The 56122-nt window shown below is 64.5% G+C and carries 53 protein-coding genes and 1 tRNA gene (1 of these 54 cut by a window edge); 42 read left to right on the forward strand and 12 right to left on the reverse strand.

The window, feature by feature from the left end:
* The 5 genes from J4D52_RS20740 to J4D52_RS20760 form a co-directional block, all read left to right on the forward strand.
* Nucleotides 1-6320: Ig-like domain-containing protein (locus J4D52_RS20740; protein WP_258537811.1), on the forward strand; the 6320-nt coding region annotated here is incomplete at its 5' end.
* Nucleotides 6321-6363: 43 nt separating this feature from the next.
* A complete protein-coding gene (locus J4D52_RS20745) occupies nt 6364-7878 on the forward strand; it encodes a TolC family protein (protein WP_025808552.1) in 1515 nt (504 codons plus the stop codon).
* Nucleotides 7862-8464 carry an adenylyl-sulfate kinase gene (gene cysC / locus J4D52_RS20750; protein ID WP_063427721.1) on the forward strand — a complete coding sequence of 201 codons (603 nt, stop codon included), beginning with the start codon at nt 7862-7864 and terminating at the stop codon, nt 8462-8464. Before J4D52_RS20745 ends, cysC begins: the two co-directional genes overlap by 17 nt.
* Nucleotides 8461-9252, forward strand: a complete 792-nt coding sequence (locus J4D52_RS20755; RefSeq protein ID WP_063427722.1) for an aspartyl/asparaginyl beta-hydroxylase domain-containing protein — start codon at nt 8461-8463, stop codon at nt 9250-9252. Before cysC ends, J4D52_RS20755 begins: the two co-directional genes overlap by 4 nt.
* Nucleotides 9240-10232, forward strand: coding sequence for a sulfotransferase family protein (locus J4D52_RS20760; protein WP_063427723.1), 993 nt, complete (start codon nt 9240-9242; stop codon nt 10230-10232). Before J4D52_RS20755 ends, J4D52_RS20760 begins: the two co-directional genes overlap by 13 nt.
* Here J4D52_RS20760 and J4D52_RS20765 read toward each other — a convergent pair.
* Nucleotides 10198-10956, reverse strand: coding sequence for a slipin family protein (locus tag J4D52_RS20765; RefSeq protein WP_025808548.1), 759 nt, complete (start codon nt 10954-10956; stop codon nt 10198-10200). The genes J4D52_RS20760 and J4D52_RS20765 overlap by 35 nt on opposite strands.
* A gap of 1 nt (nt 10957) precedes the next feature.
* On the reverse strand, nt 10958-12340 hold the full coding sequence (locus tag J4D52_RS20770; RefSeq protein WP_025808547.1) for a nodulation protein NfeD: 1383 nt from the start codon (nt 12338-12340) through the stop codon (nt 10958-10960).
* Between the two features lie 223 nt (nt 12341-12563).
* Here J4D52_RS20770 and J4D52_RS20775 point away from each other — a divergent pair, with 223 nt between their 5' ends.
* Together J4D52_RS20775 and J4D52_RS20780 are read left to right on the forward strand one after the other, a co-directional pair.
* Nucleotides 12564-13025, forward strand: a complete 462-nt coding sequence (locus tag J4D52_RS20775) for an aminoacyl-tRNA deacylase (RefSeq protein ID WP_025808546.1) — start codon at nt 12564-12566, stop codon at nt 13023-13025.
* 129 nt (nt 13026-13154) lie between these two features.
* Entirely contained in the window at nt 13155-13400 is a 246-nt protein-coding gene (locus tag J4D52_RS20780) for a DUF2789 domain-containing protein (protein WP_025808545.1), read from the forward strand.
* A 4-nt stretch (nt 13401-13404) separates the two neighbouring features.
* Here J4D52_RS20780 and J4D52_RS20785 read toward each other — a convergent pair whose 3' ends face one another.
* Together J4D52_RS20785 and J4D52_RS20790 are read right to left on the reverse strand one after the other, a co-directional pair.
* Nucleotides 13405-13689 (reverse strand): type II toxin-antitoxin system RelE/ParE family toxin, encoded by a 285-nt coding sequence (locus J4D52_RS20785; protein ID WP_063427724.1) that lies wholly within the window; start codon nt 13687-13689, stop codon nt 13405-13407.
* Nucleotides 13686-13964: an antitoxin of toxin-antitoxin stability system gene (locus tag J4D52_RS20790; RefSeq protein ID WP_102676463.1), complete on the reverse strand. Its 279-nt coding sequence runs from the start codon at nt 13962-13964 to the stop codon at nt 13686-13688. The genes J4D52_RS20785 and J4D52_RS20790 overlap by 4 nt, the downstream gene beginning before the upstream one ends.
* 190 nt (nt 13965-14154) lie before the next feature.
* On the opposite strand from J4D52_RS20790, the gene J4D52_RS20795 reads away from it, so the two are divergent.
* The 16 genes from J4D52_RS20795 to J4D52_RS20870 all read left to right on the forward strand — a co-directional run bounded on the left by J4D52_RS20795 (nt 14155) and on the right by J4D52_RS20870 (nt 32587).
* Nucleotides 14155-14583: a MarR family winged helix-turn-helix transcriptional regulator gene (locus tag J4D52_RS20795; protein WP_063427725.1), complete on the forward strand. Its 429-nt coding sequence runs from the start codon at nt 14155-14157 to the stop codon at nt 14581-14583.
* The gene (locus tag J4D52_RS20800; RefSeq protein WP_063427726.1) at nt 14580-16664 is read left to right on the forward strand and encodes an FUSC family protein; all 2085 of its coding nucleotides are present in this window, start codon (nt 14580-14582) and stop codon (nt 16662-16664) included. Before J4D52_RS20795 ends, J4D52_RS20800 begins: the two co-directional genes overlap by 4 nt.
* The gene (locus J4D52_RS20805; RefSeq protein ID WP_025808541.1) at nt 16661-16870 is read left to right on the forward strand and encodes a DUF1656 domain-containing protein; all 210 of its coding nucleotides are present in this window, start codon (nt 16661-16663) and stop codon (nt 16868-16870) included. The genes J4D52_RS20800 and J4D52_RS20805 overlap by 4 nt, the downstream gene beginning before the upstream one ends.
* Entirely contained in the window at nt 16867-17763 is an 897-nt protein-coding gene (locus tag J4D52_RS20810; protein WP_063427727.1) for an HlyD family secretion protein, read from the forward strand. The genes J4D52_RS20805 and J4D52_RS20810 overlap by 4 nt, the downstream gene beginning before the upstream one ends.
* A complete protein-coding gene (locus J4D52_RS20815; protein WP_063427728.1) occupies nt 17760-19208 on the forward strand; it encodes an efflux transporter outer membrane subunit in 1449 nt (482 codons plus the stop codon). The genes J4D52_RS20810 and J4D52_RS20815 overlap by 4 nt, the downstream gene beginning before the upstream one ends.
* A 92-nt stretch (nt 19209-19300) precedes the next feature.
* A complete protein-coding gene (locus tag J4D52_RS20820) occupies nt 19301-19942 on the forward strand; it encodes a hypothetical protein (protein WP_016705008.1) in 642 nt (213 codons plus the stop codon).
* A 251-nt stretch (nt 19943-20193) separates the two neighbouring features.
* A complete protein-coding gene (locus J4D52_RS20825; protein ID WP_063427729.1) occupies nt 20194-21702 on the forward strand; it encodes a YdgA family protein in 1509 nt (502 codons plus the stop codon).
* Nucleotides 21703-22014: 312 nt separating this feature from the next.
* On the forward strand, nt 22015-24492 hold the full coding sequence (gene pgaA / locus J4D52_RS20830; RefSeq protein WP_102676462.1) for a poly-beta-1,6 N-acetyl-D-glucosamine export porin PgaA: 2478 nt from the start codon (nt 22015-22017) through the stop codon (nt 24490-24492).
* A 12-nt stretch (nt 24493-24504) separates the two neighbouring features.
* Nucleotides 24505-26502 carry a poly-beta-1,6-N-acetyl-D-glucosamine N-deacetylase PgaB gene (gene pgaB / locus J4D52_RS20835; protein ID WP_102676461.1) on the forward strand — a complete coding sequence of 666 codons (1998 nt, stop codon included), beginning with the start codon at nt 24505-24507 and terminating at the stop codon, nt 26500-26502.
* Between the two features lie 3 nt (nt 26503-26505).
* Nucleotides 26506-27855, forward strand: a complete 1350-nt coding sequence (gene pgaC / locus J4D52_RS20840) for a poly-beta-1,6-N-acetyl-D-glucosamine synthase (protein ID WP_102676460.1) — start codon at nt 26506-26508, stop codon at nt 27853-27855.
* Nucleotides 27855-28331, forward strand: a complete 477-nt coding sequence (pgaD, locus tag J4D52_RS20845; protein ID WP_102676459.1) for a poly-beta-1,6-N-acetyl-D-glucosamine biosynthesis protein PgaD — start codon at nt 27855-27857, stop codon at nt 28329-28331. The genes pgaC and pgaD overlap by 1 nt, the downstream gene beginning before the upstream one ends.
* A gap of 230 nt (nt 28332-28561) precedes the next feature.
* Nucleotides 28562-29122 carry a YbhB/YbcL family Raf kinase inhibitor-like protein gene (locus tag J4D52_RS20850; RefSeq protein WP_102676458.1) on the forward strand — a complete coding sequence of 187 codons (561 nt, stop codon included), beginning with the start codon at nt 28562-28564 and terminating at the stop codon, nt 29120-29122.
* An 89-nt stretch (nt 29123-29211) separates the two neighbouring features.
* Nucleotides 29212-30969 carry a VWA domain-containing protein gene (locus J4D52_RS20855; protein ID WP_102676457.1) on the forward strand — a complete coding sequence of 586 codons (1758 nt, stop codon included), beginning with the start codon at nt 29212-29214 and terminating at the stop codon, nt 30967-30969.
* A 37-nt stretch (nt 30970-31006) separates the two neighbouring features.
* A complete protein-coding gene (locus tag J4D52_RS20860; RefSeq protein ID WP_102676465.1) occupies nt 31007-31588 on the forward strand; it encodes an RNA polymerase sigma factor in 582 nt (193 codons plus the stop codon).
* Nucleotides 31585-32313: a hypothetical protein gene (locus tag J4D52_RS20865; protein ID WP_102676456.1), complete on the forward strand. Its 729-nt coding sequence runs from the start codon at nt 31585-31587 to the stop codon at nt 32311-32313. Before J4D52_RS20860 ends, J4D52_RS20865 begins: the two co-directional genes overlap by 4 nt.
* 82 nt (nt 32314-32395) lie before the next feature.
* Nucleotides 32396-32587: a hypothetical protein gene (locus J4D52_RS20870; RefSeq protein WP_102676455.1), complete on the forward strand. Its 192-nt coding sequence runs from the start codon at nt 32396-32398 to the stop codon at nt 32585-32587.
* A 12-nt stretch (nt 32588-32599) separates the two neighbouring features.
* On the opposite strand, the gene J4D52_RS20875 is transcribed toward J4D52_RS20870, so the two are convergent.
* Entirely contained in the window at nt 32600-33151 is a 552-nt protein-coding gene (locus J4D52_RS20875) for a hypothetical protein (RefSeq protein ID WP_102676454.1), read from the reverse strand.
* Nucleotides 33152-33486: 335 nt separating this feature from the next.
* Here J4D52_RS20875 and J4D52_RS20880 point away from each other — a divergent pair, with 335 nt between their 5' ends.
* A complete protein-coding gene (locus J4D52_RS20880) occupies nt 33487-33744 on the forward strand; it encodes a hypothetical protein (RefSeq protein WP_102676453.1) in 258 nt (85 codons plus the stop codon).
* 101 nt (nt 33745-33845) lie between these two features.
* Here the strand turns inward: J4D52_RS20880 and J4D52_RS20885 are convergent, their stop codons facing one another.
* From J4D52_RS20885 to J4D52_RS20895, 3 genes are all read right to left on the reverse strand, one after another.
* Nucleotides 33846-34310, reverse strand: coding sequence for a hypothetical protein (locus J4D52_RS20885; protein WP_025808527.1), 465 nt, complete (start codon nt 34308-34310; stop codon nt 33846-33848).
* On the reverse strand, nt 34294-35157 hold the full coding sequence (locus tag J4D52_RS20890; protein ID WP_102676452.1) for a hypothetical protein: 864 nt from the start codon (nt 35155-35157) through the stop codon (nt 34294-34296). Before J4D52_RS20890 ends, J4D52_RS20885 begins: the two co-directional genes overlap by 17 nt.
* 119 nt (nt 35158-35276) lie before the next feature.
* Nucleotides 35277-35353 (reverse strand) — tRNA-Arg (locus tag J4D52_RS20895).
* A 234-nt stretch (nt 35354-35587) separates the two neighbouring features.
* On the opposite strand from J4D52_RS20895, the gene J4D52_RS20900 reads away from it, so the two are divergent.
* The 10 genes from J4D52_RS20900 to J4D52_RS20945 all read left to right on the forward strand — a co-directional run bounded on the left by J4D52_RS20900 (nt 35588) and on the right by J4D52_RS20945 (nt 44038).
* Complete coding sequence (locus tag J4D52_RS20900; protein ID WP_102676451.1) at nt 35588-36301, forward strand: Crp/Fnr family transcriptional regulator; 714 nt, start codon at nt 35588-35590, stop codon at nt 36299-36301.
* An 89-nt stretch (nt 36302-36390) separates the two neighbouring features.
* Entirely contained in the window at nt 36391-36921 is a 531-nt protein-coding gene (locus J4D52_RS20905; RefSeq protein WP_169915714.1) for an RNA polymerase sigma factor, read from the forward strand.
* Between the two features lie 119 nt (nt 36922-37040).
* On the forward strand, nt 37041-37268 hold the full coding sequence (locus tag J4D52_RS20910) for a RebB family R body protein (RefSeq protein WP_023969933.1): 228 nt from the start codon (nt 37041-37043) through the stop codon (nt 37266-37268).
* A gap of 18 nt (nt 37269-37286) precedes the next feature.
* Nucleotides 37287-37994: a hypothetical protein gene (locus J4D52_RS20915; RefSeq protein ID WP_102676450.1), complete on the forward strand. Its 708-nt coding sequence runs from the start codon at nt 37287-37289 to the stop codon at nt 37992-37994.
* A 93-nt stretch (nt 37995-38087) separates the two neighbouring features.
* Nucleotides 38088-38552, forward strand: coding sequence for a hypothetical protein (locus J4D52_RS20920; RefSeq protein WP_025808522.1), 465 nt, complete (start codon nt 38088-38090; stop codon nt 38550-38552).
* Between the two features lie 85 nt (nt 38553-38637).
* A complete protein-coding gene (locus J4D52_RS20925; protein ID WP_009041621.1) occupies nt 38638-38952 on the forward strand; it encodes a RebB family R body protein in 315 nt (104 codons plus the stop codon).
* Between the two features lie 50 nt (nt 38953-39002).
* On the forward strand, nt 39003-39314 hold the full coding sequence (locus tag J4D52_RS20930) for a RebB family R body protein (RefSeq protein ID WP_025808521.1): 312 nt from the start codon (nt 39003-39005) through the stop codon (nt 39312-39314).
* A gap of 463 nt (nt 39315-39777) precedes the next feature.
* Complete coding sequence (gabD, locus tag J4D52_RS20935) at nt 39778-41220, forward strand: NADP-dependent succinate-semialdehyde dehydrogenase (protein WP_025808520.1); 1443 nt, start codon at nt 39778-39780, stop codon at nt 41218-41220.
* 186 nt (nt 41221-41406) lie between these two features.
* Nucleotides 41407-42684, forward strand: a complete 1278-nt coding sequence (gene gabT, locus J4D52_RS20940; protein WP_009041624.1) for a 4-aminobutyrate--2-oxoglutarate transaminase — start codon at nt 41407-41409, stop codon at nt 42682-42684.
* A gap of 139 nt (nt 42685-42823) precedes the next feature.
* Nucleotides 42824-44038, forward strand: coding sequence for a response regulator (locus J4D52_RS20945; RefSeq protein ID WP_102676449.1), 1215 nt, complete (start codon nt 42824-42826; stop codon nt 44036-44038).
* A gap of 28 nt (nt 44039-44066) precedes the next feature.
* Here J4D52_RS20945 and J4D52_RS20950 read toward each other — a convergent pair whose 3' ends face one another.
* Both J4D52_RS20950 and desA read right to left on the reverse strand, forming a co-directional pair.
* Complete coding sequence (locus tag J4D52_RS20950) at nt 44067-45059, reverse strand: sensor domain-containing diguanylate cyclase (RefSeq protein WP_102676448.1); 993 nt, start codon at nt 45057-45059, stop codon at nt 44067-44069.
* Between the two features lie 247 nt (nt 45060-45306).
* Entirely contained in the window at nt 45307-46491 is a 1185-nt protein-coding gene (gene desA / locus J4D52_RS20955; RefSeq protein ID WP_025808517.1) for a delta-9 fatty acid desaturase DesA, read from the reverse strand.
* Between the two features lie 145 nt (nt 46492-46636).
* On the opposite strand from desA, the gene dibA reads away from it, so the two are divergent.
* The 6 genes from dibA to J4D52_RS20985 all read left to right on the forward strand — a co-directional run bounded on the left by dibA (nt 46637) and on the right by J4D52_RS20985 (nt 53038).
* A complete protein-coding gene (gene dibA / locus J4D52_RS20960) occupies nt 46637-48556 on the forward strand; it encodes a phosphodiesterase DibA (RefSeq protein WP_102676447.1) in 1920 nt (639 codons plus the stop codon).
* Between the two features lie 329 nt (nt 48557-48885).
* Nucleotides 48886-49068, forward strand: coding sequence for a sulfur starvation response protein OscA (gene oscA, locus J4D52_RS20965; protein WP_009041629.1), 183 nt, complete (start codon nt 48886-48888; stop codon nt 49066-49068).
* Nucleotides 49069-49223: 155 nt separating this feature from the next.
* Nucleotides 49224-50234 (forward strand): sulfate ABC transporter substrate-binding protein, encoded by a 1011-nt coding sequence (locus J4D52_RS20970; RefSeq protein ID WP_016705023.1) that lies wholly within the window; start codon nt 49224-49226, stop codon nt 50232-50234.
* A gap of 106 nt (nt 50235-50340) precedes the next feature.
* Nucleotides 50341-51159: a sulfate ABC transporter permease subunit CysT gene (gene cysT, locus J4D52_RS20975; protein ID WP_007921521.1), complete on the forward strand. Its 819-nt coding sequence runs from the start codon at nt 50341-50343 to the stop codon at nt 51157-51159.
* A gap of 13 nt (nt 51160-51172) precedes the next feature.
* Complete coding sequence (gene cysW, locus J4D52_RS20980; protein WP_025808515.1) at nt 51173-52045, forward strand: sulfate ABC transporter permease subunit CysW; 873 nt, start codon at nt 51173-51175, stop codon at nt 52043-52045.
* A 3-nt stretch (nt 52046-52048) separates the two neighbouring features.
* On the forward strand, nt 52049-53038 hold the full coding sequence (locus J4D52_RS20985; protein ID WP_102676446.1) for a sulfate/molybdate ABC transporter ATP-binding protein: 990 nt from the start codon (nt 52049-52051) through the stop codon (nt 53036-53038).
* Nucleotides 53039-53138: 100 nt separating this feature from the next.
* Here the strand turns inward: J4D52_RS20985 and J4D52_RS20990 are convergent, their stop codons facing one another.
* On the reverse strand, nt 53139-53663 hold the full coding sequence (locus J4D52_RS20990) for a DUF962 domain-containing protein (RefSeq protein WP_102676445.1): 525 nt from the start codon (nt 53661-53663) through the stop codon (nt 53139-53141).
* 102 nt (nt 53664-53765) lie between these two features.
* Between J4D52_RS20990 and J4D52_RS20995 the strand changes: the two genes are divergently transcribed.
* Complete coding sequence (locus J4D52_RS20995; RefSeq protein ID WP_063427746.1) at nt 53766-54452, forward strand: Crp/Fnr family transcriptional regulator; 687 nt, start codon at nt 53766-53768, stop codon at nt 54450-54452.
* A gap of 138 nt (nt 54453-54590) precedes the next feature.
* Here the strand turns inward: J4D52_RS20995 and J4D52_RS21000 are convergent, their stop codons facing one another.
* A complete protein-coding gene (locus J4D52_RS21000; protein WP_102676444.1) occupies nt 54591-55595 on the reverse strand; it encodes an AraC family transcriptional regulator in 1005 nt (334 codons plus the stop codon).
* 100 nt (nt 55596-55695) lie between these two features.
* On the opposite strand from J4D52_RS21000, the gene J4D52_RS21005 reads away from it, so the two are divergent.
* Nucleotides 55696-56122, forward strand: the start of a protein-coding gene (locus tag J4D52_RS21005; RefSeq protein WP_102676443.1) for a fatty acid desaturase. 647 nt of this gene lie beyond the right edge of the window; 427 of the gene's 1074 nt are visible here — the first part of the coding sequence; it begins with the start codon at nt 55696-55698; the stop codon falls past the right edge of the window.

Here is a 56122-nt window from a genome sequence, read left to right on the forward strand (position 1 = left end):
GCCAGGCCGGCAGTGGTGGCGTGGGCGGTTATGGCGGTGGCTACGACGCCGCCCATATGGGCGGTCGCGGCGGTACCAGCACCGGCGGCGCGGGCGGCCTGGGCGTGTCCTACTACAGCAACGGCGGCAACGGCGCCACGGCCACCAACGGCACGATTTCCATCGGCGGCGGTGGCGGCGGCGCGGGTTGGGACAAGGTCGGCGGCGCGGGCGGCAATGCCGCCGGTGGTATCTACAACGCCTCCAGCGGCACCATCACCGTGATCGGCACCTCGACCATCAGCAACAACATCGGCGCGGGCGGCGGCGGTGGTGGCGGTGGCGGCCAAGGCAGCAACGCCAGCAACGGCGGGATCGGCGGCCGAGGCGTCGGTGCGATCTGGAACAAGGGCACCTTCCTGATCACCGCGGCCAACTTCGCCGCCCTGAGTGGCAACGCGGCGGCCAGTGGCGCCGGCGGCGTGGCGCTGGGTGGTGGCACCACCGGTACTTCACCGACTTCTTTCGCGACCATCTACAACGACGGCGGCGTCCTCAATACCGCCTACGCACCACCGCCCACCGCGACCATAGTGGTGGCGGATACCACGTTGAGCATCGGCGAGACCTCGCTGGTGACCATCACCTTCTCCGAGGCAGTGACTGGTTTCACCAACGCCGACCTGACCATCGCCAACGGCACCTTGACTGCGGTCAGCAGCAGCGACGGCGGCATCACCTGGACCGCCACCTTCACCCCGACTTCGAGCATCACCGATACCACCAACGTGATCACCCTGGATAACACCGGGGTGATCAATGGCCTTGGCACCGCCGGGGTCGGTAGCACCACCTCCAACAATTACGTGATCGATACCGTACGGCCGACCGCGACCATCGTAGTCGCCGACAGCGCGCTGAGAATCGGTGAAACCTCGCTGGTGACCATCACCTTCAGCGAAGCGGTCAGCGGCTTGACCAACGCCGACCTGACCATCGCCAACGGCACCCTGACCGCGGTGAGCAGCAGCGACGGCGGCATCACCTGGACCGGCACCTTCACCCCGAGCGCCAGCATCACCGATACGACCAACCTGATCACCTTGGACAACACCGGCATCGCCGACCTGGCCGGCAACGCCGGCAGCGGCACCACCGACTCCAACAATTACTCGATCGATACCGTCCGCCCGACAGCGACCATAGTGGTCGCCGACAGCACCCTCACGGCGGGCGAAACGTCCCTGGTGACCATCACCTTCAGCGAGGCGGTCAGCGGCTTCACCAACGCCGACCTGAGCATCGCCAACGGCACGCTGACTGCGGTGAGCAGCAGCGACGGCGGCATCACCTGGACCGCCACCTTCACCCCGACCGATGGCATCAGCGACGCCAGCAACCTGATCACCCTGAACAACACCGGCATCGCCGACCTGGCCGGCAATACCGGCAGCGGCACCACGAACTCGGGCAACTATGTGATCAACACCGCGCATCCGACGGCCACCATAGTGGTCGCCGACAATGCCTTGAGAATCGGTGAAACCTCGCTGGTGACCATCACCTTCTCCGAGGCGGTAACCGGGTTCACCAACGCCGACCTGACTATCGCCAACGGCACACTGACTGCGGTGAGCAGCAGCGACGGTGGCATCACCTGGACGGCGACCTTCACCCCGACCGCCAGCATCAGCGATACCACCAACCTGATCACCCTCGACAACACCGGCGTACAGAACGCCGTGGGCAACCTGGGCGTGGGCACCACCGACTCGAACAACTACGCCATCGATACGGTGCGGCCGACCGCGACCATCGTAGTCGCCGACAGCGCGCTGAGAATCGGCGAAACCTCGCTGGTGACCATCACCTTCTCCGAGGCGGTCAGCGGCTTCACCAACGCCGACCTGACCATCGCCAACGGCACCTTGAGCGCGGTGAGCAGCAGCGACGGCGGCATCACCTGGACTGCCACCTTTACCCCGAGCGCCAGCATCAGCGATACGACCAACCTGATCACCCTGGACAACACCGGCATCGCCGACCTGTCCGGCAACGCCGGCAGCGGCACCACCGATTCCAACAACTACGCGATCGACACCGTCCGTCCGACCGCGACTATCGTGGTCGCTGACAGCGCCCTCAGCGCCGGTGAAACTTCGCTGGTGACCATCACCTTCAGCGAAGCAGTCAGCGGTTTCACCAACGCCGACCTGAGCATCGCCAACGGCACCCTGACCGCGGTCAGCAGCAGCGATGGCGGTATCACTTGGACCGCCACCTTCACCCCGACCGTCGGTATCAACGACGCCAGTAACCTGATCACCCTGAACAACACCGGCATCGCCGACCTGGCCGGCAATAGCGGCAGCGGCACCACCAACTCCAACAACTACAGCATCGACACTGTCCTGCCGACCGCGACCATAGTGATCGCCGACAACGCCTTGAAGATCGGTGAAACCTCGTTGGTGACCATCACTTTCAGCGAAGCGGTGACGGGGTTCACCAATGCCGACCTGACTATCGCCAACGGTACTCTGAGCGCGGTGAGCAGCAGCGACGGCGGCATTACCTGGATCGCTACTTTCACCCCGACGACGGGCATTACCGACACCACCAACCTGATTACCCTGGATAACAGCGGTGTGACCAACGCTTCCGGCAACGCGGGCAGCGGCACCACCGACTCGAACAACTACGTCATCGATACCGTACGGCCGACCGCGACCATAGTGGTCGCCGATACCGCGCTGAGAATCGGCGAAACCTCGCTGGTGACCATTACCTTCAGCGAGGCCGTCAGCGGCTTCACCAACGCCGACCTGAGCATCGCCAACGGCACCCTGAGCGCGGTGAGCAGCAGCGACGGTGGCATTACCTGGACCGCGACTTTCACCCCGAGCGCCAGCATCAGCGATACGACCAACCTGATCACCCTGAACAACACCGGCATCGCCGACCTGTCCGGCAACGCCGGCACTGGCACCACCGATTCCAACAATTACGCCATCGACACGGTTCGGCCGACCGCGACCATAGTGGTCGCCGACAGTGCTCTCAGCGCCGGTGAAACCTCGTTGGTGACCATCACCTTCAGCGAGGCGGTCAGTGGCTTCACCAACGCCGACCTGAGCATCGCCAACGGCACGCTGACCGCGGTCAGCAGCAGCGATGGCGGCATCACCTGGACCGCCACCTTCACTCCGACTGTCGGTATCAACGACGCCAGCAACCTGATTACCCTGAACAACACCGGAGTCACCGACCTGGCCGGCAACACTGGCAGCGGCACCACCAACTCGAATAACTACAGCATCGACACCGTCCTGCCGACCGCGACCATAGTGATCGCCGACAACGCTTTGAAGATTGGTGAAACCTCATTGGTGACCATCACCTTCTCCGAGGCGGTGAGCGGCTTCACCAACGCTGACCTGACCATCGACAACGGCACCCTGAGCGCGGTCAGCAGCAGCGACGGCGGCATTACCTGGATCGCCACTTTCACCCCGACGACGGGCATTACCGACACCACCAACCTGATCACCCTGGATAACAGCGGCGTGACCAACGCTTCCGGCAACGCCGGCAGCGGCACCACCGACTCGAACAACTACGCCATCGATACGGTGCGGCCGACCGCGACCATCGTAGTCGCCGACAGCGCCCTGGGCGTGGGCCAGACTTCGTTGGTGACCATTACCTTCTCCGAGGCGGTGAGCGGCTTCACCAACGCTGACCTGACCATCGACAACGGCACCTTGAGCGCGGTCAGCAGCAGCGATGGCGGCATCACCTGGACCGCCACCCTGACCCCGGCGGCGGGCATCACCGATACCAGCAACATCATTCAGTTGAACAACAGCGGGATCCAGGACCTGTCCGGCAACACCGGCAGCGGCACCACCGATTCCAACAACTACGCGGTCGACAGCCAGCGTCCGACCGCCACCATCGTTCTCTCCGACTCGACCCTCAAGGCTGGCGAAACCTCGCTGGTGACCATCACCTTCAGCGAAGCCGTGAGCGGTTTCGACAACAGCGACCTGACGGTGGCCAACGGCACCCTGAGCGCGGTGAGCAGTAGCGACGGCGGCATCACCTGGACTGCCACCTTCACCCCGACGGCCGGCATCACCGACCTGAGCAACCTGATCACCTTGAACAACACCGGCATCACCGACCTGGCCGGCAACAGCGGTACCGGGAGCACCAACTCCGCCAACTACAGCATCGAAACCCTAGTGCCAACGGCTACCCTCGTGATCGCCGACACGGCGTTGAAGGCTGGCGAAACCACGCTGGTGACCATCACCTTCTCCGAGGCGGTGAGCGGTTTCACCAACGCCGACCTGACCATCGCCAACGGCACCCTGAGTGCGGTCAGCAGCAGCGATGGCGGCATCACCTGGACCGCCACCTTCACCCCGACGGTGGGCATCAGCGATACCAGTAACGTGATCACCCTGAACAACAGCGGCGTGACCAACGCCTCGGGCAACGCGGGCAGCGGCACCACGGATTCGAACAACTATGTCATCGACACGGCGCGTCCAACCGCGACCATAGTGGTGGCCAATCCGATTCTGCCGATTGGCGAAACCAGCCTGGTGACCATCACCTTCAGCGAGGCGGTCAGCGGTTTCGATAACAGCGACCTGACGGTGAGCAACGGTACCCTGAGCGCGGTGAGCAGCAGCGACGGCGGCATCACCTGGACCGCGACCTTCACCCCGAACGTCAACGTCAGCGATGCCACCAACCTGATCAGCCTCAACAACAGCGGGGTCAGTGACGCGGCAGGCAACGCCGGCAGCGGCAGCACCGACTCGAACAATTTCATCATCGACACCGGGCGGCCGACCGCCACCATCGTGCTGGCCGACACTGCCCTGAAAGCGGGCGAAACCACCACTGTCACCATCACTTTCAGCGAGGCGATCAGCGGCTTCACCAACTCGGACCTGACGGTGGCCAACGGTACCCTGGGGGCCTTGAGCAGCAGCGATGGCGGGGTTACCTGGACCGCCACCTTTACCCCGGCCATCAACATCAGCGACAGCAGCAATCAGATCACCCTGAACAACGCCGGAGTGATAGACGCCGTTGGCAACACCGGCAGCGGCACCACCGACTCGGCCAACTACGTCATCGATACCGTGCGGCCCACCGCTACTGTAGTGGTCGCCAACCCGATGCTGGCGGTGGGCGACACCTCCCTGGCGACCATCACCTTCAGCAAGGCGGTGAGCGGCTTCGACAACAGCGACCTGACGGTGGCCAATGGCACCTTGAGCGCGGTCAGCAGCAGCGATGGCGGCATCACCTGGACCGCGACCTTCACGCCGAACACCAACGTCAGCGATACGAGCAACCTGATCACCCTCAACGGCAGTGGCGTGACGGATGCCTCGGGCAATACCGGGCTGGGCAGCACGGATTCGAACAATTACCTGATCGATACCCAGCGGCCGACCGCGACCATCGTGGTCGCTAACAGCAGCCTCGGCGTGGGCCAGACCAGCAGCGTGACCATCACCTTCAGCGAGGCGATCAGCGGCTTCACCAACTCGGACCTGACGGTGGCCAACGGCACCCTGAGCGCCCTGAGCAGCAGCGACGGCGGCCGGACCTGGACCGCGACCCTGACGCCAACGGCCAATATCAGCGATACCAGCAACCTGATCAGCCTGAACAACGGCGGGGTGAGCGACTCATTCGGCAATACCGGCACCGGCAGTACCGACTCCAACAACTACGCGATCAACACTGTGCCGGTGGCCAACCCTCCGACGCAGCAGCCGGTGGGCGATCCGGAATTCCGTTCGAGCGACCCGGTGGTTCCGCCGCTGCCGCCTTATGTGCCGCTGCAACCCACGGTCACCACGCCACCCGTTGGCGACCTGGGCTCGCCACTGGCCTTCGCGCCACTGTTCGAGCAGCGGGTGCTGGGCGATGGCATCCGGCCGTTGGGGGACATTTTCATCAATCACGGGGCCCTGGCGTCAAGCTTCATTGCCCAGGTATTCGGCAGCAGCGATCCCGGCGGCGACGGCAATGGCCATGGCTTCCTGGGCTTCGGTGGCGGCGATGGCGGGGTATTCAGCCAAAGCACGCTGTCGCTGCTGTTTGGCCAGGATTCCGCCGAGGGCGGCGGTTCGCTGAAGTCCTTCGGCGACAAGCCCAAGGTCGGCGATCTTTCCCAGGGCGGGCGCGGGGTGTTTGGGGCACCGTCGTTGACCCAGCAATTGCAAGTGATGCAAGACACAGAACAACGGCCGATCCGCGATCTGGCCAAGGCGTTCGAACAGGCCGGCATCAGCGCAATGCAGGCTTGAAACAATACATAAATACGATGCGGCACCCAGGGGCGAGACAAGGATGAATAAAAGTCAGAAGTTGTTCGGGGTCAGCTTGTTGGCGCTGATGGTCAGTGGTTGTGCCGTCAGCAGTAAACCGATTGAACGCAGTGCCAGTGAGCAGCGCGCCAGGAGCGACCTGCAGAGCATGTACAAGGACCAGGAACCGCTGAGTGGCCCGCTGACCCTGCACCAGGCCATGGCCCGGGCGGTGAAGTACAACCTCGAGGGCCGGTTGAAAATCATGGAAGAGGCCCTGGCCAAGCGCCAACTGGACCTCGCCAGTTTCGACATGCTGCCGCGCATGGCCCTCTCCGCCGGCTACGTGGGGCGCAACAACGTCAGTGCCTCCAGCAGCCAGAGCGTGGAGACCGGTACCCAGTCCCTGGAACCTTCGACCTCCCAGGACCGGGACCGCAGAGTGGCCGACCTGACCATGGTCTGGAACGTCCTGGACTTCGGCGTCAGCTACATCAATGCCAAGCAGCAAGGCGACCAGCGGCTGATCGTCCAGGAGCGCCGGCGCAAGGTGATCAACACCATCGTCCAGGACGTGCGCTCGGCCTATTGGCGGGCGGTGGCGGCCGAACGCCTGCTCAAGCAGATCGACAGCCTCATGGGCCGGGTCGACCAGGCTCGCGGCAACAGCCAGAGCATGAGCGAGCAACGTATCGGCGACCCGGTGCAGGCCCTGGCCTACCAGCGCTCGCTGATCGAGGCCACCCGCCAGCTGGAGGAGCAGCGCCGGGCGTTGTCCCTGGCCAAGACCGAGCTGGCGACCCTGATCAACCTGCCCATGGGCACCAACCTGACCCTGGCGACCACCGACGACTATCCGGTGCCGGAGCTCAAGGTCGATATGGCCCGCCTCGAACATGAGGCCCTGACCAGCCGCCCGGAACTGCGCGAGCAGGATTACCAGAGCCGCATCAGCGCCGCGGAAACCCGCAAGGCCATGCTGCGCCTGCTGCCGGGCCTGGAGTTCTCCGCCGGCGGGCATTACGACAGCAACTCGTTTTTGGTCAACGACAAGTGGGCCGACTACGGGGTGAAGGTCACCTGGAACCTGTTCAACGTGCTCTCCGCGCCGGCGGCCATCGACACCGCCAAGGCCGGTGAAGACGTCGCCGCGGCCCGTCGCCAGGCCATGTCCATCGCCGTGCTGGCCCAGGTCTATGTGGCCAACGCCAACTACCGCGACGCGCTGCGCCAGTTCAAGACCAGCCAGGAACTGGCGGACATCGACGGGCAGATCGTCGGCCAGCTGCGCAACCGCTACCAGGCCAATGGCATCGGCGAACTGGACCTGATCCAGGGCGAGCTGAACACCTTGCAGGCGGACCTGCGGCGCGACCTGGCCTATGCCGACCTGCGCAACGCCTATGGGCAGATCTTCGCCAGCGCCGGGCTCGACCCGCTGCCCAACGAGGTGCAATCGACCCAGGTGCAGTCCATCGCCACGGCGCTGGCCAGCCGCGAGGCCGACTGGGCGGCGGGCAATATCACTACGCCGGTGGCCCATGCCCAAAGACAATAATCTGCAGGCACCCCAGGCCAGCGTCAGCCGGGGCCAGCGCGAGGCGCGCAACGGCCATCGCGGGGTGGCGATCCTGCTGACCGGCCTGCCGGCGGCGGGCAAGTCGACCCTGGCCCAGGCGCTGCAGGCCGGGCTGTTCCAGCACGGTCGGCAGAGCATGGTGCTGGACGGCGATGCCTTGCGCGGCGGCCTGAACCGCGACCTGGGGTTCGCCGAGGCCGACCGTCGGGAAAACATCCGCCGCGCCAGCGAGCTGGCGGCCTTGCTGGTGGACAACGGGCAGATCGTGATCCTGGCGATGATCGCCCCGCTGATCGAGCAGCGCGAGCTGTTCGCCCGACGCCTGGGCGAGGACTACCTGGAAGTCTGGTGCAGCGCCTCGCTGGCGGTCTGTGAACAGCGCGATCCCAAGGGGCATTACGCCCGCGCCCGCAGCGGCGAGCTGCCCGGTTTCACCGGTATCTCGGCGCCCTACGAGCCGCCACGGGCTGCGCTGGAACTGGATACTGGCGTTCAGTCGATCGAAGACTGCCAGCGGCAATTGCTCGGCTGGCTGGTCGAGCGCAAGGTGCTGCCTGCTTCATGAGTCGTCCGGCGTTCGCCCGGCTGCCCGTCAGCGTGGACCTGCCACGGCTGTTGCGCGCCCTGGCGCGAATCGACGCGAGCGCCTGGCAGGGCCACTTCAACGGTGGCTATTACGAGGGCGACTGGAGCGGTGTGGCCTTGATCTCGGCGGTCGACGCGCCCTCCGAGCTGGCGCCGGGCAAGGGCCTGCCGGTACAGCGCGAGCCCTGGCGGCAGGACCCGGACTGGCAACAGGCATTGCGGCACCTGCCCTTGCGGATCGTCTCGGCGCGCCTGCTGCGGCTGGGGCCGGGGGCACGGATTCATGAACACCGCGACTACGACCTGGGCGGCCCGGACGCCGACCTGCGCCTGCATATCCCCTTGCTCAGCCCGCCGCGGGTGGATTTCCTGCTCGACGGGCAGCGCATGCCGATGCTGGCGGGGGAGTGCTGGTTTCTCGACCTGTCGCGCCCGCACCGTGTGGACAACCACGACAGCCAGGAACGTATTCACCTGGTGATCGATTGCCGCCCCGACCCCTGGCTGGAACAGGCGATTACCGACGGCGTGCCGACCACTCCGGCGCCTGGCCTGGGCCGAGCTGCCGTGGACTTCGCTCAGTTTTGCCGGTTGCTCGAAGAGGATATCGAGCTGTGCCAGGCCTTGCAGGCGCTGACCGACAGCGAAGCCTTCATCGAGCGCACCCTGGCCCTGGCGACCGGGCGTGGCCTGGCGTTCACCCGCGAAGACCTGCGTTCGGCCATGCGCCAGGGGCGGCGCCTGTGGAATGAGCAATGGACGGCCTGAACCTGCACGGCTGGTTGCCGATCCGCATCTGGCAGCCGCGTGACGAGTGGCGGGTCGACTGGTGCTGGTTCGGCGACAGGCCGCTGTCGCAGCCGTTTTTCCGCGAGGCGGTCGAGGAGGCCCTGCGCCTGCCGTTCAATCAGGCGTTCCGACGCCAGACGCCGTTGTCTGGCCTGACCGAATGGCGCCAACCTGGCCCGGGCCTGACGCCCAGCGCCTTTATCTTCCACGCCTCGCGCTGCGGTTCGACCCTGGTCAGCCAGATGCTGGCCTGCCTGGACGACCATATCCTGGTGTCCGAACCGCCGCCGCTGGATGCATTGCTACGCAGTTCGCTGGCCCCACAGGAGCGGGCTGCTGCGCTTGTGGGCTTGCTGTCGGCCTATGGGCAGGTGCGCCGCGGCACTGAGCAGCGGCTGGTGATCAAGCTCGATGCCTGGAACATTGGCGAGCTGCCGCTGCTGCGCCAGTGCTTCGCTGATACGCCGTGGCTGTTCTTGTATCGCGACCCGCTGGAAATTGCCGTGTCGCACCTGCGTCGTTCCGGCATGCACATGACGCCAGGCTTGATCGGGCCTAGCGCGCTGGACGATGACGAGCCCTTCCAGGACCGGGAAAGCTGGATCGCCCGGCGCCTGGGGCGTTTGTTGCAACTGGGGTTGCAGCACTGCCACGAACACCATGGCCTGGCGCTGAACTACAGCGAGCTGCCCGCCGCCATGGACGGCCATCTGGGTGATTTTTTCGGCCTGAGCGCCGAGCAACGCAGGGCGGCATTCGCCCGTGTCGGCCAGCATGCCAAGCAGCCGGCCCAGGCCTTTGTCGATGATCGCCAGGGCAAGCAGCAACAGGCTTCAGCCCGGCTCCGGGAGCAGCTGGAGCAGTGGGCGCAGGCGCCTTATGTGGCGCTGGAGCAGTGGCGCAGCGCAGTCCGGCAACCCCGACTCAGCTCTTCGGCGACAACTCCGCCATGCCCTTGAGGAATTCGATGGGCAGCGGGAAAACGATGGTCGAGCTTTTATCGCCGGCAATCGCGCTCAGGGTCTGCATGTAACGCAGCTGCATGGCGCCGGGCTGGCGGCCGAGCATTTCGGCGGCCTGCATGAGCTTTTCCGAGGCCTGCAATTCGCCTTCGGCGTGGATCACCTTGGCCCGGCGTTCCCGCTCGGCTTCGGCTTGTTTGGCAATGGCGCGGATCATCGATTCGTTGAGGTCGACATGCTTGATCTCGACGTTCGCCACCTTGATGCCCCAGGCGTCGGTCTGGGCGTCCAGCACCTGCTGGATATCGGCGTTCAGGCGTTCGCGCTCGGCCAGCAACTCGTCCAGCTCATGCTTGCCCAGCACCGCGCGCAGGGTGGTCTGGGCCAGTTGGCTGGTGGCCATGAGGAAATCCTCGACCTGGATGATCGCCTTCTGCGAGTCCAGCACGCGGAAGTACAGCACGGCGTTGACCTTGACCGAGACGTTGTCGCGGGTGATCACGTCCTGGGGCGGCACGTCGAGCACCACGGTGCGCAGGTCGACGCGGACCATCTGCTGGACGATCGGAATCAGCAGGACCAGCCCCGGCCCCTTGACCCGCCAGAAGCGTCCGAGCTGGAACACTACCCCGCGCTCGTATTCGCGCAGGATGCGAAACGTCGAGACCGCCAACGCCAACAGCAGCGCCAGCAGCGCGCCAAAACCCAATTCCAGACCCATTTCATCCTCCTCGCGATGCGGCCTCGGCCGTCGTCACTTCCAGAAGCAGCCCCTTGCGCGCCACCACCCGTACCCATTGCCCGGTTTGCAGCGGCGTTGCGCTCAGGACCTGCCAGTGTTCGCCCTGCAACAGCACCCAGCCGTTGTAAGGGTTGCCCGCTTGCACCGCGGTGATCGCCGTGACACTGCCCACCAGCCCCGCGTCGCCAGCCACCTGCTGGCGCTGTCGCGCGCGCATCGCCATGCTCGCCAGCGTCGCCAGGAGCAGCGCACTGATCACTGCCAGGCTGACGATGAGCGGCAGGGGGATGCCATAGCCCGGGACATCGGTGTCCATCAGGATTACCGCGCCGACCACAAAGGAGACGATGCCGCCGAAGCCGATGACGCCGAAGGTCGGTAGAAAGGCTTCGGCGACCATGAAGGCGATGCCCAGCAGGATCAGGGCCACGCCGGCGTAGTTCACCGGCAGCAGTTGCAAGGCATACAGACCGAGCAGCAGGCAGATGCCGCCGAGCACGCCGGGCACCGCGGTGCCCGGGTTGACGAACTCGAAGAACAGCCCGTAGATGCCGATCATCATCAGGATCAGCGCGACGCTGGGGTGGGTGATGACCGACAGCAGCTGTGTGCGCCAGTCCGGGTCGTGATGGATCACCGCCGCCCCCAGGGTATGCAGCTGCACCGCCTGGCCGGCGGCGATGAGGAGCTTGCCGTCGAGTTGCCTGAGCAGGCCGCCCAGGTCATCCGCGACATAGTCGACCACCTTCAGCTTCAAGGCCTCCTGGGCCGGCAGGCTGACGGCCTCGCGCACAGCCTGTTCCGCCCATTCGACGTTGCGTCCGCGCAATTGCGCCAGGCCACGGATATAGGCCGCGGCGTCGTTGATCTGTTTCTGGCTGAGGGTGTCAGTTTCCGGTTCCGGGTTCTTGTCCGAGCGTGGCGCGGCGGGCGGATTGCCCGGGTCAGGCTGCCCCGGCATGCCGACTCGCACCGGGGTGGCGGCCCCGAGGTTGGTACCCGGGGCCATGGCGGCGATATGGCTGGCATACAGGATGTAGGTGCCGGCGCTGGCGGCGCGGGCACCGCTGGGGGCGACGTAACTGGCCACCGGCACCGGGCTGGCGAGGATCGCCTTGATGATCGAGCGCATCGAGGTGTCGAGGCCGCCCGGGGTGTCGATGCCCAGCACCACCAGTTGGGCTTGTTCGTCGGCGGCCTTGTCCAGGCCGCGCACCACGTAGTCGGCGCTGGCGGGGCTGATCACATCGCTGACCGTGAGCACCACCACCGGCTTCACGGCCTGGGCATGCCCGGTCGGCACGCCGATCAGCACACCCAGCAGCAGCCCTTTCAATGTTGCCCGCCACCCACGCCCGTTCATCCGACCCTCCTGGAGAGTCATGTGTCTCGGTTGTCAGCCGTTCGCTGGCTTTGTCCTTGAGTCTAGTAGAGCGTGGGATTGAGCGAATTCTGAGCAGTTTCACGCTGGCGTGCCGTTCGGAAGTTCGTCAGTAGGCGAGGGCGGCGCGGCCTAGACTTTGGGGAGGGAGTGACAGTCGTTAACCCATAGTCCTGCGAAGTCGTTCAGGACACCGAGGTGCATCATGCGTATGGCAAGAACCGTGCAACGCAGCCTGGAACAGGCGCATTGCGATTTTGACGTGGTGGCTCATCCACATTCGTCGAGCAGCCTGGAGACCGCCCGGGTAGCGGGAGTTCCCGCCGAGCGCGTGGCCAAGTCGGTGATCCTCGACGATAGTCACGGCCACTACCTGATGGCCGTGCTACCGGCCACCCGCCACCTGGACCTGAGCAAGGTACGCGGCAGCAACGAATGGCAGATCACCCGGGAAAGCACCCTGGCGCATCTGTTCAACGATTGCGAACGCGGCGCGGTACCGGCCCTGGGCGAATCCTATGGCCTGGATGTGGTGATCGATCCGCTGTTGACCCGGCAGAAAGACATCTACCTGGAAGCCGGCAACCACAACAACCTGGTGCATCTGAGCATGGACGAGTACCTGAAAATGGTGCCTCATGCCGAGGTGTGCGAGGTCAGCTACTAGCGCCGTCGATGCCTGTAGCACCCTTTGCTCGTTGGTGCGCTCCTGCAGACTGTTTCTGCAGGAGCGCGGCTGCACGCGATCGACTGCGCGGCGGTCGTCCGGTATTCCCAACCCACTCAGGAGCCCCCCATGGAATCCCCATCCCACAGCCTGCCCGCCCTGTTCAAACAACTCGGCCTGTCCGACGACCCCGTGGACATCGACCGTTTCATCGCCACCCATTCACCGCTCAAGCCGGAGCTGCACCTGGCGGATGCCTTCTTCTGGACCCCCAGCCAGGCGGATTTCCTGCGCAACGAGATTCTCGACGACGCCGACTGGGCGGAAGTGGTGGATCAGCTGGATGTGTTACTGAGGAAGGGGCGGGGTGTTTGAGGCATCAGGCTTCGGCTGGAGGCCACTGGCGCGCGGTGTGCACCAGCGCCAGGATCCACACCGCGTCCTGATGGAGTTGGTAGACCAGGCGGTAGCTTTGATGAGGGATCAGTTCGCGGGTGCCAGCGATCAATCCAGGGCGCCCCGCTTGAGGATGTTGCACCAGCTGCGTAGCCGATTGGCTGAAGCGAATGTCCATGTCCAGCGCCGCCTGCGGATTCAGCTCATGCAGGTAATCCCATATGTCTGCACGGTCCTGTGCGGCTTGCGGCGTCCAGATCACCTTCATTGTCGGGGCGCTACCTGTGCCCTGTGGGCCGCGAAGGTGGCTTCCAGATCATCGTTGGCGATGCCTTTCCCAGCGGTCATGGATGCGCGTGCGGTGTCGACCTTCTGTTGCAGAAAGGCCTCGTACTCTCGGGCTTCCCGTTGTTCCTGCACGAATTGACGCATCATTTCCCGGACGATCTGCGATGCGGGTCGATGGCTGGCCTCGGCCTCGGCCATGAACTGATCGCGCAAGTCGGCTTCGAGCTTCATCGTGAAAACGGCGTGTTTGGGCATGGGGCAGTTCCTGCAAAACGTATATACCAAGTATATACATCTTCAGTACCTGGGCCTGTCCAGGTTATCCCGCGACGACGATCGGTCGGTTAATTGTTTCAAAACTTGACTGAAATTCGTGCAGCATTAATAGTTAGCCAACTAACTGTGTGCGAACTTTCCTTTGCCCGACTCTCTCGAATCACTCCAGATGAATATCAGCAGTGGCATGGTGGTCGCCGCCCGGCATTGGCGGCGGATCTGCCAGAGCACGCTGGTCAACTATGGAATCTCCGAAGCCTGCGCCGTGCCCCTGCTGATGATCGGGCGCCTGGGCGAGGGCGTGCGCCAGGTGACGGTGGCGCAGGCGGCGGGGATGGAAAGCCCGTCCCTGGTGCGTCTGCTGGACCAGCTGTGCAGCGCCGGTTACGCCATACGCTCTGAAGATCCCCACGATCGCCGGGCCAAATGCCTGAGCCTGACCGACACCGGCCGCGAACTGGTGCAGTCGGTGGAAGCCGAGCTGGTGCGGCTGCGCGGCGAGGTGCTGGAAGGCATCACAGCGGCGGACCTGGAGGCCGCGTTGAAGGTGATCCGCGCCTTCGAGTCGGCTGCCCAGCTACCGGTGGTGCCGTCTTGAGCGGATTCTTTACCGGCGTACCCCCCGCGCGCGACTGGTTCTACGGCGTGCGCACCTTTGCCGCGTCGATGATTGCGCTGTACATCGCCATGCTCATGCAGATGCCGCGTCCGTACTGGGCGATGGCCACGGTGTACATCGTCTCCAGCCCGTTCGTCGGGCCCACCAGTTCCAAGGCGCTGTACCGCGCCATCGGCACCTTGCTCGGCGCCTCGGCGGCGGTGCTGTTCGTGCCGATGTTCGTGCAGAGCCCCTATCTGCTGGTGGTGATCATCGCCCTGTGGACCGGGATCCTGCTGTTCCTCTCCCTGCACCTGCGTACCGCCAACAGCTACGCGCTGATGCTGGCCGGCTACAGCCTGCCGCTGATCGCCCTGCCGGTGGTGGATAACCCGCTGGGGGTGTGGGACGTGGCGGAGGCCCGCACCGAGGAGATCTTCCTCGGCATCGTCTGCGCGGCCGTGATCGGCAGCATGTTCTGGCCACGGCGGCTGGCGCCGGTGTTCGTCGATTCGGCGGGCAAATGGTTCGCCGATGCGTCCACCTACAGCCAGCGCTTTCTCAGCCGCAACCTGCAGCCCGAAGAAGTCAGCGCCTTGCGCGCGTCCATGGTCGCCACCTTCAACAGCCTGGAACTGATGATCGGCCAGTTGCCCCACGAAGGCGCGCGCCCGCAGACCGTGCGCAATACCAAGGAACTGCGCGGGCGCATGATCCACCTGCTGCCCGTGGTGGACGCCCTGGACGATGCCCTGTATGCCCTGGAACGGCGCACCCCAGAGCTGGTGGACAGGTTCGCGCCGCTGCTGGCCCAGGCCGGCGAATGGCTGGAAAGCACCGCCCAGGGCGCGTCGGTCGAGCGCTGGCAGGCCCTGCGCGGCCAGCTCGAAGCGCTGCAGCCCGACGCCGAAGCCCTCGACGACCGGCGCCAGCTGCTGTTTTCCAACGCCCTGTACCGCCTCGGCGAGTGGATCGACTTGTGGCAGGACTGCCGCAGCCTGCAGCACGCCATCCAGTGCGAAAGCCAGGACATCTGGCGCGCGGTCTATCGCCACTGGCGCCTGGGCCGCCTGACGCCGTTCCTCGACCGCGGGCTGATGCTGTATTCGGTGGCTTCCACTGTCCTGGCGATCATCGTCGCCTCGGTGCTGTGGATCCTGCTGGGCTGGACCGACGGCGGCAGCGCGGTGATCCTCGCGGCGGTGGCCTGCAGCTTCTTCGCCTCGATGGACGACCCGGCGCCGCAGATCTACCGGTTCTTCTTCTGGACCGCGATGTCGGTGCTGTTCGCCAGCCTCTACCTGTTCCTGATCCTGCCCAACCTGCACGATTTCCCGATGCTGGTGCTGGCCTTCGCCGTGCCCTTCATCTGCGTCGGCACCCTGACGGTACAGCCGCGCTTTTACCTGGGCATGCTGCTGACCATCGTCAACACCTCGTCCTTCATCAGCATCCAGGGCGCCTACGACGCCGATTTCATGAGCTTCGCCAATTCCAACCTGGCCGGGCCCATGGGCTTGCTGTTCGCCTTTGTCTGGACCCTGGTCGCGCGGCCGTTCGGCTCGGAACTGGCGGCCAAGCGCCTGACCCGCTTCAGCTGGCAGGACATCGTCGGCATGACCGAACCCGCCAACCTGGCCGAGCACCGCCATCTGGGCGTGCAGATGCTCGACCGCCTGATGCAGCACCTGCCGCGGCTGGCCATGACCGGCCAGGACACCGGCGCGGCCCTGCGCGAAGTGCGGGTCGGCCTGAACCTGCTGGACCTGCTGGCCTATGCCCCGCGGGCGCAGGGCAATGCGCAGGCACTGTTGCGCCAGGTGGTGGCCGAGGTCGGCGCCTACTTCAAGGCCTGCCTCAAGGCCGGTAAACGTCTGCCGGCGCCGAGCGGCCTGTTGATGACCCTGGACCGCGCCCGCCGCACCCTGGATGCCCACAGCCAGGACGACCGCGAAACCCGTTTGCACCTGCTGCACGCCCTCAGCGGCCTGCGCCTGGCCTTGCTGCCCGGGGTGGAGTTCGTCGGCGGTGGCGAGCTTGAGGAACCGCTTCCCCATGGCATCGATGGAGCGCCTTTATGATCGGTGACCTGGATATCAGCGGGGTGTTCCTGCCCACGCTGCTGGTGCTGATGGGCATTACCTATGGCTTGTACCTGGTGGTCCACGGGCTGCTGACGCGCCTGCATTTTTATCGCCTGGTCTGGCACCGGGCTTTGTTCAACGTTGGTCTGTACGCTTTGCTGCTCGGCGCCGTGGACTCACTCAGTCGATACCTGATGACATGAAAAAACCTTTATTGACCATTGGCCGTGTGGTCCTGACGTTGCTGGTGGTGAGCTTCGCGGTCGTGGTGGTCTGGCGCATGGTGATGTACTACATGTTCGCGCCCTGGACCCGGGACGGGCATATCCGTGCCGACATCGTGCAGATCGCCCCGGACGTCTCCGGGCTGATCCAGCAGGTGCAGGTGCGTGACAACCAACTGGTCAAGCGCGGCCAGGTGCTGTTCAGCATCGACCAGGACCGCTTCAGCCTGGCCCTGCGCCAGGCCAGGGCTTCCCTGGCCGACCGCCAGGAAACCCTGGCCCAGGCCCAGCGCGAGGCCAAGCGCAACCTCGGCCTGGGCAACCTGGTGCCGCGCGAGCAGCTGGAAGAAAGCCAGTCCCGCGTGGCCCGTGCCCAGTCGGCCCTGGCCGAAGCCCAGGTGGCGGTGGACAGCGCCCAGCTGAACCTCGACCGTTCGGTGATCCGCAGCCCGGTGGATGGCTACGTCAACGACCGCGCGCCGCGCACCCAGGAATTCGTCACCGCCGGGCGCCCGGTGTTGTCGGTGGTGGACAGCAACGCCTTCCACATCGACGGTTATTTCGAAGAAACCAAGCTCGACGGCATTCATATCGGCCAGAGCGTCGATATCCGGGTGATCGGCGATCGCGCGCGGCTGCGCGGGCATGTCGAAAGCATCGTCGCCGGCATCGAGGACCGCGACCGCAGCAGCGGCTCCAACCTGCTGCCCAACGTCAACCCGGCCTTCAGCTGGGTGCGCCTGGCCCAGCGGATTCCGGTACGCATTGCCTTCGACGAGGTGCCGGAAGACTTCCGCATGATCGCCGGGCGCACCGCCACGGTGTCGATCATCGACGATCAGGCGCCAACCCGGTCGGAGCCGGCGCAATGAACAGCGCCCTGCGTTTGGCCACGGCCGGGCTTGGTTTGTTGCTGTCGGCCTGCCAGATGGTTGGCCCGGACTACCAGCTGCCGGAAGACGCGGCGCTGCATCGCAGCGATTTGCAGGGCGACCTGGCCGGATCGAGCGACAGCGTGGTCTCGGCGCCGGTCCCGGCGGATTGGTGGCGCTTGTACCAGGACCCGCGCCTGGACCAGCTGGTGCAGCAGGCCATGGCCTCCAACACCGACCTGCGGGTCGCGGCGGCCAACCTGGCGCGGGCCCGCGCCCAGGTCGACGAGGCCCAGGCGGCCGGCGGCTGGAGTGGTGGGGCCAAGGCCGGGGTCGAGCGTTTGCAGGAGTCCGGCGAAGCCTTCCTGCTGCCGGAGAAAGTGCCGGTGGCCAACGTCGGCAACCTGTCCGTCAGCACCTCTTATCAGTTTGACCTGTTCGGCACCCTGCAGCGTGGCATCGAGGCGGCCAAGGCCAATGCCGATGCGACCCAGGCCGCGGCAGACACCGCGCGCATCACCCTGGTGGCGGATGTGGTGCGGGCCTACACGCAGGTCTGCGCGGCCAACGAGGAGCGCGAGATCGCCGAGCATTCCCTGAGCCTGCAAGCCCAGAGCACCGCGCTGATCCAGCGCCTGCGCGACGCCGGGCGCGGCGACGAAACCCAGGTCACCCGCTCCCAGACCCAGTTCAAGTCCCTGCGCGCCGAATTGCCGCGCTACGAGGCGGCGCGCCAGTCGGCGCTGTTCCGCCTGTCGATGCTGCTGGCCAAACCGGTGGAGCAACTGCCGGCTGGCACCGGCAGTTGCACCGAGTTGCCCCACATCGCCCAGTTGTTGCCGGTGGGTGACGGCGCGGCGCTGCTCAAGCGCCGTCCGGATGTACGCCAGGCCGAGCGCCGGCTGGCTGCCGCCACCGCGGAAATCGGCGTGGCCACCGGCGCCCTGTACCCCGACATCAGCATCGGCGCGACCATCGGCACCGTGGGCATCGTCGACAACCTCGGCAAACCCTCCACCAACCGCTGGGGCTTTGGCCCGCTGATCAGCTGGACGGTCCCGGCCAACGGCGCCCGCGAACGCATTCATGAGGCCGAAGCCGCCAGCCAGGGCGCCCTGGCGCATTTCGACGGGGTGGTGCTCAACGCTGTCCGCGAAACCCAGACCGGCCTGGCCCAATACAGCGCCCAACTGCAACGCCGAGACGCCCTGGCCGATGCCGAGCAGTCGGCGCGGCAGGCCGCCGACCAGACCCACCGCTTCTTCCAGGCCGGCCGCGAGTCGTTCCTCGCCGACCTGCAGGCGACCCGCACTTACACCGACGTACGGGCCCAACTGGCGGCGGCCAACACCCAGGTGGCGATGAGTCAGATCGACCTGTTCCTGGCCCTGGGCGGTGGCTGGGAAAGCGGACGAACGCAAGCCTCGAACCCCGGCAAACCCTGAGGCCGTTGCTATGCTTTGATCAGTTGGGTGAGCACCTTGCGTCCAGTGCTCGGCCAGCGGTCAGGCACGTGATGGTCATGGGGATTCGAATAATGAAAAACCCTTATGCTCTCGGCTTCTGGTGCGCCATCGTTGCACTGGTGCTGCTTTCTGCGACTTATTTCTACGGTGTCATGCTGGCGCACCAGATCGACAAGGCAATGATCTTTCTCGACAGCGCCAGCGCGCTGATTGCGGTGAGCGCCATCGTCTTTGTTGCCTGGACGTCGTTCCAGACCCAGAAAATCAAGAAAAAACAGCTGGAGCAGGGCAAGACCCTGGTGGCGATCTGGGACACCAAAGTCGCCCTGCGCCGGGTCGAAACCGTGTTCGACCGGTACTTCTGGGGCAGTTACTGGCAGCCGGGGCGGACCTTCCAGGAGGTCATGGGCGAGTTGACCGGCACCCCCCTGGAAAAAAGCCTCGAAGCCCTGAAAAAACAATGCGTACTGCTGGATAAACAGGCCGCGGACGGTCGCCATTGGCTGAACAACGCCCGCGAACTGTCCGACGTCGCCGCCGCCATGGCCCGCGAGCGTTATCAACTGGACTTCTGCGACCCGCGTTCGGAAACGCCGGGCGGCGCGGTGATCAACCGGGATTTCGAAGTGCTGGTCTACACCTGGACCGCCCGCCTGAAAAGCTTCGATCACCAGCTCGACGCGCTGGAAGTCGAATACTCCGAACATGCCTAGCGGCCGGCGCGCGCCTTGACCCCATGCAAGGCAGCTCCCGCATCCCCTTGCTCAGCCTGTAGCGACTACAGGCTGTGTTTTTTGTTTGCCTGATACACGGCGCACATTCACGACTTTTCACATGGAAAGGTTGGGCCGCCCGGCCTGGCCGGTGCTAATCTTCGGCAGTTTTACGCACAGTCGAGCCACAACCCGTGCCGGGTTCAGGGAAGACGACCATACATTCAACAACGGATCGATCGGGTCAAATAATGAATAAATCAGCAGGCGTACTGTTAGGAATCGTCGTCGCGGTGGGCGCTATCAGCGCCGGCGGCGCCTGGTATACCGGGACCAAGCTGGAAGGGGTGCTGCAAACCTCTATCGCCGACGCCAACAAGGAACTCCAGGCAGCCATGGTCGGTTCCAACGGTACCGCCAGCCTGGAGCTGGTCTCGCTGGAGCGCAATCTGTTCAGCAGCACCGCGCGCTACCGCCTCAAGGGCCAGGGCGAGATGTTCGGCGACAGCGCCGAGGGCGTCGAACTGGTGTTCGTCGACCGCATCGAACACGGCCCGCTGCCGTTCTCGCGCCTGATGACCCTGAAATGGCTGCCGGTCATGGCCACCAGTCACTATGAGCTGGAAAAGAACACCCTGACCGAGAAATGGTTCGCCGCCACCAAGGATGTTTCCCCGCTCAAGGGCGTGGTCAACCTGGGTTACGACCGTTCCGCCACCGGCAACCTGGAGTTGCTGCCGCTGGATACGGCCCTGGATGACAAGTCGACCCTCAAGTTCTCCGGCCTGAAGCTGGACCTCTCGACCAGCGCCCAAGCGCAGAAGGTCAAGGCCGAAGGCTACATGGACAGCCTCAAGCTCAACAGCGTCGCCGAAGACCAGACGCCGGTGCAGGTCGAGCTCAACGGCCTGACCCTGGCCAGCAACCTGACCAAGAGCAACTATGGCTTCTACGTCGGCGACAACACCCTGGAGCTGACCAGCACCAAGGCCACGTTCGGCGAGAAACAGTCGGTGCTCAGCTTCAAGAATTCGCAGATCAAGAGCGCCACCGACGAGAAGGGCGCCCACCTGGCCGGCCGTGCCGACTACAAGATCGGCGAAGTCGCCCTCAACGGCAAAGCCGTCGGTTCGGCGCAAATGGCCTGGAGCATGAAGAACCTCGACATCGCCTCCGGCATGTCGCTGATGCAGGTCTACCAGAACAAGCTGCAACCCTACGAAGACGCCGTCGCCGCGGCTGAAGCCGCCGGGGAGCCTGCGCCCGAGCTGAACCTGAGCGAGGCCGAGCAGGCCCAGGTCAAGGCTGACCTGGACAAGCTGCTGGCTGCCCAGCCGCACATCGCCCTGGAAAACCTCTCGTTCAAGACCGCCAACGGCGAAAGCCGCCTGAGCCTGGTGGTGGACCTGAACAAGCCGCAATCCATGGATCTGCCGCCGGCCGAACTGAGCAAGCAACTGCTCACTCAGTTGAACCTGAACCTGCTGCTGTCCAAGCCGATGATCGCCGACGTGGCGGCGTTGCAGGCGCAACTGGACGGTGTGACCGACGCCAAGGCGATCGCCGACCAGGGCAGCATGGCCGCCGACATGGTCAGCGGCATGGCGCTGGGTACCCAGCTGGCCAAGCTGGAAGGCAACGACATCGTCTCCAAGGTGCGCTATGCCAACAACGAAGTGGACTTCAACGGCCAGAAAATGACGCCTGAGCAGTTCGTCGGTTTTGTCATGAGCAAACTGGGACCAGTCACCATCCAGTAAGCCTCGAAAACCCCTTCGCGGGGTTTTCAGCCAGAAACGCCCGGCCTCCGTAGCACGGATCTGCCGGGCGTTTTTTTGCCTGCATCCGACGGCAGAATCCCCACCCAGAGCCTCCTTGAACATGGCTACAGGCCACGTCGTTCGCGGATTCGGGCAAAAACGAATCTGAAGAAATATTGCATTTGCGCATCTGCATCAGCCTTGCGTGGAAGACTCCGCCCCAATCTGGCCGAGTCATCTGATTCGGCTTCCTGGCACGTATCAGGCGGGGGGACACAAAACCCCGGCTAGCCATGTAAGGACGCTGAAGAAATGCCGCCCATTGTTCACCCCGTTCGCCTTTATGGTTTGCGACCGCTGTTTCGCCTGGCGTTATGCAGCCAATTGCTGTGGCCGACCCTGGCCCTCGCCGACCCGGCGTACGACCGCCTGATTCTCGATGCCCGCGCCGGCAGCTATGCGCCAGCCCTGAGCCATTTGCGCCAGGTGCCGGCCGACCGCCTGAGCACCGGGCTGGTCAGCGACCACCTGCAGATCGCCAGCTGGGCCGGTCTCGACACCGAAGTAGTGAATGTCTATGAAACCCAGGCCCGTGGCCGGGTGCTGCCGATCCAGGCGCTGACCGCCACCGCCCGTGCCTACCGCAATCTGCAGCGCTGGGACTCGGCGATCCAGGTGTACCGCCTGGCCCTCGAACGCGACCCGCAGAGCCCCGACCTGCAACTGGGCCTGGCCCTGACCCAGGCCGATGCCGGCAAGCCTGAGGAAGCGGTGCGCCGTGCCCGCGAGCTGGTGGCGGCCAAGCCTGACGATGCCACCCGCCGCCTGGCCCTGGGCTATGCCCTGACCCGCGCCGGTTCGCCGTATGACGCGCTGTTCGAGTTCGACCAGGCATTCATTCGCGCCGGCACCCGGCCGGAAGTCGCCCGCGAATACCTGTTCGCGCTGCAACGGGCGCGCCTGCCGGAACCGGCCTTGCGCCTGGCCCGCCAGCGCCCGGGGCTGATCGATCCCGTCATGGAGCGTCGTCTGCAAGGCGACCTGGCCGCCGAGCGCGTGCGCCTGGCCGAGCTGGCCACCCGCAGCGAGAAAGAGCGTTATGTCATCGCCGACCGCGCCCTGGCCGATTACGACCAACTGCTCGCCACTTGGACCCCGGACCCGGCGGCCAAAGACGACGTGACCCGCTGGCGCATCGACCGCATGGGTGCGCTCAAGGCCCGGGCGCGCACTGCCCAGGTGATCGACCAGTACCACAAGCTGACCGCCGAAGACGTGGCCATCCCCACCTACGCCCGGCGTTGGGTGGCGGCCTCCTACCTGGACCAGCGCCAGCCGGAGATCGCCAGCGACCTCTATCGCCAGGTGCTGGCGGCGCCGGATGCCGATGTCAGCGACCGCGTCGAAGACAGCACCGCGCTGTATTACGCGTTGCTGGAAAGCGATCGCCCGCAGGAAGCGCAACAGGTCGCCGACGACCTGGCCAAGAACCAGAAACCGCGGGTCGAGCTCAAGGGACTGCCGGTGGGCAACCCCAACGATGAGTGGATGGACGCCCAGCAGCTCGCCGCGCAGTCCGGTACCTACAGCGCCGACCTGCCGGGCAGCGAGCAGCGCCTGGCCAGTCTGGTGGACCAGGCGCCGGGCAATATCGGCCTGCGCGTGGCCCAGGCCAACCTGTACCAGGCCCGGGACTGGCCGCGTCGCGCCGAGGGCCTGCTCAAGGAAACCGAGAGCATGGCGCCGCGCGATGTCGGCCTCGAAGTTGCCCAGGGCCACACCGCCCAGGACCTGCAGGAATGGCGTCAGCTCGATGCCCTGACCGACGACGTGGTGCAGCGTTATCCCGACAACCGCCAGGTGCAGCGCCTGGCCCGCCAGCGCCAAGTGCACGACATGGCCGAGCTGCGGGTCGAGACCTATGGCGGCAAGAGCTACGGCGGCGGCAACAACGGTGCCGGCGCGGTCTCCGGCAGTAAGGATTTCGGGATCGAGACGGTGCTCTACAGCCCGCCGATCAATGAAGACTGGCGGCTGTTCGGCGGCCTCGGTTATGCCACCGGCGACTTCCAGGAAGGCACCGGGCACCACCGCTGGCAGCGTATCGGCGTGGAACGCCGGACCCGCGACATGACCCTGGAAGCGGAAGTCTCCAACCACTCCTACGGCTTCGACGACAAGCAGGGCGCGCGCTTGTCCCTGGCCCGCGACATCGACGATCACTGGCAGTACGGCGGCAGCCTGGAATACCTCTCGGCCAATACCCCGCTGCGGGCGCTCAACAGCAACATCTACGCCAATGGCGGCAGCGGCTTCGTGCGCTGGCGGGCCAACGAGAGCCGTGAATGGCGGCTGGCCCTGAGCCCCTCGCATTTCAGCGATGGCAACAACCGTTTCGAGGCCCTGCTCACCGGTCGCGAGGGCGTCTACGCCACGCCCCATGTGCAGGTCGACCTGGGCCTGGAAGTCGGCGCCAGCCGCAATACCAAGGAAGACACGCCCTACTTCAACCCCAAGTCGGACTTCACGGTCCTGCCGACGGTGAACGTCAACCACGTGCTCTATCACCGCTACGAAACCTCCTGGAGCCAGCAGTTCCAGGTGGGCGCCGGTACCTATAGCCAGCGCGATTACTCCACCGGGGCGATTGGCCTGCTCAGCTATGGCCAGCGCGTGACCTGGAACGACGTGTTCGAAGCCGGCGCCGCCCTGAGCGTGCTCAACCGGCCTTACGACGGCGACCGGGAAACCGACCTGCGCCTGCTCCTCGACCTTACCTATCGCTTCTAGAAGAGTCTGAAGATGCCTCCGATGACCCGTTGCATCCTCCTGCTGGGAGCCCTGATTCTCAGCGCCTGCGCCCAGCCCGCCGCGGACTTCCTGCCGCCGGCGCAGCGCCCCGTGCCTGCCAACGAAACCCCGTGGCCGAAAAACCACGTGCTGGGCATTGCCTACCACGACGTCGAAGACCGCGACCCCGACCAGGCGGTGGTGGCCGTGCGCACCGAACGCTTGATCGAGCAACTGGCCTGGCTGCGCGAGAACGGTTACCAGCCGGTCACCGTGGACCAGATCATGGCAGCGCGCAAAGGCGGCCCCGAGCTGCCGGCCAAGGCCGTGTTGCTGAGCTTCGACGACGGTTATGCAAGCTTCTACACCCGCGTGCTGCCGGTGCTGCGCAGCTACAACTGGCATGCCCTGCTGGCGCCGGTGGGGGCGTGGGTCGATACCCCGCTGAACCAGCCGGTGGACTTTGCCGGCACCCCGCGCCAGCGCTCGGACTTCCTGACCTGGCAGCAGGTCCGCGAGATCTCCCGTTCCGGCCTGGTGGAAATCGCCGCCCACACCGACGCCAACCACAAAGGCGTGCTGGCCAATCCCCAGGGCAACCTGCAACCGGCCGCCGCCACCCGGCGTTATGACGCCAGCAGCGGGCGCTATGAAAGCGAGGCCGAGTTCGAGGCGCGCCTGCGCAGCGACGTGGCGGCGATCTCGAAAAAAATCCGCGCCGCCACCGGCTACAGCCCGCGTGTCTGGGTCTGGCCGTACGGCGCCGCCGACGGCACCGCGCTGCGGGTGGTGGGCGAGCAGGGCTACGACATGGCCCTGACCCTCGACGACGGCCTCGATACCCTCGACAACCTGATGAGCAGCCCGCGGTTCCTGGTGTCCTCGGACCCGGACGGCATCCACTTCTCCAACAGCATCGTCGGCGTCGAAGCCAGCAACGCCATGCGCGTGGCCCATGTCGACCTGGACAACGTCTACGACCCGGACCCGCAGCAGCAGGAAATCAACCTCGGCAAGCTGGTCCAGCGCATGGCCGACCTGGGCGTGAATACGGTGTTCCTGCAAGCCTTCGCCGACCCCAAGGGCGATGGCCTGGTGCACTCGCTGTACTTCGCCAACCGCCACCTGCCGGTGCGCGCCGATATCTTCGATCGGGTCGCCTGGCAACTGCGTACCCGGGCCAACGTCAAGGTGTTCGCTTGGATGCCGGTGCTGAGTTTCGCCCTCGACCCGAGCCTGCCGCGCGTGACCCGCTGGGACCCGGAAACCGGTCAGGTCGCGGCCGACCCCGACCAGTACCGACGCCTGTCGCCGTTCGACCCGAAGGTGCGGCGCATCATCGGTGAGATCTACGAAGACGTGGCGCGCCTGACCTCGGTGGACGGCATCCTCTACCACGACGACGCGGTGCTCTCCGATTTCGAAGACGCCAGCCCCGCAGCGCTGCGTACCTACGCCGCCAACGGCCTGCCCGGTTCGATCGCCGCCTTGCGCGCCGATCCGGCGACCCTGCAGCGCTGGACCCGCTTCAAGAGCCGCTACCTGATCGACTTCACCCATGAGCTGACCGCCAAGGTCAAGGCGATCCGCGGGCCGCAGGTGCTGACTGCGCGCAACCTGTTCGCCGAGCCGATGCTCAACCCGCAGAGCGAAGCCTGGTTCGCCCAGAACCTCGACGACTTCCTCGCCAACTACGACTGGACCGCGCCGATGGCCATGCCGTTGATGGAGGGCCAGCAGCGCAAGGCTTCCGGCGCCTGGTTGGAGCAATTGGTGGCCACCGTCAAGGCACGCCCCGGCGCACTCAACCGTACCGTCTTCGAACTGCAGGCCCGGGACTGGACGCAAAAACCGGCGAGCGATATCGACGCCGCGCAGATGGCCGACTGGATGGGCCGACTCAAGCGCCAGGGCGCGACCAGTTTCGGCTACTACCCGGATAACTTTCTCGAGAACTCGCCGGACCTGAAGACCATCCGTCCCGCGCTCTCCACCAAGTGGAATCCTTAAATCATGTTGGATCGACTGCTAGCCCTGCTCGTTCTGGCGATTGTCCTCGGTGTGCCGCTGGGCCTGATCTTCCTGGTTACCGGCCAGTTCCTGATGGACTTCGTGTTCTTTTACCCGCTGTTCATGTCCGGCCTGTGGATCGCCGGCGGCCTGTACTTCTGGCTGCACTGGGAACGCCACTGGCCCTGGAAGGACGACACCTTGCCGCCGGTGCTGGCAGGCGAGCCGCTGATCAGCATCCTGATCCCTTGTTACAACGAGGGCGACAACGCCGCGGACACCATCCACGCGGCGCTGGCCCAGCGCTACCCGAACATCGAAGTCATCGCGATCAACGACGGCTCCAAGGACAACACCGCGCAAGTGCTGGACGCCCTGGCGCTGGAGGATCCGCGGCTGCGGGTGGTGCACCTGGCGGAAAACCAGGGCAAGGCCGTGGCCCTGCGCATGGGCGCCGTGGCGGCGCGCAGCGAATACCTGGTGTGCATCGACGGCGACGCGCTGCTGGCGCCGAACACTGCGGCCTACCTGGTGGCGCCGCTGCTGGAGAATTCGCGCCTGGGCGCGGTGACCGGCAACCCGCGCATTCGCACCCGCTCGACCCTGGTGGGTCGGGTCCAGGTGGGCGAGTTCTCCTCGATCATCGGCCTGATCAAGCGCACCCAGCGCGTGTTCGGGCGGATCTTCACGGTCTCCGGGGTGATTGTCGCCTTCCGCCGCTCGGCCCTGCACCGGGTCGGCTACTGGAGCCCGGACATGATCACCGAAGACATCGACATCAGCTGGAAGCTGCAGCTCGATCACTGGAGCATCTTCTACGAGCCACGGGCGCTGTGCTGGATCCTCATGCCGGAAACCCTGCACGGCCTGTGGAAGCAGCGCCTGCGCTGGGCCCAGGGCGGCGCCGAGGTGCTGTTCAAGAACATCCGCGGGATCTGGCAATGGCGCCACCGCTACCTGTGGCCGCTGCTGTTCGAATACTGCCTGTCCACCGGCTGGGCCTTCACCTTCCTGCTGTCGGTGATCTTCTGGGGCGTCGGCAAGTTCATCGTCATGCCCGAAGCCATCGCCGTCGACCGCCTGATGCCGCCGGCCTTTACCGGGCTGGTGCTGGCGATGGTCTGCCTGCTGCAGTTCGCGGTCAGCATCCTGATCGATCGCCGGTATGAAAAGGGTTTGGGCAAGACCATGTTCTGGGTGGTCTGGTACCCCCTGGTGTTCTGGTTCGTCAGTCTGCTCACCACCCTGGTGAGTTTTCCCAAGGTGCTGTTCAGCCAACACCAGAAGCGTGCGCGCTGGGTCAGCCCCGACCGTGGCATCAAGCCCATAGATGATGAAGAGGAGGCTCGCTGATGAAAATCATCAGAACCCGTCAACGCCCATTGCTGGTGCTCGTCGATGCGGCGTTCACCGTGCTGGCCTGGATCGGCCTGGTGTACCTGCTGGTGCGCGGCCTGTGGCCGCTGATCGACACCCACGACGGCCCGCGCATCGAAGTCGGCGTGCTCGAGGCGCTGGGCACTTTGCAGATCTACCTGTGGGTGGCCCTGCTCAACGCCGCCGTGCTGATCCTCTGGGCGCGTTACCAGCAGCGCAAGAGCAAGGGTTTTGCCCGGCGCCGCCTGCCGTCGCCGGCGGTGGACGACCGGCGCCTGAGCGAAAGCTTCAAGCTCAGCGCCGCCAACTTTGCGCGCATGCGCCAGCCCGGGACCATGACGGTGCACAACGACGAGGAGGGCGGCATCAGCCTTGTCACCACCGGCTTCTTCCGTCTCAACACCGAACGCCCGCCGCATGCGCCGTTGCTGGCGGATTCCGTGGAACGCTGATTAAGTTGCTGATTGAAGGTGGCGGGTCAGGGCGGCCGGGTAAAAATCCCGGCGGTCGTCGAAAAAAGCCCCGGAGCTGAAAAATCCGGGGTTTTTTCGTTTACAAGCGGCTGCGGCTCAAGCTCAATCAACGGCAATATCGCTCAAGCGCGACGCTTTGCCGCGCAGCTATAGTCTCCAGGCTCCTGTTCCCAAGCTCCGATGAACCCATTCGCAGAAGGTGCTCGCGTATGTCCCGTTTTGCCTCTCTCAATACCTGGCTGGCCGCCGGCGCCGTCCTGCTGTGCCTGCAGTTGCCGGTCCAGGCCCAGGAGCGTTTCACCCTGAACGTGCCGGGTGTCTCGGACAACCGCCTGTTCACCCCGGCCAGCGCCAGCGATGCCAAGGGCTGCGGCGGGCATAACCAGTCGCCGGCCCTGGCCTGGACCGCCGGCCCCGAAGGCACCCGCAGCTACGCCATCGTGATGCACGACCCGGACGGCGCCAAAGGCCAGGGTATCGATCACTGGGTGCATTACGGGATCAAGGCCACGACCCGGCAGATCGCCGCCGGCGTGGGGGCCAAGGGCACCCTGGAAGGGCTGGGCGGCACCAACAGCAAAGGCACCACCACCTACGTCGGGCCCTGCCCGCCGGTGGGCGACAGCGCGCACCACTACATCATCCAGATCTACGCCCTGGAGCTGGCGCCCGACGCCTTGCCGGCCGGCCTGACCCGCGCCCAACTGCTGGAAAAGATCAACGGCCACGTGCTGCGTAACAGCAGCGTGGTGCGGCGCTACCTGCGCTAAGGGAAAATTTTTTCCGGGGCTTAACCCGAATCATCCAGGGGCTTCGTCTGAAGGGGGGAATGGATCAATTTCTCCCGAGGTCAGCCCCCATGTTCCTTCCTCCGTACTACCTTCGCCCCGCCGTTCAGGGTTGCGCCGCCGGGTTGCTGTTGGCCATGGCCGGTTGCGGCCCGTCCACGCCGGATACCCGGGGCGGCGCCTTGCCCGTCCAGGAAGCGGTCGCACCCCAGGCCGCCGTGCCCTCGCCGAGCGAGACCCAGCGCGCCGATGTGATCCTGGCCGGATACAACAACGCCAAGGCGGCCGCCCCGGCGCCCATGCACGCCTCGATGATGACGCGCGAATCGCTGCCCGGCGGCTATCGCACCGAGCCGCGGGAGCAGTACCAGAACCTGCCGGACAACCCGATCCACAGCGTGGCGCAGGCCCCGGTCTCGACCTTCAGTGTCGACGTCGATACCGGCGCCTACGCCAACGTCCGGCGCCTGCTCAACCAGGGCAGCCTGCCGCCGCAAGGCGCGGTGCGCCTGGAGGAACTGGTCAATTACTTCCCCTACGATTACGCCCTGCCCGGCGATGGCTCGCCGTTTGGCGTGACCACCGAGATCGCGCCGTCGCCCTGGAACCCCCATACCCGTCTGCTGCGCATCGGCATCAAGGCTTCGGATCGCGCCGTTGCCGAGCTGGCGCCGGCCAACCTGGTGTTCCTGGTGGACGTGTCCGGCTCCATGGACCGCCGCGAGGGCCTGCCGCTGGTGCAAAGCACCCTCAAGCTGCTGGTCGACCAGTTGCGCGAGCAGGACCGGGTGTCGCTGGTGGTGTATGCCGGTGAATCGCGGGTGGTGCTGGAGCCCACCTCCGGGCGCGACAAGGCGAAGATTCGCAACGCCATCGAGCAACTGACGGCGGGCGGCTCCACTGCTGGCGCCTCGGGTATCCAACTGGCGTATCAGATGGCCCGCCAGGGCTTCATCAAGAACGGCATCAACCGCATCCTGCTGGCCACCGACGGTGACTTCAACGTCGGCATCAGCGACTTCGACCGCCTCAAGCAGATGGCCGTCGAGCAGCGTAAAAGCGGGGTGTCCCTGACCACCCTCGGCTTTGGCGTGGACAACTACAACGAGCACCTGATGGAGCAATTGGCCGACGCCGGTGATGGCAACTATGCCTACATCGACAACCTGCGCGAGGCACGCAAGGTCCTGGTGGACCAGCTCGGCTCGACCCTGGCGGTGGTGGCCAAGGACGTGAAGCTGCAGGTGGAATTCAACCCGGCCCAGGTCAGCGAATACCGCCTGCTGGGCTACGAGAACCGTGCGCTGAAACGCGAGGATTTCAACAACGACAAGGTCGATGCCGGTGAGATCGGCGCCGGGCATACGGTTACCGCGCTGTATGAAATCGTGCCCAAGGGCGAGCAGGGCTGGCTGGAGCCGCTGCGTTATGGCCAGGCCCAGGCCAAGACGTCGTCGGAGTCGAACAGCAAGGACGACGAGCTGGCCATGCTGCGGGTGCGCTACCAGGCGCCCCAGGGCGGCGGCAGCCGGCTGATCGAGCGGCCGATCCTGGCTTCGCGGCAGCACGGCAAACTCGCCCAGGCCAGCGATGATCTAAGATTTGCCGCAGCCGTGGCGGCGTTCGCCCAGCAGCTCAAGGATGGTCGCTACACCGGCGACTTCGGCCTCAAGGACACCGTGGCCCTGGCCCGCGGCGCCAAGGGCGAAGACCCTTTCGGCCTGCGCGGCGAGTTCGTGCAGCTGGTGGAACTGGCGCAGAGCCTGCAGACTGCCGCTCCGGCGGATCAACCGGGACGCTCCGGGGAGGCCTTGAGCCGCCGTGAATAACGTCATGACCCACCACCAGAAGGAGTTCAGCACGACCATGCCTGCGGTGAACCGGTCAGGGCCCGCCAGCAGCGACGAAACGCTGCTGGCGCGTTATCGCGCGGGTGACAGTGCGGCCTTCGAGGTTCTCTACCAGCGCCATCGCCAGGGGTTGTACCGGTTTCTGCTGAGCCTGTGCGACAAGGCCGAGCTGGCCGACGAGGTCTATCAGGACACCTGGCTCAGCCTGATTCGCACCAGCAGCGCGCCACAGGGCCGGGCCAGTTTTCGTACCTGGCTGTACCAGATCGCCCGCAACCGCCTGATCGACCACTGGCGCAAGCACGGCATGCGCAACCCGCTGCACGACAGCTACGACGAGCAACTGCATGACCTGGCCGATGACGCCAGCGGCCCGGAACAGCACCTGAGCCTGAGCCGTGAACGGCAACGCATCGACGCCGCCTTGCAGGACCTGCCCGCCGACCAGCGCGAAGTGTTCCTGCTGCGCGCCCATGGCGAACTGGAATTGCCGCAGATCGCCAGCCTTACCGATACGCCGCTGGAAACGGTGAAAAGCCGTTTCCGTTATGCGCTGAAAAAACTGCGTCGGCTCCTGGCCGAGGAGGTACTGACATGACTGACGCCCGACAACTTCCGCCCACCGAAGAAGAGCGCATGCTCGAGCATATTCGCCAGCACAGCCAGGGCGAACCGCCGGCCAGCCTCGACGCCCTGATCATGGCCACGGCCCGCCGCGAAGCCCCGATCCCCAAGCCTTCCCTGTGGCAACGCTGGTTCGATCTGTGCCGCCAGCCGCGCTGGCAAGTGGCGTTCGCCGGCCTGTTCGGCGTGACCCTGCTGCTGGGCGTGTTGCAGCGCACTCCAGAGCCTGCGCCCCGCCAGGTGCTCGCCCCGGCGCCCATGGCCAAGGCCGCGGCTCCTCAACTGGCACGCCGCCAGGCCGAATCTGCTCCAGCCGGCGCAGCCTCTGCAGACTCAGTCCCTGCCGAATCAAGCATGGAGGAATCGAACCACTTCGAACTGGCCGCCACGCCGCACGCCAGCGGCGCCTTGTCGGCGCCAGCTCCCGCGGCTCCCGTGGCGGGCCTGCCGCTGACCCGGGATACCGAAGCCTTTGCCGCCGAGCCTTATGAGTCCCTGGGGCACCTGGCGTCGTTTCCGGGCAAGGAGCAGGTCGAGCGCGACACGCCGGAGTCGATCCTCGACGACGCCCTGCGTGATGTGCTGCACCTGCGCCAGACCGGCCAGGGCAAGATCGCCGACCAGTACATCAGCGCCCTGAAACAGCGCTTCCCCCATGAGGACATCGACGCCCGCCTGCGGGCTTTGCAGCAACCCTGAGGGTAAAACGCGCGCAAGTAATGGCCTGGCACTCGGAAAACGCGCACTATCGAGGCAGTTTCCTGAAAGTGAGAGGCTGGCCATGGCGCCACGCATCGACCGTATCGCTGCACTGCTGAATTGCCCGACCAAGGGCGCGGATATCCGCCAGGCCATCAAGGAGAGTCGCAAGGACTTTCTGCTCGAGGCCGAAGAAGAGGATGAAGACCAGCAGCGGGCCCAGCCTGCTGTTGGTCTGGATGAATCGACGCAGAAGCGGCAGACGCCAGACTGACGCCCGGAGCCTTTACTTGCGGGCGGGCGCGCGTTTCACGTTCTGGCCCTTGGCCTCGATGGCCAGGGCAATCGCCTTGTAGCAGTCGTAGAACAGTTCCTGGTTCTTGAACATGTTTTCCACCAGTTCCATCTTGCCGTCGCTGTGCTGGACGCGGATGAAACGCTGGTTGAAGACTTCCACCAGCTCGACGTCCGAGATATTGATCAGGCGAATTTCGCGGATCTTCGAACTGAAGTTGCTGACCGGGGCGACCAGCTTCTTATCTGTCAGCACCACATAACGATTGCCGGCACCGCGCAGGAAGATCAACGCACCCGCGACGGCGACGGTCATGGCCACGCCCACGAGGCCAAGCAGTTGCATGACCAGATGACCATTGAGCCCCAGGGCTTCTATCAGCCGGATCATGCTGTTGTTCTCGCTGGGTGTGCCGAACACCGCGAACAGCGAAAGCCCACCGAAGACCAGGCCCGCCAGGGTCATTTTCTTGTAGTTGGGCCCGTAGTAATAACGCGCCTGGTGAGATGGCGCGGTATTTCCGGAAAGGTTCGAGATATTCATCGTGTGTGGTCTTCCATGAGTCTGGCGAGAAAAGGCGGGTCTCCGCTCGGTAGCGGGCAGCGCGCAGGCATCATCGCAAAAAAGATCGGAGACACCTAAAGGGTTTTCGGGGAGAAAAGGCTTTAGCAAGAAGCGAAATACCTCACAACGAATGCAGCCAATCCGCTTTGCTCCTCCCAAGCCTCAATCCCTATAGTTTCCCTGTTGCTGAAAAATCAGCGACCGGATTTGGCGATCCGGCTTTTAAGTTAGGTGTTTGTTCGTGACCCGTTGTAGCTGAATCAGCTAGCGGATTTTTGGACTTGATCGCGCTGTTCGCCAAACAGGAATGACTTATGAGCCAGTACCTCCCCTTCAATACCAATCACCCCGATTGCCAGGTAACGCTGATTGATAGCCACGCCCCTGTAGCCTCCGTGCTTGATTGCGCCCATGCCCGTATCAAGGCAGGGACGGACCTTTTGGAAAGCCTCACCTCGGTGACGATCAAGGGCATCGAGGATGGTGATCTTTATCGGCTGACCAACGCGGCTTATTTGTTGCTCAGGGAAGGGGTGGATTTATTGGAGGTGGCGCGACGAGGTGTTAATTGAACTTGAGTTTCACGAAGGGCTTCTTGCACAGCCCTTCGGTCAATTTCAGCTGACGGGAGCAAAAATATCTTTGAATGATCAACAACCGGCGGCAGGCGCGTTCAAGCGTAGGGCGAAGCGGGCAGGTTGATGAACTCGGCGGCGGCACCGTCTTCGGCCATGCGCCGGGCCCGTTCCGGCAGCAGTCGGGCGTGATTTTCCAGCTGCCAGCGATACCAGCTCAGGCGCTGGACTATCCGTCGTCGGCAAGGGGCTGGCAGCTGCGCCAGCAGGTCGGCGCTGGCGGGTGCCCAGCGGGCCCGGGTCGAGTAGTAGCCGAACAGGTTTTCCCGCAGGCCGAAGCAGTCCTCGAAGCTTTCCTCGATGCTGTACACATAGAGCTCGAAGCTGGCGCTCAACCGCTGCTCGCCGTCGGCGTTATCGCGCAGGTAGGCGAATATCCCGGGCCAGTTGATGCAGAACAGGTGCTCGTCCCAATCGCCGTCCCGGGTCAGGTACTCGCCCTGGCCGCGAAAGAATTGCGGTATTTCCTGGCGCGCCAGGGCCCGTTCAAAGTTGCTGCTCATGCTGCTCTTCCTCTCGTGAGCCTTGGACATTGGCGATGCTGACGGACTGCGCCACGCATTCGATGACACAGTCGAAGCCGATGTCCAGGCGCAGGTAATAACCAGGCTGCAAGCGTGTGAGCTGGGTGCGCATACGCCCATCGAAACGCGTGCCGCTGACGTGCAGTTCGCTGATGCCCTGGATCTTCAGGTCCAGGCGGCAGTGGGTCAGCGCCTGGCTGGCCGGCCAGATGGATGGCAGGGACTGGCGCGGCAATGAGCCCGCCAACTGCAGGCTCAGTTGTTCGCCCTGGAACTGTGGGCCCGGGGTGTGCAGGTCGTAGGGCGTGGCCGCTACATCGAATACGGCTTTCCAGGCTTGGGGATTATTGACGCTGAACAGCCAGTCGCGGGAGCCGCGATCCCGCGCCGGGATCGCCCGGCATTCGGCCAGGGACGGCAACCGGGCGCGGACCAGGTCGTCGTGCCACAGCTGCCGGGCCGCCAGGAGCAGGCGTTGAAAGAAGTCCTGGCTGTCGTCGATCTGCGCCGGCCAGCCGGCGGGCCATTGATCGCATTCGTAGTCGTCCTCAATGGGCTCCCAAACCTCCTCGAAGTCGAAGTCCGGGTCGTCCAGGGCCGCTTGCAGGACCTCCATCCGCTGCTGTCGGTGACGGAAGTTCTCCTGGGCGTTGACGCGCGCCAGGCAGTAATGGCGGATCAGGTGTTCGCGGTCATCGGGGTCGTTGGGGTCGTAGCGGCTCAGCTCGGCATCCAGGGCCGGGGGCATGTCATAGCCGATGAAACAGCCGATCCAGGCGCGCAGGTCCGGCTGGTAGGGCTGGTTGAGCAAAGGATGGCGCAGCATCGGGACCTCCTGTCCGCGAGGCGTGGGTCGACACACGCCTCGATGATTCTTCGATCGACTCAACGGATGGAAACGAAAAAGCCCCAGGCCATGCGACCTGGGGCTTTTGCGTTTCTAGCTGGCGCACTCGGCGGGATTCGAACCCACGACCCCTGCCTTCGGAGGGCAGTACTCTATCCAGCTGAGCTACGAGTGCAGTGCGGGCGACATCATACCCATGTCGGCTTGGGGCGTCCATGCGGTTTTTTTCCGCGTGATGGTTGGTCGTCGCCTCGTTGTTTATCTTGTCCTTTTCGATACCCGAAAGCCCCTTCGCCCTGTTCACAAGTCCTCCCGCCAGACGTCCCTTTGTTTGCTTTGCTCTATGGCTTCACGCGCTCTAACCCGTTGCGCGCCCGCGCAGCGATTTCCTGCCAGTCAAGGCGAACGCATGCATTCAAAAGGCGTGGTAATGCTCGATCTCTCGTTGCGTCAAACCCTGCTGGCACGCTCCGATCTGTTCAGGGGGCTGCCGGACCATCTGATTCGTTATGTCGCCACCCATGCGGTGGAGCGCACCTTGAGTGACCGGGAGGTGCTTTATCTCAAGAGCGAGGCGCTGGATTTCATCGCGCTGGTGGTCGAGGGCCAGGTGTATTCGGTGATTCATGGCCCCGATGGGCGCGAGCAGATTGTCGGCAGCGCCAGTGTCGGCCAGGTGGTGGGCGAGTCGGCGCTGATCGAGGGCCACGCCCGGGAAAACTCGGCCTTCGCCTGCGGCCCGACCCGGGTGCTGCTGTTGGGGCAGCGGCATTTCAGGGCGTTGTACGAGGAGCCGCTGTTCTGGCAGCGGGTCCTGATGCTGCTGATGACGCGCCTGATGAAGATCCTCGAGTTGCTCGAACTGGTTTGCCTGCACCGCCTGGAGTCGCGGCTGGCGCGCTTTCTGCTGGCCAATATCGATGATTTCGAGCTGGCCCCGGTGACCTGTGCGTCGGTTCCGCGCAACCAGGGCATCCTGGCCGCGATGCTCAACACCAGCCGGCCGAAGCTGAATGTCCAGTTGCAGCTGTGGCGGCGTTCGGGGGTGATCAGCTGCCAGAGCGGTCGGCTGGTGATCAACGATGTCGAGCATCTGCGGCGCAAGGCCTACTCGCTGAATTAATTTTCCAACTGTTCCCCAGGTAACAGCGAACGCCTGGTGCGCGATCAGAGACTGTCGGCTCATCAAGGAATGCACAGGGAGTGCTGGCGATGGGATCTTTTCGTGAAGTGGCGGCGGTCGATCGGTTGTTCGAGGCAAGCTGGCGAGCGGTGTACCCCGAGCTGATGCGCCGGGCCAACCGGCGAGCCAGGGGCAACCTGGCCCTGGCCCAGGAGTGGCTGTCCAATACGGCCGTCAAAGCCCTGCTGTTCTTCAGGCGTTCCCCGGAACGCATCCGAGAGCCGCAGGGCTTTCTGTTTCTGGTGCTGGACCACGTCTTTCTCGACAGCCTGCGGCGCAGCAAGCGTGAAGGGCAGCTGTTCGATCACTCGATCGATCTTGAGCACGATCACCAGGCCCTGCTCGCCGCGCCTTGCCTATCGGTGTTCGAGTGCACCGAGCAGCTCGAACGACTGCTGCAGTTGGGCAATCGCGTGGAGCAGTTGCCATTGCTCCAGCGGCGGTTGTTTGAAATGCGTTTTGTCGAGGAGTTGCCATACCCGCAGATCGCCGCCGAGCTGGGCATTACCCAGCCTCTGGTGCGCAAGCGCGTGCAGTTGCTGCGAGCGGCGCTGCGCTGAAAGTGCTTTTGCATTCACAGCGACGGGTGTCAGGCGTTCTTGTTTCATGAGCACCTGAAACCGTCGACGAGTTCACCGCCAGCGCGCCTGCGCTGGCGTCTTCCATCAAGGAGAGATGTATGCCAGAGGTCAACAGCCAGATTACCGACGCTGTAACGCAAACCAACGTCAAGGTGGTGGCCGAGGCTCCGGCCCAGGCCATTGCTTCGCTGTACCAGGTGGCCAGTCATTCGGCGGGGTTGTCCCTGCAGAATGCGGTCAACAGCCAGCAGGCGTTGAATCAGATCTCCAACGCGGTGATCTCCAAGGCTGTGTCGCTGATCATGCAGATCGGCGAGAAGGCCTGACGCCTGGGGAGATACCTCATGTTCTGGTTCAAGAAAAAACCTGCTGTCGCCGCCGAGCCGGAGACTGACGCCACGCCGGCGACCGACCCTGAGGCGGCCAATCTCAAGCCAAGCGATCCCGAGCCAAGCGATCCCAAGCCGAGCACTCCCGAAACCGCCGAGCCTACGGCTGCGGGGCCCCAGGTTGCTGATCCCACTACAAGGGGCACCTCCCCGCCACCCAGCACTCCCGCCAAGTCGCCGCGCACGGTGATGGACCGCATGAACGACCACATGATGGTCCAGGTCGCGGCGCCGCCGACTGGCAGTACCGATGCGCTGAACAGCCAGATCGTCGAGGCGGTGGAGTTCACCAACGCGCAGACCTTCAGCTATGCCCCGGCGCAGATCGCCATTGCCCCGGACATGATGATCAGCCAGGCCGCCGGCCTGGTCGCGCAGTCGGCGGCGGGCTATTTCGACGGGGTCAGCAAGCTGGCGCTGGCGGCCCAGGCGGTATTGCTCGAGCAGATGACGAAAAACATCGTCGAAAACCATCCCGAAAAAGCCGCCGAGGATGCCTTGGGCGCCCTGGCCACCGACCTGCTGGTGGGGGCGGCGGCCGCCGTTGCTGCCGCGGCCGGTGCTCTGGAGGCGACAGCGGCGGGTATTGCCATCGACAAGATCGACGAGAGCATCGCCAAGTACAGCAACACCCTGGCCAATCGCGGCGCGCCGCCGTCCTGATTCACGCCGTCCTGGCGTCATGAGCACCCAGTCCCGGAACCCCTCCGGGACTGGGCAGCAGCACGTTCTTTAATGAGCAAGGAGGAGGCCGAGATGCCCCAGGAAAATGCCGACTCGCTAGCGAGTCTTTATCAATTGGCCGATGCGCTCAACCTGAGCCTGTCCGCGGGTGAAAAGCAGATTCTCGAAGCCTGGATGCGCAGCGAGCCGCGCACGGGTGTCATGGAGCGGGTGCTCAACCAGACCCAGCACCTGATCGAGAACGAGAGACAACGCACCCGCGACTTGATGGAGCAGGCCAGGGTCAGCGAAAGCAGCCTGCTGGGCAGTCCCCAGCAGCGCGAAGCAGTGATCCGCCAGTGGCTGGCGGCCAAGCAACAGGCAACGGTTATCGATGCGCAGGAGGAGCCTGTGCGGATGCTCAGCAGCGCGCAGAACCAACTGATCCGCCAGACCGTCGAGGAAGCCGTGCAAGCGCGGATGCTGGGGCTGGTGCAGCAGGTCGAGGCGGTGCTTTCCCGTATCGACCAGGCAGGCGACGCGCCGGAGGACCATTGAGCATTTGCTCGTTCACAGCCTGGGTTTTGCCACGTTCATTGGTTAACACGGAACCCGCCGTGTACTAAACAAAGGAAGTTGAACCATGCCATTAGTCAACGAGCAAATTACCGACGCGGTCACCCAGACCAACGTCAAAGTGGTGGCCGAATCCCCAGCGATGGCGATGAGCACCATCTACCAGTCCATGGGCCAGGCGACGGCGATTCTGTTCCAGAACGCTGTTTCCGCCCAGCAGCAGCAAAATACCCTGGCCCAGGCCGCCACCAACCAGGGCGTGATGCAGATCTACAGCGTCGATACCACCGCAGGCGCGGCGGCTACCGAAAAAGTCGCCCAGGGCGGCGTGGCCGACAACCTGACCAGCCTGCTGACGGTCCTCAAATCGTTCAACCCTTGATCGGGCGAGCGCTAACGGAAGTTGTTCTTTCTTAATAAGGAGTTTCATCTATGAGTACAGTCAGTCCGCAAATCACCGATGCCGTCACCCAAACCAACGTCAAGGTCGTGGCCGAAGCGCCGGCCATGTCGATGGGCACCATCTACCAGTCCCTGGGGCAATCCGTAGCGATCCTGTTCCAGAACTCGGTCTCGGCCCAGCAACAGCAAAACACCCTGGCCCAGGCGGCGACCAACCAGGGCGTGATGCAGATCTACAGCGTCAACACCACCGCGGGCGCGGCGGCCACCGAGAAAATGGCCCAGGGCGGTGTTGGCGACAACCTCGCCAGCCTGCTGACGATCCTCAAGTCGTTCACTTAAGACCTGGCCCTGAGAAAACCCCGCAGCCTTCCGGCTGCGGGGTTTTTTGCGTTTGGGCAACACAAGCCCAACCCCTTTGTAGGAGCGCGCTTGCTCGCGATGGCGGCCTGACGGTCAACATCGGTATTGGAGGGTGTTCTTTATCGCGAGCAAGCTAAGCTCGCTCCTGCAGGGGGCGTCTGCCCCCAACCGCCGGGGCGGTGTCGTTGATCCGAAAGATTCTGCCAAAGCGGCGTTTTCGTTCTTTTTTTCGAACAGCCTATTGCCCTGTCCCCCGGTTGACCCTAGGATTCGTTTGAGATTTCAAACGCTCTTGTCTGAGAGCCGACCCGCACGTCTATTCTGATATGCGCTATTTCTGTGCTTGAGCCCGGTAACAGTTTTTCCTGACGGCAGCCTGTCAAGGCGCCTTTCAACAATCACAATTCGCTCCGCCCCGCGCGGTGCTGTTAAGGAAACCGACATGCAGCTTAAAGACGCCCAGTTGTTCCGCCAGCAAGCCTTCATCGATGGGGCTTGGGTCGACGCGGATAACGGCCAGACCATCAAAGTGAACAACCCGGCAACGGGCGAAATCCTCGGCACCGTGCCGAAGATGGGCGCCGCTGAAACCCGCCGCGCCATCGAAGCCGCCGACAAGGCCCTGCCGGCCTGGCGCGCGCTGACCGCCAAGGAGCGGGCGACCAAGCTGCGTCGCTGGTATGAGCTGCTGATCGAAAACCAGGACGACCTCGGTCGCCTGATGACCCTGGAGCAGGGCAAGCCACTGGCCGAAGCCAAGGGTGAAATCGCCTACGCCGCTTCCTTCATCGAATGGTTCGCCGAAGAAGCCAAGCGCATCTATGGCGACGTGATTCCCGGCCACCAGCCGGACAAGCGCCTGATCGTGATCAAGCAGCCGATCGGCGTGACCGCGGCCATCACCCCGTGGAACTTCCCGGCGGCGATGATCACCCGTAAGGCCGGCCCGGCCCTGGCTGCTGGCTGCACCATGGTGATCAAGCCGGCTTCGCAGACCCCGTTCTCCGCCCTGGCCCTGGTCGAGCTGGCGCACCGTGCCGGCATCCCGAAAGGCGTGCTGAGCGTGGTCACCGGCAGCGCTGGCGACATCGGCGGCGAGCTGACCAGCAACCCGATCGTGCGCAAGCTGTCCTTCACCGGCTCGACCGAAATCGGTCGCCAGCTGATGGCCGAATGCGCCAAGGACATCAAGAAAGTCTCCCTGGAACTGGGCGGTAACGCTCCGTTCATCGTGTTCGACGACGCGGACCTGGATAAGGCCGTCGAAGGCGCGATCATCTCCAAGTACCGCAACAACGGTCAGACCTGCGTCTGCGCCAACCGTCTGTACATCCAGGATTCGGTCTACGACGCTTTCGCCGAGAAGCTCAAGGCCGCGGTGACCAAGCTGAAGATCGGCAACGGTCTGGAAGAGGGCACCACCACCGGCCCGCTGATCGACGAAAAAGCCGTGGCCAAGGTCCAGGAACACATCGCCGACGCCCTGGGCAAAGGCGCGACCCTGCTGGCCGGCGGCAAGCCGATGGAAGGCAACTTCTTCGAGCCGACCATCCTGGTCAACGTGTCGAAAGACGCGGCCGTGGCCAAGGAAGAAACCTTCGGTCCGCTGGCGCCGCTGTTCCGTTTCAAGGACGAAGCCGAAGTGATCGCGATGTCCAACGACACCGAGTTCGGCCTGGCCTCGTACTTCTACGCTCGCGACCTGGGCCGTGTGTTCCGTGTGGCCGAAGCCCTGGAATACGGCATGGTCGGCGTCAACACCGGGTTGATCTCCAACGAAGTCGCGCCGTTCGGTGGCATCAAGGCTTCGGGCCTGGGCCGTGAAGGCTCCAAGTACGGCATCGAGGATTACCTGGAAATCAAATACCTCTGCCTGGGCATCTGATACCCGCGCCAAGGCATGGTTTTAAACGCCAGGGGCACGAGAGCGCTGTCCCCTGGCGTGCTGTAAACGATATTTCAGTAGTGGCCGGGATAGCCGGGGCAGTCGATCATCGCATGCTGCCGCGGTTGCCTCCCCGCCACGTCATCCTTGAACCACGCCGACCGATGAGCGGCGAATGAGGACACTATGAGCAAGACCAACGCATCCCTGATGAAACGCCGTGAAGCCGCCGTACCGCGCGGTGTTGGCCAGATTCACCCGATCTTCGCCGATTCCGCGAAGAACGCCACGGTAACCGACGTTGAAGGTCGCGAGTTCATCGACTTCGCCGGCGGTATCGCCGTACTCAACACCGGCCACCTGCACCCGAAAGTCGTCGCCGCGGTGACCGAGCAGTTGAACAAGCTGACCCACACTTGCTTCCAGGTCCTGGCCTACGAGCCTTACGTGGAACTGTGCGAAAAAGTGAACGCCAAGGTGCCGGGCGATTTCGCCAAGAAAACCCTGCTGGTGACCACCGGTTCCGAAGCCGTGGAAAACTCCGTGAAGATCGCCCGTGCCGCCACTGGCCGCGCCGGCGTGATCGCCTTCACCGGCGCCTACCACGGCCGCACCATGATGACTCTGGGCCTGACCGGCAAGGTCGTGCCTTACTCGGCCGGCATGGGCCTGATGCCAGGCGGCATCTTCCGCGCGCTGTACCCGAACGAGCTGCACGGTGTGAGCATCGACGATTCGATCGCCAGCATCGAGCGCATCTTCAAGAACGACGCCGAGCCACGTGACATCGCCGCGATCATCATCGAGCCGGTACAGGGCGAAGGCGGTTTCTACGTCGCGCCTAAAGAGTTCATGAAGCGTCTGCGTGCGCTGTGCGACCAGCACGGCATCCTGCTGATCGCCGACGAAGTGCAGACCGGCGCTGGCCGTACCGGCACCTTCTTCGCCATGGAGCAGATGGGCGTTGCCGCCGACCTGACCACCTTCGCCAAGTCCATCGCTGGCGGCTTCCCGCTGGCCGGTGTCTGCGGCAAGGCCGAATACATGGACGCCATCGCGCCAGGCGGCCTGGGCGGCACCTACGCCGGTAGCCCGATCGCCTGCGCCGCGGCCCTGGCCGTGATGGAAGTGTTCGAGGAAGAGCACCTGCTGGACCGTTGCAAGGCGGTCGGCGAGCGTCTGGTGACCGGCCTCAAGGCCATCCAGGCCAAGTACCCGGTGATCGGCGACGTGCGTGCCCTGGGCGCGATGATCGCGGTCGAGCTGTTCGAGAACGGCGACAGCCACAAGCCGAACGCAGCTGCCGTGGCACAGGTTGTTGCCAAGGCGCGCGACAAGGGCCTGATCCTGCTGTCCTGCGGTACCTACGGCAACGTCCTGCGCGTGCTGGTTCCGCTGACCTCGCCGGACGAGCAGCTGGACAAGGGCCTGGCGATCATCGAAGAGTGCTTCTCCGAACTCTGATCCCGCCTGTGACCTGATTGACAAAAAGACCCGCCTCGGCGGGTTTTTTTGTGCCGATCGAGGATGCGCAGTGCATTTGCGCTGTATGGAAGCCTCGGCATTGACTAAGGTGCAAAGGATTGCCCAGGGAGCGTGCTGCATGACTGCTGTGGATTTACCCGCTGTACCGCGAGTGTTGATTGCCGAGGCGGACCCTTGGTCGCGCGATTTGCTCAAGCAGGTGTTGCTGAATGTACGTTGCGATGCGCGGCTGGATGTGTGCGCCGACGGTCAGGAAGCCCTGCAACTGCTGGCCGAAAAACCCTATGACCTGGTGATCGCCGACTGGGAGTTGCCCGGTGTCGACGGACTGGGTTTGCTGCGCAGCGTACGCCAGCGCAGGCGTAACCCGGTGCTGCCTTTCATCCTCATCAGCAATCGCAGCGACAGCGCCAGCGTGCGCGAAGCCTTGCCGCTGGCGCCGACGGCCTACCTGACCAAGCCGCTGAACATGGAAGGCCTGACCCAGCGCCTGCAGGACCTGCTGCTGGATGCCGGCCAGGAAGTGTCGTGCGAGATCCCGGCCCTGGCGCCGGGCATGACCCTGTGGACCTTTCTCGAGCGTCGCCGCGAGCTGGCCGAGGGTGCGCCGTTGCTCGCCGACGTGCAGCTGGCGGTGAAACGCAGCCTCAACCCCAACGGTCTCGATCTCAAGCTGCTGGAAGACGAGGTGCGTACCGACCCGCAGATCACCGCGGTGCTGATCGCCGCGGCCAACAGCGCCGCCCAGCACCATGGCAGTGCCGTGCAGACCCTGGCCCAGGCGCTGCAGCGGCTGGGTTCCGGGCAGAGCATGAACCTGATTCTCGGCCTGGCGCTCAAGCGCAGCGCACGCCTGAGCGACCCGGCCCTGGGCGATTACGCCGAGCGTTACTGGGAGCTGTCGCTGCACACCGCGGAGTACGGCCGGACCCTGGCCCGCTTGCTGGACCTGGACCAGGAGCGCTGCTACTGCGCCGGCCTGCTGCATCGCCTGGGGGATCTGGCGTTGCTGAGCTGCCTGCAGGAGTGGAAACAGGCCGGTGGCGCGCTGGACGACATGGAAGAGGTCGGCGATGCCCTGGCCCAGTTCGGCGCGGCCTATGGTTCGGCCCTGCGCACCCGCTGGCGCCTGCCGCTGGAACTGCGCGAGCTGATTGCCTCGGTCTACCAGCTCGGTGGCGGGGTTTACTCCCGCGAGGCGTTGGTGATGAACCTGTCCGCCCAGCTCGCCCGCCTGCAACCGTCCGAGGGCCTCGAAGAGCTGGCCAACAGCAAGACCGCGCGCCTGCTCAAGATCGGCCTGCCGGAGCTGAGCCGCCTGCGCAAAGGTTGATACCTCGACCAGCGGCTACAGAGGCCGTCTACCCCGAAACGATCCGGTTCTTGCCCTGGCGCTTGGCTTCATACATCGCCGCGTCGGCGCGGGCGAAGAGGCTGTCGAGGTTTTTGTCCTCGGCGGTGAGGCTGGTCAGGCCCTGGCTGACGGTGATGCTGAACTGCGCCTCGTCATGGCTGAAGGTCAGGCGCTGGATTTCCCGCTGCAGGCGTTCGGCAACCTGGCGCGCCATGTCCGGGGCGCAGCCGGGGAAGAGGGCGGCGAACTCCTCGCCGCCGATACGCCCGAACAGGTCGCCACGGCGCAGGGTGGCGCGGCCGGTCTCGGCGATGCGTTGCAAGACGTTGTCGCCCTCGGGGTGGCCGTAGGTGTCGTTGACCACCTTGAAGTCATCGATATCCAGCAACAGGAAGGCCAGCGGCGTGCCTTGCTGGCGCGCCTGCTCGAATTCGCGGTTGGCGCATTCGAAGAAGTGCCGGCGGTTGCTGCTCTGGGTCAGCACGTCGGTGGTGGCCAGGCGTTGCAGCTCGGTCTCCAGGTGCTTTTTCTCGGTGATGTCCTCGGCAAGGCCGACGATGATCACCCGGTCCCCGGAGGCGGCATTGCGATTGATGAAGCACTTGTCGCTGAGCCAGCGGACCTGGCCCTGGGCGTCGATGATGCGGTATTCGCGGTCTTCCACCGCGCCTTTTTCCAGCACCTGGGCCAGGGTCCGCTCGGCGTATTCGAGGTCGTCGGGGTAGACGCTGTCGCGCCATTCGTTGGCGTCGGCCAGCAGCAGGCCGGCGGAGCGGCCGAAGATGCGCTCATACGCCGGGCTGACATAAAGCACCTGGCGGGCTTCCCAGTCGAAAGCCCAGAGCACGGCATTGACGCTGACCAGCAACGAGCTGAACAGCTGTTCGCGTTCCGTCAGCCGGGCGACCTCGCCCTGGGCATGCATCAGCGCCATCAGGGTTTGCGCGGCCTCGGGCCACTGGGGCAAAGCGGATGGGAGTTGTGGGTTCTTGTTGGCCATCGGCACCGATCTCAAAGCGCACGCCGCTCGGGAAACGAAGCGGCCACAGAAAGCCCGCCTGGATGGCGAAGTGTTGCTTGAGATAGGGGATTGGCGACGAAGTTCCCGGTTTCCGTGGTCTGGAAGCCGGCACCCGCTGGGCGGTCACGCTGCCGTGGATGACGGGCTGGAACTCATGGGGCGGGGAGGGTAGCGAGCCCACCGGCCACGGCAGATGAGCTTGCCGTGGCGGGTGAACGGGCCAGCGTCAGGCGCTGGCGGGGCGCAGCGAGTAGGTTTTCAACTGGCTGGCGAAGTCGCGCAGCGATTGGATCCCGCTGGCCTCGGCTTCGTGGACCCAGTCCTTGATCGCCGCCAGCATGTCGTGGCCGTTGGAGCTGGTCTTGGCCCAGATCTGTTGCAGCGCCAGGCGTTTTTCGTAGATCACTTTCAGGGCCTGGCTGTGCTCCAGCATGTTCTGGATGCGCGCATGGTGACGCTCTTCCAGCAGGCTGGTCTCCCGCGACAGCAGGCGCTTGGCGCGATGGAACTGGTGGCGCACCGAGTGATCGACCTTGTCCAGCTCCTGCTTGACCAGCGGCGCGATCACCAGCTTGCGGTACTGGGCCATGATCTGGAAACGGTTGTTGAGGATCGCCATCGCCGTGTCCATGTCCAGGTGGCCCTTGCCTTCGACCCGATGGGCGATCGGCGCCACACGCTGCACCTTGGCCAGGCGCAGGAAGCTGAACACCTTGATCCAGGCCCAGCCCAGGTCGAACTCCCACTTCTTCACCGACAGCTTGGCCGAGTTGGGGTAGGTGTGATGGTTGTTGTGCAGCTCTTCGCCGCCGACCAGGATGCCCCAGGGCACCAGGTTGGTCGCCGCGTCGCGGCATTCGAAGTTGCGATAGCCGACCGCGTGGCCCAGGCCGTTGATCACCCCGGCGGCCCAGAACGGGATCCACATCATCTGGATCGCCCAGATGGTGATGCCGATGGTGCCGAACAGCAGCAGGTCGATCACCGCCATCAGCGCCACGCCGCCCAGCTTGTAGCGCGAGTAGAGGTTGCGCTCGATCCAGTCGTCCGGGCAGTTCTTGCCGTAGATGCGCAGGGTTTCCGGGTTTTTCGCCTCTTCGCGGTACAGCTCGGCGCCTTTGCGCAGCACTGTGGACAGGCCCTTGATCACCGGGCTGTGAGGGTCGTCCGCGGTTTCGCATTTGGCGTGGTGCTTGCGGTGGATGGCGGTCCACTCGCGGGTGTTCTGCGCCGTGGTCAGCCACAGCCAGAAGCGGAAGAAATGTTTCAGGCCGGCGTTGAGCTCCAGGGAGCGGTGGGCTGAATAGCGATGCAGGTAAACCGTGACCCCAACGATGGTCACGTGAGTCATTAACAGGGTGACTGCTACCAGTTGCCAGGCCGACAAGCCTAGAAAACCTTCGTACCACATAGGCTGTAGGGCCCTCGATAAAGAAAAAACAGCAGTCGCATTATCACCAAGCCCACAGAGAAAACCAGTCGCCCTTTCAGATAAGAGTGGCGAGATGTTTCTTCCTCTATAATCCCTAGCTTTCCGTAAGGACATTGACGACCTTATGTCGGTTTCTTCTCGCGACGCTTTGCGCGCAGCCCTGCTCTACCTCTTGCTGTCTGTGTTGTGGCTGCAGTTCAGTGGTCATTTATTGAGCAGTTTCTTCGATGAGTCGAACGATCTGGCGCGCTGGCAACTGATCAACGGGTACGTCTGGGCGCTGCTCAGCGCCGCCCTGATCTTCATCGCGCGGGGCCGTCTGTTGCGTTTGCTGGGCGCCGACGCCTGGTTGCTTCACCAGCGCGAGGACCGCGAGCGTCTACGCCAGGCCGCCGCCGTGTTCGATTGCACCCGCGAAGGGGTGCTGGTCAGTGACCGCCGGGGCCAGATCGTCCATGTGAACCGCGCGTTCATCGAGATCACCGGCTATCAGCGCGAGGAGGTGCTGGGCCGCCAGCCGAGCATGTTCAAGTCCGGGCACCACACGGCGGATTTCTACCAGGCCATGTTCGATTCGCTGAATGCCACAGGCGAGTGGAGCGGCGAGATCTGGAACCGGCGCAAATGCGGCGAAATCTACCCACAGTGGCAGACCATCCGCGCCATCCGCGATGACGACGGCCAGCTCAGCCACTATGTCGCGGTGTTTTCCGACATCAGCGCGATCAAGGATTCCGAACATGAACTGGCCCACCTGGCGCACCACGACCCGCTGACCGACCTGCCCAATCGCCTGCTGTTCACCGACCGCGCCGAGCAGGCCCTGGCGTCGGCGCAGATCCACAAGCGTGGCTGCGCGCTGCTGATGGTCGACCTGGATCACTTCAAGATGATCAACGACAGCCTTGGGCACAATGTCGGCGACCGCCTGCTCAAGGCCGTGGCCCAACGCCTGCAAGGCATGTTCGGCCCGGGCATCACCCTGGCGCGGCTGGGCGGCGACGAGTTCGCCGTGCTGGTCGAGAGCTGCGGGCAACCGGGGCAGGCCGCGGTGCTGGCGCAGCGCATCATCGACGGGGTGAAGCAGCCGTTCCTGATGGACGAGAATCAGCTGTTCATCAATGCCAGCATTGGCATCAGCCTGTTCCCCAGCGATGCCCTGAGCGCCGAGCAACTGTTGCGCAATGCCGACACGGCGCTGTTCAAGGCCAAGAGCGCCGGGCGCGACAGCTACGCGCTGTACACCGAGGAACTGACGGCCCACGCCCAGCAACGGGTGGAGATTGCCTTCGAATTGCGCCGCGCCCTGGAGCAGCAGGAGCTGCGGGTGTTCTACCAGCCGGTGCACGACCTCGCCAGCAGCCGCCTGGTCGGGGTCGAGGCGCTGGTGCGCTGGGAGCATCCGCAACGTGGCCTGGTGCCGCCTGGCGAGTTCATTCCGATTGCCGAGCGCACCGGGCTGATCGCCGAGATCGATGCCTGGGTCATGCAGCAGGCCTGTCGGCAGATGTGCCAATGGCAGGCGGCCGGCATGGAGTTGTCCTTCGTCGCGGTGAACGTTTCCAGCCGCCTGTTCGCCCGCCGCGAGCTGTACCAGCAGGTGGCCCAGGTGTTGCACGACACCGGCCTCGACCCCGCCTACCTGGAACTGGAAGTCACCGAAAGCGCGGTGATGGAAGACCCGGAAGTCGCCCTGGAGCAGATGCACCGCCTGCGCGAACTGGGGCTGCGCCTGGCCATCGACGACTTCGGCACCGGTTATTCCTCGCTGCTGCGGCTCAAGCGCCTGCCGGTGCAGAAGCTGAAGATCGACCAGGGTTTTGTCGCCGGCCTGCCATGGGACGAAGACGACGCGGCGATCTCCCGGGTGATCATCGCCCTGGCCCAGAGCATGGGCATGCAGGTGCACGCCGAAGGCATCGAACAGGTGGAACAGGCGCGGTTCCTCCTCGACCAGGGTTGCGACCTGGGCCAGGGCTACTGGTTCGGCCGCCCGGTGCCGGCGGCGCAACTGGAATGGGGCCGGGCGCCGCAGATCCACTGATCGGCGCCCCTGTCGGGGCATCGGCTCCTACAGATCCGCAGAAACCTGCCAGACGCTGCTTCTGTAGGAGCGAAGCTTGCTCGCGATCAAGGCGCCGCGGTGTATCAGGCAGGCCGCCATCGCGGGCAAGCCTCGCTCCTGCAAGAGGCGGGTTGGCGCTGCAATCAGCGCCGATTCCCACGCAACCCCGCGTCAATTCAAATAATTTCTTCTGGTTATATAAACATTCTTAAATAGTATTTTTAAGAATATCTGCGCCTATCTACTATTGCCCTCACGCCGCAAGCAGTGCCGCCACTGCCAGGCACATCTCATTCAGGAGCAACACCATGAGCGCATCTCTTCGTAGCGTTGACGGCCAGGACGAACAAACCATCTTGCGCGAGATTCAAAGCGCATTGCGCGACCTGCGTTTCGGCGCGGTGGAAATCACCGTGCACAACGCCCAGGTCGTGCAGATCGAACGCAAGGAAAAATTCCGCCTGCAAAACCCTGGCAATAAACCAAGCTGAATTCCGCACTACCTCTCGCCACGAGAGGCCCGACTGGACAACCGGAGGGCGTCATCCATGACCCCCAGCCTGAACCCCAGCGTTCGCCCACGAATGCGGGCCTGATTCGCCATAAGAAAAATGCCAGCACATTAAAAAATTTCGGGAGCTCCATCATGTCGTCGATTCGCCGTTATGCCCTGGCCGCCCTCGCCAGCGCCGTTTTTGCCGGTTCCGCCGTTGCCAAGGATTACGAATTGCTCAACGTGTCGTACGACCCGACCCGCGAGCTGTACCAGGACTACAACACCGAATTCACGAGCTTCTGGAAAAAGGAACACCCGGGCGACAACGTCAAGATCCAGCAATCCCACGGTGGCTCGGGCAAACAGGGCCGCGCGGTGATCGACGGCCTGCGCGCCGACGTGGTGACCCTGGCGCTGGCCGGCGACATCGATGAAATCGCCAAGCTCGGCAAGAGCCTGCCGGCCGACTGGCAAAAGCGCCTGCCGGATGCGAGCACGCCTTACACCTCGACCATCGTGTTCCTGGTGCGCAAGGGCAACCCCAAGGGCATCAAGGACTGGGGCGACCTGATCAAGAAAGACGTGTCGGTCATCACCCCGAACCCGAAAACCTCCGGCGGCGCTCGCTGGAACTTCCTTGCCGCCTGGGCCTATGGCCTGAAAGCCGGCGGCAGCGAAGCCAAGGCCCAGGAATACGTGAAGGAGCTGTTCAAGCACGTACCGGTGCTGGATACCGGCGCTCGCGGCTCGACTATCACCTTCGTCAACAACGGTCAGGGCGATGTGTTGCTGGCCTGGGAAAACGAAGCTTTCCTGGCGCTGAAGGAAGACGGCGGCGCCGACAAGTTCGACATCGTCGTGCCTTCGCTGTCGATCCTCGCCGAGCCGCCCGTGGCGGTGGTGGACAAGAACGCCGAGAAAAAGGGCAACACTGAGATCGCCGAGGCCTACCTCAAGCACCTGTACAGCCCGGCCGGCCAGGAAATCGCGGCGAAGAACTTCTATCGTCCGCGGGACAAGGATGTGGCGGCCAAATACGCTCAGCAGTTCCCGAAACTGGACCTGGTGACCATCGACAAGGACTTCGGCGGCTGGAAAACTGCCCAACCGAAATTCTTCAATGATGGCGGGGTGTTCGACCAGATCTACCAGGCGCAGTAATCTTCAGTGGCGAGCCCCGGGCTGCAAGGCATCCGGGGTTCGTCGAACCGCCAGAGCAATAGGCCCGGATTCGATTCCGGGCTTTGCGTGTCAACCAAGGACTTTTATGTCGCGTCGTATCTCCCCCGTCATACCCGGCTTCGGGCTGACGCTGGGCTACACCTTGGTGTACCTCAGCCTGATTGTGCTCATACCCCTGGCGGCGATGTTCGTGCATGCCGCCCAACTCACCTGGGATCAGTTCTGGGCCATTGTCTCGGCACCGCGGGTACTTGCCGCGCTCAAGCTGAGCTTCGGCACGGCGCTGTACGCGGCGATCATCAACGGCGTGATCGGCACGCTGCTGGCCTGGGTGCTGGTGCGCTACAGCTTTCCCGGACGCAAGATCATCGACGCGATGATCGACCTGCCGTTCGCCCTGCCCACCGCCGTGGCCGGTATCGCGCTGACCGCGCTGTACGCGCCGACCGGCCTGGTCGGCCAGTTCGCCACCGACCTGGGGTTCAAGATCGCCTACACCCCCCTGGGTATCACCCTGGCACTGACCTTCGTCACCCTGCCGTTCGTGGTGCGCACCGTACAGCCGGTGCTGGCCGACATTCCCCGGGAAGTCGAAGAAGCCGCCGCCTGCCTTGGCGCCAAGCCCTGGCAGGTGTTCCGCCACATCCTGGTACCGGCGCTGCTGCCGGCCTGGCTGACCGGCTTCGCCCTGGCCTTTGCCCGGGGCGTCGGCGAGTACGGCTCGGTGATCTTCATCGCCGGCAACATGCCGATGAAAACCGAAATCCTGCCGCTGCTGATCATGGTCAAGCTCGACCAGTACGATTACACCGGCGCGACCTCCATCGGCGTGTTGATGCTGGTGGTTTCCTTTGTCCTGTTGCTGCTGATCAACCTGCTGCAGCGGCGCATCGAACGACCTTAAGGAGGCGCGAACCATGTCCCAATCGTCCATTAGCGCCGCTTCCTCGGCCAACGCCGACCGTCGTGGCAGTGCCACCTCGCGGCGCATCCTGATCGGCCTCGGCTGGCTGATCTTCGCCCTGTTCCTGCTGCTGCCGCTGTTTATCGTGGTGTCCCAGGGGCTCAAGCTCGGCCTCGGCGCGTTCTTCGCCGCGATCTTCGAGCCGGACGCATTGTCGGCGCTGAAGCTGACGGTGATCGCCGTGCTGATCTCGGTGCCGCTGAACCTGGTGTTCGGCGTCAGCGCCGCCTGGTGCGTGAGCAAATACAACTTCCGCGGCAAGAGCATCCTGGTGACCCTGATCGACCTGCCGTTCTCGGTGTCGCCGGTGATCGCCGGCCTGGTCTACGTGCTGATGTTCGGCGCCCAGGGTCTTTTTGGACCGTGGCTGCAGGATCACGATATCCAGATCGTGTTCGCCCTGCCGGGCATCGTCCTGGCGACCATCTTCGTCACCGTGCCCTTCGTCGCCCGTGAACTGATCCCGCTGATGCAGGAGCAGGGCACCCAGGAAGAGGAGGCCGCGCGGCTGTTGGGGGCCAATGGCTGGCAGATGTTCTGGCATGTGACCGTGCCGAACATCAAGTGGGGCCTGATCTACGGCGTGGTGCTCTGTACCGCGCGGGCCATGGGTGAGTTCGGTGCGGTGTCGGTGGTTTCCGGGCACATTCGCGGGGTGACCAACACCCTGCCGCTGCACGTCGAGATCCTCTACAACGAATACAACCACGTCGCCGCGTTCGCCGTCGCGAGCCTGTTGCTGATCCTGGCGCTCTTCATCCTGCTGCTCAAGCAGTGGAGCGAAAACCGTATCAACCGCCTGCGCGCCAGCGCCGCGGAGGAATGAATCATGTCGATCGAAGTCCGTAACGTCAGCAAGAACTTCAATGCCTTCAAGGCCCTGAACAGCATCAACCTGGATATCCAGAGCGGCGAGCTGGTGGCGCTGCTGGGCCCGTCCGGCTGCGGCAAGACCACCCTGCTGCGGATCATCGCCGGCCTGGAAACCCCGGACGCCGGCAGCATCGTGTTCCACGGCGAGGACGTCTCCGGCCACGACGTGCGCGATCGCAACGTCGGTTTCGTGTTCCAGCACTACGCGCTGTTCCGCCACATGAGCGTGTTCGACAACGTTGCCTTCGGCCTGCGCATGAAGCCGAAGAACCAGCGCCCGAGCGAAAGCAGGATCGCCGAGAAGGTCCATGAGTTGTTGAACATGGTGCAGCTGGACTGGCTCGCCGACCGCTACCCGGAACAGCTGTCCGGCGGCCAGCGCCAGCGGATCGCCCTGGCCCGCGCCCTGGCGGTGGAGCCGAAAGTGTTGCTGCTGGACGAACCCTTCGGCGCCCTGGACGCCAAGGTGCGCAAGGAGCTGCGCCGCTGGCTGGCGCGCCTGCACGAAGACATCAACCTGACCTCGGTATTCGTCACCCACGACCAGGAAGAAGCCATGGAAGTGGCGGACCGTATCGTGGTGATGAACAAGGGCGTGATCGAGCAGATCGGCTCGCCGGGCGAGGTGTACGAGAACCCGGCCAGCGACTTCGTCTACCACTTCCTCGGCGACTCCAACCGCCTGCACCTGGGCGAGGACAAACATGTGTTGTTCCGCCCGCACGAAGTGTCGCTGTCGCGTTCCGAACTGGCCGATCACCACGCCGCTGAAGTACGCGATATCCGTCCGTTGGGCGCCACCACCCGGGTGACCTTGAAGGTCGAAGGGCAGAGCGAACTGATCGAGGCCGAAGTGGTGAAAGACCATGACAGCCTGGTCGGGCTGGTCAAGGGCGAGACGCTGTTCTTCAAGCCCAAGGTCTGGCAGAAAGTCGCCAATATCTAAACGTCAAAAGCATCGCGGGCAAGTCGGATCGCCGCCCGCTCGCTCCTACAGAAGCATGCAATCTTCTTCTGTAGGAGCGGAGCTTGCCCGCGATAACGATCTAAATGGCCGCGCGTTTCGGATTGACCCTCACCCCTCCCGCCCGCGCCTCGATCTCATGCTTGAGCGCCTGGCGCAATCCCAGCATGAATGCCAGCTCCGCCACCACGAACAACGGCCCGACGATCAGCCCCGAGACGTCGTCGACAAAGGCCGGCTTGCGCCCTTCGTAGTAATGGCCGACGAACTGGATCACCCAGCCGATCACGAACATGCCCACCCCGCTGGCCAGCCAGACCAGGGTGCTTTGCTGCGCCAGTGCATGGCCAGCCCACACCGACAGCCCCATCAGCAGCGTCATCAGCAACCCCAGGCGCAACTCCAGGCGCAGATAGAACCAGCATGACGCCAGGGCCAGCAGCAGCGCCGGTGACAGCCACAGCCCGGCGACTGGCCAGGCGGGGCGCGACAGCAGCACTGCGACGGCCAGCACAATCAGCGGAATACCGATAAAGTGGCTGGCGATGTTGCGCGGATCACGGTGGTAGGCGGCGTATTGACTGAGATGGTCGACGAGGCTTTTCATTGTTGTTCCTCCTGTAGGGTGATCGAATCATGCCCTGCGCCGGTTGCCGGCTCTGTCAGCTAGGCGACAATCGGCTCGCTGCCCGTGTGGATAACGCTATCGATGAAGATGCAGGTCTGGCGCGAGCGCCTGATGAGCGGCCAGTGGTTCAGCCGCTTGCCCGTTCAATTACAGAATAGTCTGCTGGCCAATGCCCGTTTGCGCCCGCTGGCGCCGGGCCAGCGCCTGTTCCAGCGCGGCGATCCGCCCTGCGGCCTGTACGCGGTGCTCGAAGGCACGGTGCGCATCGGCGCGGTCAGCGAGGAGGGCAAGGAGGCGCTGCTGAGCCTGGTGGAGGCGCCGCACTGGTTCGGCGAGATCAGCCTGTTCGACGGCCAGCCGCGCACCCATGACGCCTATGCCGTGGGCCAGTGCAGCCTGCTCAATGTGCCCCAGGCGGCGCTGCTTGAGCTGCTGGACGAGCACCCGCAATACTGGCGGCAGCTGGCGTTGCTGATGAGCCACAAGCTGCGCCTGACCTTTATCAACCTCGAACAGCTGAGCCTGATGCCGGCCCCGGCGCGGGTGGCCAACCGCCTGTTGATGATCGCCCGCGGCTACGGCGAGACCGACACCCCGCGCCGCGTCCTGCACCTGCCCCAGGAGCAGTTGGCGCTGCTGCTGTCGCTGTCGCGCCAGACCACCAACCAGATCCTCAAGGATTTGCAGGGGCAAGGCATTCTCAAGCTGGGGTATGGCGAGATCGAGATCCTCGACGAAGCGCGGTTGCGGGCGTTGGCCGGGGGTTGACCATCAGATCGCTATCGCGGGCAATCGAGCGTCGACCGGCCGCTCCTACAAAAGAAGATTGCGTGCTTCTGTAGGAGCGAGCGGGCGGCGATCCGACTTGCCCGCGATGAGGCCCGTACCGACACCGCCAATTCCCAACTAACGCAACCCATCCCGAAACTGCCCCGGCGTCATCCCGGTCCAGCGCTTGAACGCGCGGCTGAAGCTGCTGGCATCGGCGAACCCCAACAGGTAACTGATCTCGCTCAGGGAGCACTGCGGGTCGCGCAGGTGCAGCAGGGCGAGGTTCTCCCTGCATTCGTTGAGCAGGGTGTCGAAGCGACAGCCTTCGTCCGCCAGGTGACGTTGCAGGCTGCGCAGGCTCAGGTGCAGGGCCTGGGCGACCCGTTCCGCCGAAGGTTCGCCTTCCGGCAGTTGGGATTCGATGACCCCGCGCACCTTGCGCTCCCAGGTCAAAGGTTGCAGTTGAATCAGGGTGCGCTTGAGCACGGCCTCATTGTGCTCGGCCAGCTCCGGGTTGGCGTCGTCCAGGTGGCTGTCGAAGTCGTGCAGGCCGAACTCCAGGCGGTCCTCATCGGCGCTGAAAAACACCGGCGCGCGAAACACCGTGTGCCATTGCTTGGAGTCCGCCGGCTCGGGGCGCCGCAGGTACACCGCCAGCGGCGCGTAGTCGCGGCCCAGGCGGTTGCGGCAGGTGCGCACGTAGATCGCGACAAAGGCGTCGATGGCCTCGAACGCCGGCTCCGGGTTGCCCTCGGGGACCTTCAGGCGAAAGCGATAGCGGTCCTCGGCGCGGGTCAGCTCCAGTTCCAGGGCATCGCTGACCACCTGGTGATAACGCACGATGCGCTCGAACACTTCCCGCAGGCTGCCGCTGGCCACCAGCGCATAACCCAGGGCATGGAAGGTGGTCGGGCTGACGAAGCGCGAGACCCGCAAACCTATGGCCGGGTCGCCGCTGGCCTGCACCGCCAGTTGCCACAGGCGGGTAGTGCCCGACAGTGGGTAGCGGGCGTTGGGGTCGTCCATCAGTTGCGGGTCGAGGCCGGCCTGGTGGCACAGGGCGGTGCTGTCGAGGCCCAGGGCATCGAGCTGCTTGCGCAGGGCGCGGGTCCAGCTGGCGAGGGAAGTGGGTTCGGTCATGGCGGTTGGCGCGTCCGGTCAACAGGTTGGCGTCCGCGGCTAGCGCCCGGCGCGCGGGCGCAGGGCAGGATGCGAACATCAATAACCAGAGGATGGAAGCATGCACGGTACTTCTGCAAGTCCCGACCGGCTGAATGCTCAGCAACGATCGGCGCATATTCGTGAGGTGGTGCTGGCCAGGGGCGTCGAGTTGCGCGAGCGCTACCCGCTGCTCAAGCATCAGGACGCGTTGGGCGCGGGCATCCTGGCCTTGGCCCTGGCCGGGATGATAGGCACGGCGGCGCTCTACATCGGCGGCTACCTGGCCTGGTGGGCCTGCCTGCTGCTCAACGCGTTTTTCGCCTCCTTGACCCACGAGCTGGAACACGACCTGATCCACAGCATGTATTTCCGCAAGCAGCGCATCCCCCACAACCTGATGCTGGCGCTGGTCTGGCTGGCGCGGCCGAGCACCATCAATCCTTGGATCCGTCGCCATTTGCACCTCAATCACCACAAGGTGTCCGGCACCGAGGCCGACATGGAGG

Origin of the sequence: Pseudomonas sp. GW460-12-10-14-TSB1, assembly GCF_017349775.1 — a bacterium.
Lineage (GTDB): Bacteria > Pseudomonadota > Gammaproteobacteria > Pseudomonadales > Pseudomonadaceae > Aquipseudomonas > Aquipseudomonas piscium.

Excerpts from the sequence above, each read along its gene's own strand:
- J4D52_RS20745 (WP_025808552.1), top strand. The coding sequence starts at position 6,364 with ATGAATAAAAGTCAGAAGTTGTTCGGGGTCAGCTTGTTGGCGCTGATG.
- cysC (WP_063427721.1), top strand. The coding sequence starts at position 7,862 with ATGCCCAAAGACAATAATCTGCAGGCACCCCAGGCCAGCGTCAGCCGG.
- J4D52_RS20755 (WP_063427722.1), top strand. The coding sequence starts at position 8,461 with ATGAGTCGTCCGGCGTTCGCCCGGCTGCCCGTCAGCGTGGACCTGCCA.
- J4D52_RS20760 (WP_063427723.1), top strand. The coding sequence starts at position 9,240 with ATGGACGGCCTGAACCTGCACGGCTGGTTGCCGATCCGCATCTGGCAG.
- J4D52_RS20765 (WP_025808548.1), bottom strand. The coding sequence starts at position 10,956 with ATGGGTCTGGAATTGGGTTTTGGCGCGCTGCTGGCGCTGCTGTTGGCG.
- J4D52_RS20770 (WP_025808547.1), bottom strand. The coding sequence starts at position 12,340 with ATGAACGGGCGTGGGTGGCGGGCAACATTGAAAGGGCTGCTGCTGGGT.
- J4D52_RS20775 (WP_025808546.1), top strand. The coding sequence starts at position 12,564 with ATGCGTATGGCAAGAACCGTGCAACGCAGCCTGGAACAGGCGCATTGC.
- J4D52_RS20780 (WP_025808545.1), top strand. The coding sequence starts at position 13,155 with ATGGAATCCCCATCCCACAGCCTGCCCGCCCTGTTCAAACAACTCGGC.
- J4D52_RS20785 (WP_063427724.1), bottom strand. The coding sequence starts at position 13,689 with ATGAAGGTGATCTGGACGCCGCAAGCCGCACAGGACCGTGCAGACATA.
- J4D52_RS20790 (WP_102676463.1), bottom strand. The coding sequence starts at position 13,964 with ATGCCCAAACACGCCGTTTTCACGATGAAGCTCGAAGCCGACTTGCGC.
- J4D52_RS20795 (WP_063427725.1), top strand. The coding sequence starts at position 14,155 with ATGAATATCAGCAGTGGCATGGTGGTCGCCGCCCGGCATTGGCGGCGG.
- J4D52_RS20805 (WP_025808541.1), top strand. The coding sequence starts at position 16,661 with ATGATCGGTGACCTGGATATCAGCGGGGTGTTCCTGCCCACGCTGCTG.
- J4D52_RS20810 (WP_063427727.1), top strand. The coding sequence starts at position 16,867 with ATGAAAAAACCTTTATTGACCATTGGCCGTGTGGTCCTGACGTTGCTG.
- J4D52_RS20815 (WP_063427728.1), top strand. The coding sequence starts at position 17,760 with ATGAACAGCGCCCTGCGTTTGGCCACGGCCGGGCTTGGTTTGTTGCTG.
- J4D52_RS20820 (WP_016705008.1), top strand. The coding sequence starts at position 19,301 with ATGAAAAACCCTTATGCTCTCGGCTTCTGGTGCGCCATCGTTGCACTG.
- J4D52_RS20825 (WP_063427729.1), top strand. The coding sequence starts at position 20,194 with ATGAATAAATCAGCAGGCGTACTGTTAGGAATCGTCGTCGCGGTGGGC.
- pgaA (WP_102676462.1), top strand. The coding sequence starts at position 22,015 with ATGCCGCCCATTGTTCACCCCGTTCGCCTTTATGGTTTGCGACCGCTG.
- pgaB (WP_102676461.1), top strand. The coding sequence starts at position 24,505 with ATGCCTCCGATGACCCGTTGCATCCTCCTGCTGGGAGCCCTGATTCTC.
- pgaC (WP_102676460.1), top strand. The coding sequence starts at position 26,506 with ATGTTGGATCGACTGCTAGCCCTGCTCGTTCTGGCGATTGTCCTCGGT.
- pgaD (WP_102676459.1), top strand. The coding sequence starts at position 27,855 with ATGAAAATCATCAGAACCCGTCAACGCCCATTGCTGGTGCTCGTCGAT.
- J4D52_RS20850 (WP_102676458.1), top strand. The coding sequence starts at position 28,562 with ATGTCCCGTTTTGCCTCTCTCAATACCTGGCTGGCCGCCGGCGCCGTC.
- J4D52_RS20855 (WP_102676457.1), top strand. The coding sequence starts at position 29,212 with ATGTTCCTTCCTCCGTACTACCTTCGCCCCGCCGTTCAGGGTTGCGCC.
- J4D52_RS20860 (WP_102676465.1), top strand. The coding sequence starts at position 31,007 with ATGCCTGCGGTGAACCGGTCAGGGCCCGCCAGCAGCGACGAAACGCTG.
- J4D52_RS20865 (WP_102676456.1), top strand. The coding sequence starts at position 31,585 with ATGACTGACGCCCGACAACTTCCGCCCACCGAAGAAGAGCGCATGCTC.
- J4D52_RS20870 (WP_102676455.1), top strand. The coding sequence starts at position 32,396 with ATGGCGCCACGCATCGACCGTATCGCTGCACTGCTGAATTGCCCGACC.
- J4D52_RS20875 (WP_102676454.1), bottom strand. The coding sequence starts at position 33,151 with ATGAATATCTCGAACCTTTCCGGAAATACCGCGCCATCTCACCAGGCG.
- J4D52_RS20880 (WP_102676453.1), top strand. The coding sequence starts at position 33,487 with ATGAGCCAGTACCTCCCCTTCAATACCAATCACCCCGATTGCCAGGTA.
- J4D52_RS20885 (WP_025808527.1), bottom strand. The coding sequence starts at position 34,310 with ATGAGCAGCAACTTTGAACGGGCCCTGGCGCGCCAGGAAATACCGCAA.
- J4D52_RS20890 (WP_102676452.1), bottom strand. The coding sequence starts at position 35,157 with ATGCTGCGCCATCCTTTGCTCAACCAGCCCTACCAGCCGGACCTGCGC.
- J4D52_RS20900 (WP_102676451.1), top strand. The coding sequence starts at position 35,588 with ATGCATTCAAAAGGCGTGGTAATGCTCGATCTCTCGTTGCGTCAAACC.
- J4D52_RS20905 (WP_169915714.1), top strand. The coding sequence starts at position 36,391 with ATGGGATCTTTTCGTGAAGTGGCGGCGGTCGATCGGTTGTTCGAGGCA.
- J4D52_RS20910 (WP_023969933.1), top strand. The coding sequence starts at position 37,041 with ATGCCAGAGGTCAACAGCCAGATTACCGACGCTGTAACGCAAACCAAC.
- J4D52_RS20915 (WP_102676450.1), top strand. The coding sequence starts at position 37,287 with ATGTTCTGGTTCAAGAAAAAACCTGCTGTCGCCGCCGAGCCGGAGACT.
- J4D52_RS20920 (WP_025808522.1), top strand. The coding sequence starts at position 38,088 with ATGCCCCAGGAAAATGCCGACTCGCTAGCGAGTCTTTATCAATTGGCC.
- J4D52_RS20925 (WP_009041621.1), top strand. The coding sequence starts at position 38,638 with ATGCCATTAGTCAACGAGCAAATTACCGACGCGGTCACCCAGACCAAC.
- J4D52_RS20930 (WP_025808521.1), top strand. The coding sequence starts at position 39,003 with ATGAGTACAGTCAGTCCGCAAATCACCGATGCCGTCACCCAAACCAAC.
- gabD (WP_025808520.1), top strand. The coding sequence starts at position 39,778 with ATGCAGCTTAAAGACGCCCAGTTGTTCCGCCAGCAAGCCTTCATCGAT.
- gabT (WP_009041624.1), top strand. The coding sequence starts at position 41,407 with ATGAGCAAGACCAACGCATCCCTGATGAAACGCCGTGAAGCCGCCGTA.
- J4D52_RS20945 (WP_102676449.1), top strand. The coding sequence starts at position 42,824 with ATGACTGCTGTGGATTTACCCGCTGTACCGCGAGTGTTGATTGCCGAG.
- J4D52_RS20950 (WP_102676448.1), bottom strand. The coding sequence starts at position 45,059 with ATGGCCAACAAGAACCCACAACTCCCATCCGCTTTGCCCCAGTGGCCC.
- desA (WP_025808517.1), bottom strand. The coding sequence starts at position 46,491 with ATGTGGTACGAAGGTTTTCTAGGCTTGTCGGCCTGGCAACTGGTAGCA.
- dibA (WP_102676447.1), top strand. The coding sequence starts at position 46,637 with ATGTCGGTTTCTTCTCGCGACGCTTTGCGCGCAGCCCTGCTCTACCTC.
- oscA (WP_009041629.1), top strand. The coding sequence starts at position 48,886 with ATGAGCGCATCTCTTCGTAGCGTTGACGGCCAGGACGAACAAACCATC.
- J4D52_RS20970 (WP_016705023.1), top strand. The coding sequence starts at position 49,224 with ATGTCGTCGATTCGCCGTTATGCCCTGGCCGCCCTCGCCAGCGCCGTT.
- cysT (WP_007921521.1), top strand. The coding sequence starts at position 50,341 with ATGTCGCGTCGTATCTCCCCCGTCATACCCGGCTTCGGGCTGACGCTG.
- cysW (WP_025808515.1), top strand. The coding sequence starts at position 51,173 with ATGTCCCAATCGTCCATTAGCGCCGCTTCCTCGGCCAACGCCGACCGT.
- J4D52_RS20985 (WP_102676446.1), top strand. The coding sequence starts at position 52,049 with ATGTCGATCGAAGTCCGTAACGTCAGCAAGAACTTCAATGCCTTCAAG.
- J4D52_RS20990 (WP_102676445.1), bottom strand. The coding sequence starts at position 53,663 with ATGAAAAGCCTCGTCGACCATCTCAGTCAATACGCCGCCTACCACCGT.
- J4D52_RS20995 (WP_063427746.1), top strand. The coding sequence starts at position 53,766 with ATGAAGATGCAGGTCTGGCGCGAGCGCCTGATGAGCGGCCAGTGGTTC.
- J4D52_RS21000 (WP_102676444.1), bottom strand. The coding sequence starts at position 55,595 with ATGACCGAACCCACTTCCCTCGCCAGCTGGACCCGCGCCCTGCGCAAG.